A 55,355-nucleotide genomic window follows, 5' to 3' on the forward strand; every position below is an offset into this window, starting at 1 on the left:
CGACCGGGCTGCTGCTCGGCGGGGTGCTGACCGAGTATCTCGACTGGCGCTGGTGCATGTACGTCAACGTCGTCTTCGCCGTGCTCGCCAGCATCGGCGCCCTGTCGCTGCTGCACAACCAGCGCGGCGGCGCCGGGCACCGGCTCGACGTGCCGGGCACGCTGACGGTCTCGAGCGGGCTGTTCGCGCTCGTCTACGGCTTCGCCAACGCCGAGACCCACGCCTGGGGCAGCCCGGCCGTGTGGGGCTGGCTCGTCGCCGCCGTGGTGCTGCTGACCGCGTTCGTCGTCATCGAGACCCGGGTCGCCCACCCGCTGATCCCGCTGCGCGTCCTGCTCGACCGCACCCGCGGCGGTGCGCTGCTCACGGTCCTCACCCTCGGTGTCGGCATGTTCGCCGTCTTCCTGTTCCTGACCTACTACCTGCAGCAGAACCTCGGCTTCAGCCCGATCCGCAGCGGCGCCGCGTTCCTGCCGATGATCGGGGCCCTGGCCGTCACCGCGACCACCGCCACCAGCGTCGTCGTCCCGCGGGTCGGCCCGCGCCCGCTCGTCCCGGCCGGCTTCCTCATCGCCGCCGCGGGCATGCTGTGGCTGACCGGCCTCGACGTGCACTCGGGCTACGCCGGGAGCATCCTGGGCCCGCTGATGGTCACCGGCGTCGGGTTCGGCCTGGCCATGGCCCCCGCGATGACCGCCGGCACGTCCGGTGTGGCCCCGGCCGACGCCGGTGTCGCCTCGGCCCTGGTGAACACCGCGCAGCAGGTCGGCGGCTCGGTCGGCACGGCCGTGCTGAGCACGATCGCGTCCAGCGCGCTCACCGGCGCCCTGGCCGGCAAGACGCCCACCGCGCAGACCATGGCGGCCGCGGCGATCGACAGCTACACGACGACGTTCACCTGGGTGGCCGGCTTCTTCCTGGTCGGCGCGGTCGTCAGCGGGCTGCTGCTGCGCACCGGCCCGCTGCCGACGGGCGCGGAGCCGGCCGCGCACATGTGACACCGGGTCACGCCGCGGCGAGGCCCGCGGGCAGGGTGTTGACGATCGTGAAGATCTGATCCAAAGCGGTCAGCCGCAGCGTGCGCAGGAGCCGCTCGTGCGGGCTGACCAGGGTCAACCCCTGCCCGCGGCCAACCAGCCGGTGATAGATACTGACCAGCACGCCGAGCGCGCTGGAGTCGATGAACTGCACGGCCGCGACGTCGACGTAGAGGGCCGCCTGGTGCTCGTCGAGCACCGCGTGCAGGTATCGCCGCAGCTCCGGCGACGTGGCGATGTCCAGATCACCGGCGGCGGTCACGACGGTGGCGTCCAGGCCCCGCTGCATCGACAACTCCACAGGGCCTCCACATCCGGGTCACCGGCCCACCCGGACCGTGGCGACGATCGTAGCGCGACCAGCTCCGCGCGCCAGGTATTGACCGTTGCGCGCCGCGACGGTCCGGTCACCGATCACCCCGGCAACAGCGATCGCAAGGCCAGCCGGAGCACGCCAGCCTCGGCAGACGCGGTTCCGAGACCATGTAAATAGCTGCGGCACGCCTCCCCGACCACGCCATGGCCGCCCTTCGAGCCGTCACGAGGCTGGGTTACGAAACAAGGATCTTCAGCCACCTGGGCCAGCAGTATGCAACATCACACCGATGCAGGCTATGATTTACCCGAAGCAGCGAAATGCTACCTCGCAAGATCACAAACCAGCAGCAGGAGGGCTACCGAAATGACGGTGAGCATTCCAAGGACCCGTCAGGCTACCTCCTCTCAGATTGCTACCGGGAGACCGACGTATGACCACTCGCAGGCCAGGGCCGGCCGTCGCGAAACGGCAGCTCAGGCTCAAGCTGCGGCAGGGGCGTCTCGACGCCAACATGACGCAGAATGACATCGCGGAGGCCACCGGATGGTCGCCGTCCAAGGTGCTACGACTCGAAAACGGCCAGACGCCGATCTATCCGGCCGACATGCTCGCGCTCCTGACACTGCTGCCGAGTCTCGGCAACGAGCGCGACGAACTCCTGCAGCTCGTCAAAGACGCCCGTCGCCCCACTCTCTCGAACAGGTACAGCGATGTGCTGCCACCACCGTTTGCGGAGTGGCTCGAGCATGAGGCGTACGCCGTGCACGTCTATCAGTTCGAAAACCAGTTCGTCCCTGGCGTACTGCAGACGGACGCATACGCCACCGGGATCGTGAACGGCATCCTCGGCCGGGGCACAGATCCCACCCGCACGCAGAAGGTCATCGATGCCCGCATCGAGCGGGCCGAACCCCTTCTCGGCCCTGAAGGACCGCGGATGGACTTCATCATCGATGAAGCGAGCCTGCGTCGGGCGGTCGGCAATGAAGACGGTTCCAAAGGGCTCAAGCCGATGATCGACCAGCTGCAGCACCTCAAACGCCACAACACCATGGGCCGGGCCGCCCTCGGTGAGACGATCGAACCTGAGATCAACCCGGCCATCTCGGTCCAGATCTGGCCGATGATCAAGGGTGCCTACAGCGGCCTCGGCGGGCCGTTCGAACTGATCGAATTCCCGGGTGGCGACATCAACCCGATGGTCTACTTCGAGAACCGCGACGGCGATGCGATCGTCCGCGATGACGTCGAGGTCATCGCCCAGTATCTCGACCTCTTCGCCGAACTGAAGCAGGAGGTTCCGTCGGCCGCCGACACCAACCGTCATCTCGACACCATAATCGAATTGATGGAAAACGGTCAGAACGGCATCGAACTGTCCCCTCGCCCTGCCCGTAAGCCGCGGAAAACAACGCCAGCCGCGGGCTGAGCAGGACTGGCACATTCTCGCTCAACCTTTTCGGATGGGGTCTGCGAATGGAACACAGCGACCGCCGCGATGTGCGATCCAGGTGCACCGCGCAGGCCCCATCCGGCCGCGACCAGACGTCGCGCGAGGAGCTACCGTGACCATCGAACCGTCCGGCACGTCCGACCGCCCCTGGCGACCCTCGCCCGATCCTGAGCACGATCGGCCGAGCACCTGGATCGGGCTGTGGTCGGACTTGATCCAGATGCTTGAGCGGGTGCTCGGCCGTCAAGCCGAGGTTGAGCATCTCGAACGGTTGTTGATCAAGCCCATTATGAGGATCGTGTACTGCTTCGCCGGCCTGACGGCGGTGGCAGTGACTGCGTACGCGATGCGTGGAGTGACACTTGACCTCGGCGCGGTGGGTCGGATCGGATTTCCCTGGGTTGCCGGCGGATCAGGCTTCCTCATCTTCGGCTCTGCGCTTGCCATCGGGCGAGTCCGCCGGAAGCGGCGCCGTCGCGCACTCACGAATGCGCCAACCAGCGCGGTGATCGATGTGATCGCGACACCGGTTGAGCCCTTGGCCGCGCTGCCACATCCACCGAAGCGCAATAAGGGGCACACACAGAACCGGCGCAAGCGCCGCCGTCACCGCCGCTAGGACAATGGAGCCCGATCGGTGGACCGTCGGCGACCGAGCGGAATGAGCGCAAGGTCGGCGAGCGCACCAGCAGCGATCGCCAGAGCAATCAAAAAGATGAGACGGGCGGCCGAACCGAGCCACGACCAACCCGTGGAGAGGGTGATCAGAAGGCCGACGACTTGAGCGAAGCCGGTCACGACAACGCCGGCAGCGGCGGAGTAACCCATCAGTTTCACCCAGTGACGCACTCTGGGTCGAGTCTCGGGCGTTACGGTGTGGGTCGCCATCACACCTCCCACGTCGAGCCGTCAACGACCACCCGCCGGCAGTCGCGCGGGGCGGTTGGAGCCGTACCGGAAGCCTAGCGTGCCGCGGCCCGGCTGGGACCACCTTCCGGCCGGTAACCTCCGGCCGTTCAGCCCGGTCCGACGGGCGACCAGGCGAAACGTTCCGGACAATTTTCTGGCATTATTGATGACCTTCAAACCAATGTATTCTTGGCACATACGTGCTTGGTCGCAGCCGGAGTGCACGCCAGGTCAGTTTCCGACGGCGACGACGACGCTGGAGGACGCCCCGTGCGCAGCGAAAGCCCGCAATACCAATGGCGGAAAAGTTCGAGGAGTGGCGGCACCAACTGTGTCGAAGCGGCCATGGCGTCGGACCGAGTGATCGTCCGGGACTCCAAGTGTTCGGCCGGGCCGACGATTTCGTTCCTGGCCGCTGACTGGACCGCCTTCGTCCAGGCGCTCCAGCGGGACCAGCTCGCGTAAGCGCGACCGACACCGAACCAGCATGAGCCGAGCCGGCGCCTTGCCGGGCACCTGAACCCACAGCCCGCTGCCAGGCTGCTCACAGGTACTGCGGCCAGCCTGGACGCATGGACGACACCAGGTATGAGGGCCGCCCGCTCCCCCGGCCGGACGAGGAACTCACGGACCAGGGGCTCGGCTTCGACATCGGGACGATCCTGCGGCGGCGGCAGGTGCTGCGGGCGTTCGGGCTCGGCGCGGCCGTGGTCGGCCTGACCGCGGCGTGCAGCGACGACCTCGACGCGAGCAGCCCGTCGGCGGCGAGCTCCACCGGCACCGGCACCGGCACGAGCACGGCGGCCGCCGGTGAGATCCCGGACGAGACCGCCGGGCCGTATCCGGGCGACGGGTCCAACGGGCCCAACGTGCTGAGCGAGAGCGGCGTGGTGCGCGGCGACATCCGGTCCTCGTTCGGCTCCGCCTCGGGCACCGCGGCGGGCGTGCCGATGACCCTGGAGCTGTCCATTGTGGACACGGCCAGTGGGAGCACGCCGTTCGCCGGGGTCGCGGTGTACGTCTGGCACTGCGACCGCGAGGGGCGCTACTCGCTGTACACGCAGGGCGCCGAGGACCAGAACTACCTGCGGGGCGTGCAGATCGCCGACGCGCAGGGCCGGGTCCGGTTCACGAGCATCTTCCCGGCCTGCTACTCGGGGCGGTGGCCGCACATCCACTTCGAGGTGTACCCCGACCAGGCCAGCATCACCGCGTCGTCGAAAGCCATCGCCACGTCCCAGGTCGCGCTGCCGAAGGCCACCTGCGACGCCGTCTACGCCACGTCCGGCTACTCCGCCTCGGTGCCGAACCTGTCCCGGGTCACACTGCAGAGCGACAACGTCTTCGGCGACGACGCCGGCGCCCTGCAGCTCGGCGCCGTCACCGGCAACGTGACCAGCGGGTTCAACGTCTCGCTGGTCGCCCGCGTCGACACCCGCACCGCACCCGCGGCCGGTGGGACGGGGCCCGGAGGCGGCGGCGCGCCGCCCGGGCCGCGATGACGCTGTCGCGTTGCCAACCCGGCCGCCCGGGGTGGAATCATGACGGCATGACGGCATGGCAGGACGTCGAGCGGGCGGAGCCGGAGTTCGCGGGGCGGGTCCGGGCGCTGTTCGACGCGCACCGGCACAAGACGATCGCGACCGTGCGGGCCGACGGCGGGCCGCGCATCTCCGGGATCGAGGCGACGTTCGAGTCCGGGGAGCTGTGGTTCGGCTCGATGGCGCGCGCCCGCAAGGGTGCCGACCTGCGCCGCGACCCGCGGTTCGCCCTGCACGGCGGCACCGTCGACCCGATCGAGGGCGCGGAGGCGCAGTGGCCCGGTGAAGTCAAGATCAGCGGCCGGGCCCGGCCGGCCGACGCGCACCCGGAGCACGGCGACGGCGACCGCTTCCGGGCCGACATCGCCGCGGTTGTGCACACCCACCTCAACCCGGAGGCCACCCTGCTCGTCGTCGAGTGGTGGACCCCGGAGCAGGGCCTGCGCCGCGCCGAGCGGGAGTGAGGCACGTCAGGGGCGCTCGGCGGTGACCACGCGGGAGGGCAGGAACGGACCGCCCCACCAGCAGCGCGGGCCCAGGTTGCGGCGGGCGGTGGTGGTGAGGCCGAGCGAGCGCAGCCGGGCCACGTAGGCGCCGGTGTGCAGCAGGTCCACGATCGCCAGCCGCCCGCCCGGGCGCAGGACCCGCACCGCCTCGTCGAGCGCGGCCCGCCGCCCGGCCGCCGACTGGATGTTGTGGATGACGAAACTGCTGACGACGACGTCGAACGTGGCGTCTGGGAACGGCAGCTTCGTGATGTCGCCGGTGTGCACCTCGACCCGGTCCGAAACCCCTTCCAGCTCGGCGTTGCGCAGCGTCACCGGCGGCGCGTTGCCGGTCTGGTCGGCCTGCCACAGGTCGACCCCCGTGGCCCGCCCGCCCGGCAGCCGCCGCGCCGCCGCCAGCAGCACCGCGCCGCGCCCGCACCCGAGGTCGAGCAGCTCCTCGTCACCGCGCAGCCGCAGCCCGTCGAGAATGCCGTCCCACGCGCGGAACTTGCCGGCTCGCGTGGTGTACACGTAAAAGCCGACGAACAATGCCAGCCCCAGCGAAGCCAGAGCGAAATAGGCGCTCACGACGACGGCCAGGACGCCGAACCCGCCGATCAGCACGGCCAGAATCGCCACCTGCCCGGCCGCCGGCACCACACTGAAGTCCCCGTCGAATCCATAGTTTCCACGACGCTCACGCATAAGCGCCAATTCTTCGCGGGGGTACTGCCGGGAGGCTTGTAGAAATGTTCCCGCCGCCGCGGCCAGAACCTACCTCGCCGGATCCGTGCCACGATGGCGGGGTGCTGGATCTCGCGGGATCGCGGCCGGGAGCCCCCGGCGTGCGCATGGCCGGCTTCACCGACGACGGCCGCCATCGAGCCCGGGACGGCTTCCGGATCGTGCCCCGCCCGGCCGTGACCGTCGTGCTGGACTTCGGCGCGGACCGCCCCGTCCTGACCGACCCCGCCGGCCGTGAGCATCGGGGCAGCCTGGCCGCCGGGGTCGGCTACGGCCAGGGCGGCGCCGCCCACGTCCGCGGCCGCCGCGTCGCCTGCCTGCAACTGCGCCTGTCCCCGCCGGCCGCCGGGCGTCTGCTCGGCTGCTCCCCCGCCGACCTCGCCGGCACCGTGACCGACCTGGACGCCGTCTGGGGCCGCGGCGCCTCCCACCTGCGCGAGCGACTCGCCGCGGCGACATCCTGGCCGGAGCGCTTCGCCCTCACCACCGCCACCCTCATGGCCCGCGACCCGAGCGCCGCGCTGACCGTGGACCCGGAAGTGGCGTGGGCGTGGCGCCGCATCGTCACCGGCCACGGCCTGATCCGGGTCGACGGCCTGGCCGGCGAGGTCGGCTGGAGCCGCAAACGCCTGTGGTCGCGCTTCCAGGCCCAGCTCGGCCTGCCCCCGAAGCGCGCCGCCCGGCTGATCCGCTTCGACCGCGCCGTCCACCGCCTGGTCACCGGGGCCCGCCCGGCCCGGGTCGCCGCGGACACCGGCTACACGGACCAGTCCCACCTGCACCGCGACGTGGTGGCATACACGGGCGTCACCCCGGCCGCGGTCCCCGACGAACTCTGGCTGACCAGCGCCGACATCCACCGGCCTTAGGTCCTGAATCGTGAAGCGCGGCGAGCGGGGCGGCTCACAGCGTGGAAACGGGGCCGCCCTTCCGGAGAAGGACGGCCCCGCGGCGGGCGGCGATCAGGGGACGAGCTGCCAGGGGCCCCAGGGCTGAGCGCCCGGGATCTGGTTGCGGGTCCACCACTTGGCGACGTACTTCTTGTCCTGGTACACGACGACGTCACCCTCTTCGAAGATGCGCGACGCCGTCCAGAGGGCGGTGCCGTCCGGGGTCGTGGCGATCTGCTGCCACGCGCCGTACGGGTTGCCCGGGACCTGGTTGCGGTTGTACCACGACGAGTACCACAGCGATCCGTTGTACGTCACGAGGTCGCCCTCGTGATAGACGGTGGACGAGTTCCACGCCGGGGCGGCCGGGGTGACGGGGGCGTTGATGCCCACGACGACCGGGTCGTGATCCGAGGCGGCGAACGGGTCCGCGCCGTTGAACAGCTGGGTCGCGTTGTAGTTGTAGCGGCTGTACGAGTAGGCGATCGCCTCTTGCGCGTTGATCTGCCAGACGTCGGCCCCGGTCACGAGGGCGCGCGCGCCCGCGTTGGCCAGGACGTGGTCGAGCGAGCCCTGCAGGCCGTCGAAGGAGTACGTCTGCTCCGACGGGTCCAGGTTGGAGCCCAGGTCGGTGTAGCCGGCCTGGTAGAGCACCTGCAGCGGGTCTTCCTGGGTGTACGAGTTGAGGTCGCCGACCAGGAAGATGCGGTTGGTGCCGATGACCGACGCCGCCGTGTTGGCGAACGCCACGGTGTCCTGCGCCTCGCGGACCCGGGTCGCGTTGAACGAGCCCTGGTTGTTCGCGGGCGAGGACGTGTCCTCGGCGTCGCCGTCGTACAGCGGGTCGCCGGCGCCCTTGGACTTCCAGTGGTTGGTGACGACCAGGAACGCGTCCGCGTTCTGGGCGCCCACCTTCTTGAAGCCCTGCGCGAGCGGCTCGCGGGCGATCGAGAACGGCTGGCCCGGAGCCGACGACGTCAACAGGATCGTCGACGCCCCGACCAGGGCCACGTCCGCCGGCTTGTAGATGAACGCCGAGCGGATGACGTCCTCGTCGGCCAGGGCCGGGAGCTTGTCGGCGCTCGGCGAGGGCACATACGCCCACACGTTCGCGCCGGCCGCCGCGTTGAGGGCGTCGACGAGCTGGGCCAGGGCCGTGTCACGGGCCTCGCCGAACTTCGCCGAGTTCTCGACCTCTTCGAGGGACACGATGCTCGCACCGAGCCGGTTGATGCCGGTCACGATCTTCGCCTGCTGCCGCTGGAAGCTGGCGTCGTTCGCGGCACCGCGCGGACCCGCGGCGTTGTTGGGACCGGTGCAGGAGCGCACCGCGATGTGGTTGCCGGCCCGGTCGTCGTACCAGGTGCAGGTGCCGAGCCCGGCCGCGACGTACCGCTCGCCCGTCATCGGGAAGTAGTTCTCGACGTTGAACGTGGCCAGGCGCAGGTTGCCGCCGACGTTGGCGGGCTGCGCGTTGGCCGTGCGGGTGTCGCTGAACGTGGCGACGGCCGCCCCGTCGTCGGTGACCTGCTTCGTCGGCTGGAAGTTCCAGAGCGAGAAGCGGTACTCCAGGATCACCGGCTGATGGAACGTGACCTTCGACCCGATGCTGACCGCGTTCGTCGGCGTGAACCACGGCAGTGGCGTGCCGGCGTTGGCGGCCGAGCTGTAGTTGACGCTCGCACCGTCGTCGAGGGTCACCGAGCGGGCCGCGTTGTCGGCCACCACGGCCTGCGCCTCGGCGCTGCCCGGGCGGCCCGCGTCCGTCGGCTGGCGCAGGGGCGCGTCACCGGCGGCGAGGGTGAAGGAGCCGTACCAGTTCGCGTCGTAGTTGTCCGCGACGGTGAACGTGCCCTGCGGCGCGATCAGCTCACCCTCGTGGGCTTCCTTCTCCGCGTTCGTGTCGAGGCTCGTCCACGGGATCGTGCCCGCCTTGACCGCCGGCAGCGGCGTGGCGAGCTTGGTCACCGACGGCGAGCTGATCTCGGTCTCGCCCTGGAACTCCTGGACGGTACCGCTGACCCGCACGCTGTCGCCGATGCTCACCTGCCCGGCCGAGTTGGACCCGAACACGAAGACCGCGTCGGAGGCGCCCGGGGTCAGGTCCTCCGCCTCGGTCCCGCCGGCCCCGCCGGTCTCCAGGAAGAAGCCGTTGAAGCCGCCGGTCGTGTAGACCGCGGTGACGACGCCCTCGGTGGTCACGGCCTTCCCGCTGTAGGGCGAGGTGTCCGTGTTCGACCCTTGGATCGCGGCGATCGTGAGGACCTCGGTCGCGGCGTTCACCGTGACGGTGAACGTCGCCGACGCGCCGGCCCCGCCGTTGTCGGTCACCGTGACCGTCACCGACGAGGTGCCCGCCGCACCCGGCGTGCCCGTGATCACTCCGGAGGAGCTGATCGAGAGCCCGTTCGGAAGACCAGAGGCGTTCCAGGTGTACGGTGTGCTGCCGCCCGAAGCCGACAGCGTCAACGGCGCGATGGCCGTGCCCACGGTCGCGCTCTGCGGCCCCGGGTTGGTGACGGCCAGGCTGCTCGTGCCCCCGTCCGACGCCGCGTTCTGCGGTGCCGGCGTCGCCGTCTGGAAGTCGGCGGCGTTGTTGTCGGTGTCCGCGCCGGCCGCGCCCCGCTGGTAGCTGAGCACCAGCGAGTTGCCGGTCGTGACGGACCCCTCGGGGGAGTTGCTGGTGCCCCAGCCGATCTTGTCGATGACCGACGGGTCGGTCGGCAGCACCCCGGTGGCGCTGGCGGCGAGGAACAGCGTCCCGCCGCCGGCCCCCGGGTTGATGCTGGTGCCGGTGTTCAGGTCCGGCGTCGGCAGCGGCGCACCCGGGTTGGTGGTCGCCCCGTTGCCCGGCAGCATGATCAGGAAGTGGCCGTGTGCGGCCACCGTCCCGGTCAGCGTGAACACCTGCGCTCCGCTCGGCACGACCGTGCTGGTGGGCGCCCGGTACTGCAGCGTGTCCCCACTCAGCGGGATCGGGCTCGCGGTCGGGTTGTACAACTCGATGAACTTGTTGATGTAGCTCGCACCCGCCGAGCCACCGTTGACATAGGCCTCACTGATCACCAGCCCCGTCCCCGCCGGGTTGGCGGCGGCCGGGCCGGCGATGAACGGGAGGGACTGGCCTGCCAGGCATGCCATTGCCAGGGATAATGCGACGGTGACCCGCCGGACGAGCGCACGGGACATAGACCCGGACCTCCAGGTGGTCGGTTACAGTTGCCGCCGGCCCGCAGGCCGACCTCGGGACGCTAGGCGCCCGACTGCGACTGCCGGCAGACGACGGCTGAACGGCGTGTAAACCCTATGGCAGATCCGCGCGATATCGCGTGACGATAGGGCCGAATATAGGGCCGGTTCAACCGGTCAGAAATGCGACCCGGCCCATTCCGCCGCCGCATTCATCCATTGATATCGAATCATCCGGACGGCCGGGTGAGCTTCACCTCGCCTCCATCGACCGCCGTTACGGTCGGGCTCGCACGGCACCCAGCGAGCGTCCGCCGCCGGGCCCCGGTCGGCTGTCCTACCTTGTGAAAAAGCCCGAGGTCAGCCGCCGTACAGTGCGGCCATCGCCTTGGTGGTGGTGCTCATGCGCGTGACCAGCTCGGGCGGGGAGACGGCCCGGACCTCGGCGCCGAGGCGCAGCAGCGCGGCGGTGGCGTGCTCGATGCTCTCCAGCGGCACCGTCGCCGTGTGCCAGCCGTCCGGCCCCGGGTCGGTGATCGTCGCCATGGCCCGGCGGGTGGCGCGCGGGCCCAGGACGGCCGGGAGCGCGGCCACGCCCGCCGGGGAGAGGTGGACGACCGCGTTCGCCGCGGACTCGGCGCGTTCGTAGCGGTCGACCTCGGTGTGCCAGTGCCCGGCCAGGTCGAAGCCGGGCGGGCGGGTGAACGTGGCCTCCAGGGTGCGCACGGTGCGGATGGCGGCGACCCGGTAGGTGTGCGGGGCGCCGCGGCCGGTCGCGATCAGATACCAGACGCCGGCCTTCAGGACCAGGCCGAGGGGGCTCAGGCGGCGGGTCACCTCGCCCGGGGCCGGGCTCCAGCGGCGGTAGCGGATCTCGATGCGGCGGTCCTGCCAGCACGCCTCGGCCACCGTCAGCAGGTGCGGGACGGGGTCGGGGGCGCTGTACCAGCCGGGGGCGTCGAGGTGGAAGCGTTCCCGGATGCGCAGGGAGGCGTCGCGGTAGGCCGTCGGCAGGGCGGCCATCAGCTTCAGCTCGGCCGCGGCCACCTGCGCGCCGAAGCCGAGCTCGGCCGCCGGGCCGCGCATGCCGGTCAGGAACAGCGACTCGGCCTCGTCGGCGGTGAGGCCGGTCAGGCGGGTCCGGTACCCGTCCATCAGCGCGTATCCGCCGGCCGGGCCCTGCTCGGCGTAGATCGGCACGCCGGCCGCGGCGAGGGCGTCGACGTCGCGGTACACCGTGCGCGTCGTGACCCCCAGCTCGGCCGCGAGCCGCGACGCGCTCATCCGGCCGTGGTTCTGCAGCAGCAGGAGGAGGGAGACGAGCCGGCTCGCGCGCACGTCCTGAGTCTGACAGAAGATGTCAGGGGTACCCCCGCAAGCTTTGCCGCATGAACGACTTCGACTTCTTCATCGGCTCCTGGAATGTCGTCAACCGCCGGCTGCGCACGCTGTTCGCCGGCTCCGACGACTGGTACACGTTCCCGGGCACGGCGGTGTGCCGGCCCCTCTTCGGCGGCGCCGGCAACATCGACGAGATCGAGTTCCCAACCGTCGGCTGGGCCGGGCTGACGCTGCGCCTGTTCGACGTGGAGCGCCAAACCTGGTCGCTGTACTGGGCCAGCAGCCGCACCGGCACCCTTGAGCCGCCCGTCACCGGCGCGTTCACCGGCGGCCGCGGCGACTTCTACGGCGACGAGACCCTCGAGGGCCGGCCGATCCGGGTGCACTACCTGTGGTCGGACATCACCGCCGACTCGGCCCGCTGGGAGCAGGAGTTCTCGGCCGACGGCGGCGCCACCTGGGAGTCGAACTGGGTCATGGAGTTCACCCGCCGCTGACCGGCACCTGGAGGGCGGCTCGGTCCTCCGGGTCGAGCTCCAGGCGCCCGGCGGCCATGTTCTGCTCCAGGTGGGTCAGGGCGGCGGTGCCGGGGATGGCGACAATCACCGGGGACGCGGCCAGCAGCCAGGCGAGGGCGGCCTGCGTCGGAGTCACGCCGTGGCGGGCGGCGACGGTGGCCAGGGCGGGCCGGTCGAGCGGGCGGCCGCCGCCGAGCGGGAAGTACGGCACGTAGGCGATCCCGTCCCGTTCGCAGTCCGCGAGCACCGGATCGTCGTGGCCGAGGTGGAACCGGTTCTGCACCGCGGCGACGGGGCCGGCCGCACGCGCCTCGGCGAGCTGGGCCCCGTCGACGTGGCTCAGGCCGGCGTCGCGGACGAGGCCCTCGGCGCGCAGCTCCAACAGCTGCGCGTACTGCTCGGCGACCGGCTCCCCGCCGGCCGGGCCCATCCCGCGCGTGCGCAGGTAGACCAGGTCGAGGCGGTCCTGGCCGAGCCGGCGCAGATCGCCGAGGACCTGCTCCCGCAGCGACCCGGGCGCCTCCCGGGTCACCTTCGTGGCGATGACGAGATCGTCCGGGTACGGCGCCAGCGCCTCCCGGATCAGCTCGTGCGCGTTGCCGTAGAGGGCGTGCGAGTCGATGTGCACGACGCCGAGCTCGACGGCCCGGCGCAGCAGTCGCAGGGCGACGTCCTTGGGCGGCACGGCGCGGCCGAGGGCGAGGCGCATCGCCCCGAGTCCGACGCGGTTCACGAGTCCTCCTCCAGCACGATGTGTCGGAGCGCCGCACGCAGTACCCCCGCGAAATCTGCTGGTGTTCGCACGGTGAGCCAGTGCCGGCCGGCCACCCGGACGGCGGCGGCTATGGCGGCCGCCTGCACGTCGGTGGTGAGCGGGTCGCGGGCGCCGGTGCGTTCGGCTATGGCGGCGGCCAGGGGCGCCTCGGCCATGGTGAATGCCTTCAGCGCCTCGCCCCGCAGCTCCGGGGTCGACATGATCATCGCCAGGCCGGCGCGGTCGGGCTCCGGGTCGGTGAACACGGTGACGGCGGCCTCGGTGACCGCCGCGCGGAGCGGCTCGGCGGCCGGGCGGGCCCGCAGGGCGCGGCCGAGGCGCTGGGCCCGGTCGGCCTGGAACGCGCAGATCGCCTCCTCGCGGCTGGCGAAGTAGTTGTTGTAGGTGCGCGGGGCGACCCCGGCGGCCGCGGCGATGTCGGCCACCCGGACCAGTTTCAGGCCGCCCGGCCCCTGTTCGATGGCGATGCGCAGTGCCGCGGCCGCGATCGCGTCGCGGGCCGCCCGCTTGTTGCGGTCGCGCAGGCCGGGCGGCTCCTCGTCGGCTTCCACGCGGCGACGGTACCAAAACATGCGCGGCACGCACCAGATGCGTGAGACGCAAAGACGGCAATTGCGTAATGGCCTTGGAACCGGGGTAGTCGCCGTGGACATGCAGACTGATCAAGTTGTGCGCCGGCCGGGGTCGGCGCCCCCGTCGATGCCGCCGCCACCCAAGCAGCCCGCCGCCGAGGAGCATCCGACCGAGCCGGCCGCCGAGCGGCATAGGTCCACCGCCGCCGGGTAAGCCGTATGCATGGCCGCAACCAGGAAGCGCTCCGGCACCCTCGACGCCGCCGAGCGCAACGCGATGTCCGACAGCACGTTCGCCTTCCCGCGGCTGCGCAAGGAGCCACTCAACGACGCCTCGCACGTGCGCAACGCGATCGCCCGCTTCGACCAGGTCCGCGACGCCAGCGACGCCGAGCGCGACGAGGCGTTCAAGCGCATCAAGCGGGCCGCGAAGCGCCACGGGGTGGAGGTGACCGAGTCCAGCTGGCGCGAGCTGGGCAAGCCGACCCGCACGATGAAATCCTCGGACCGGCCGCGCACCGCGACGAAGTCGGTGCGCAGCCAGCCCCGGTCCGAGCGGTCCCGCGACGAGCTCTACGCGGAGGCCAAGCGCCGCAACATCAAGGGCCGCTCCGCCATGAGCAAGGCCGAACTCGTGCAGGCCCTCGGGAGCCGCTGACGTGACGCGCCCCCGGATCGTCATCGTCGGCGCCGGGTTCGCCGGCTACCAGGCCGCCCGGACGCTGCTGCGCCGGTCCCGGGGCGCGGCCGAGGTGGTGCTGGTGAACCCGGCCGACTACTTCCTCTACCTGCCGCTGCTGCCCGAGGTGGCGGCCGGGGCGCTCGACGCCAGAGACGTCTGCGTGCCAATTCAAGACACGCTTCCGAGGGTACGGCTCGTGCTCGGGCAGGTCTGCGGAGTCGACCCCCACAGGCGGACCGTCACCTACACCGGCCCCGAGGGCGACGACGGCACGCTCAGCTACCACCGCCTGGTCCTGGCCGCCGGCAGTGTCACCAAGCTGCTGCCCATCCCCGGTGTCGCCGACCACGCGCACGGGTTCCGCTCGGTCCCCGAGGCGCTGTACCTCCGCGACCACCTCATCCGCCAGATCGAGCTCGCCGACGCCGCCGAGGACGAGGCCGAACGCCGGGCGCGGATGACGTTCGTGGTGGTCGGCGCCGGGTACACCGGCACCGAGGTGGCCGCCCAGGGCCAGCTCCTCACCGCCGACATCGCCGCCCGCCACCCCCGCCTGGCCGGCTGCCCGCCGCGCTGGCTCCTGCTCGACACCGCCGACCAGGTGCTGCCCGGCATGGACGCCCGCATGGCCGCCGGCGCCCTGGATGTGCTGCGCGGCCGCGGCGTCGACGTGCGCCTCGGCACCTCCATCCGGGAGGCCACCGCCGCGGGTGTCACCCTGACCGACGGCGGCAGCGTCGCGTCGCGGACTTTGGTCTGGTGCGTCGGGGTGCGGCCCGACCCGGTCGTCGAGCGGGCCGGCCTGCCCACCGACGAGGGCCGGATCCGGGTCGACGCGACCCTGCGCGTCCCCGGGTTCCCGGACGTGTACGCGTGCGGCGACGGTGCCGCCGTCCCCGACCTGTACAACCCCGGCCACTGCACGCCGATGACCGCCCAGCACGCGGTGCGCCAGGGCAAGGTGGTCGCCCACAACATCGGGGTGTCCTACGGGATCGGGACGCTGCGCCGGTACCGGCACCGGGACCTGGGCTTCGTCGTCGACCTCGGCGGCTGGCAGGCCACCGCGAACCCGCTGCACGTGCCGCTGAGGGGCCCGCTGGCCCGGGCCGTCACCCGCGGCTACCACCTGACCGCGCTGCCCGCCAACCGCCTGCGCACCGTGGCGAGCTGGCTGTTCACGGCGGCCGGCGCCCGCCCCGGCGTCGGCCTCGGCCTGGTCCGCGGCCCGGCGGTGCCCCTGGAAACCCTCGCCCACCATCCCGGGTGACCCGCCCGCCGGCCGGCCGGCGAAGGGCGCGCGTCCGGGTGTCGGTTGTCCGGGCGTCGGTCGCGGGGCGGAACGGGCGGCTCCCGGTGCGCGTCGGGGGCACTTCCCCACCATCCTGGCTGACGCGCCTGGCGCGCGTCCGGGTGTCGGTCGCGGGCCGGTGCGGGCGGCTCCCGGTGCGCGTCGGGGGCGCTCGCCCATCATCCCGGGTGAGGTGGCGGCTGACCCGGCCGGATTAGCTTCGGTGGTATGTCGACCACCGCCATGACCCTCGCCGTCATCGTGCTCGTCCTGATCGTCGCCGCCGCGGTCGCGACGGCGGTCGGCCGGCGCCGCCGCACGCGGGAACTGCGCCAGCGGTTCGGCCCCGAATACGACCGCGCCGTCACCGAGCAACCCACCCGCCGCCGGGCCGAACAGGACCTGCGGCACCGGGAACGCCGCCACGAGGAACTGACCCTGCACGAACTCGAACCGGGCCGGCGCGAGCAGTACGCCGAGGCGTGGCAGCGCACCCAGGCCCACTTCGCCGAGGCCCCTCAGGCCGCGACCAGGGAGGCCGACGAACTCGTCACCCGCGTCATGGCCGACCGCGGCTACCCGGTCGACGACTTCGACACCCGCGTCGGCGACCTCAGCGTCGAACACGCACAGACCATCGGCCACTACCGCGAGGCCCACGAGATCAGCGAGTACAACGAACGCGGCCTCGCCTCGACCGAACAGCTCCGCCAGGCCCTCATGCACTACCGCGCCCTCTTCGCCGACCTGCTGGGCGACTCCCGCGGCGGCGGCCGCCCCGCCACCGGCCTCGGCTGAGCGGCGGGTGCCCGACCCCGCTCCGGCCGACCCCGTTGCCGCTCACGCCCGTTTGTTGTCGGCCCGCCGCCCACCGTTGTCGCTCGACTGCTCACGGTGCCGACCGAAGTGGCCCTGTGGCCGCTCGGCGGCTGGTCGGCCGGTCAGCCACGTCGCTGTTTGCGCCGTGTTGCGCTTGAGCCGCTCTCCGCTCACCGTTGTCGCTCGACTGCGCACGGTGCCGACCGGAGTGGCCCTGTGGCCGCTCGGCGGGTGGTCGGCCCGTCAGCCGCTGACGGCGACCGACGGGGTGCCGCCGCTGCACGTGACGGTCATCGTCACGCGGCGGTTGCCGTGCTTGAAGGTCACGCTCGCGGCGGCGGCCGGGCCGGGCTGCTCGTCGTCGACCTTGTACGGCTTCGTCGGCGCCGCGCCGGTCACGTGCGCCTGGCCGCTGCCGGTGCACTCGGCCGTGACCGAGCCGCCCTCCGAGCTGAACGTCTGCGCGGCCGGGCCGTTCGTCGGGCCGGCGGTCGTCGGGCCGGGCGCCGGCCCCGTCGTCGTGACCGGGCCGCCGGGCGCCGTGGCCGTGGTCGTGGTGACGCCGGGCACGACCGGGGCCAGCCCGGCCGGTGGCGAGCCGGTCCCGCCGCCCGGCGCCGGTGAACCCGTCGCCGCCGGGCCCGCCGATGCCGAGGCCGGGCCGGCGGCCGGGGTCGCGGCGGGCAGGCCCGGTCCGGAGGGCCGCACCTGCGCGTCGGCCGGTGTCGTGTGGTCCGGGGCCGTGGCCAGCGCCCAGGCCAGCACCGCGGCGGCGGTACCGCCACCGACGGCGGCCGCGCTCAGGACCAGCGCCCGCCGCCAGCGCGACGAGGTCCGGGCCGGTGGGGTCCCGCCCAGGGCCGTGGCGACCTCCGCCGCCGTGGGCCGTGACCGCGGGTGCTTGGCGAGGCTGCGCCGGACCACGTCGGCGACCTCCGGTGGCACGCCGGGGATCGCGGGCAGCGGGGCGGCGACGCGGTGCAGGTGCGCGTCGAAGACACCGTCCTTGCCGTCGACGGGCCACGGCAGCGTGCCGGTGAGCAGCTTGTAGAGCAGGACGCCGAGGGAGTAGACGTCGGAGGCGGTGGTGACCGCCTCCTCCGCGGTCAGCCGCTCCGGTGCGAGGTAGTGCGGGGTGCCGAACAGGGGCCGCCCCGACGCGTCGGTGTCGTTGAGCGCGACCGGCCCGGCCGCGGCGGCGATGCCGAAGTCGACGAGCTTCGCCCCGGACGGCGCGAGGATGACGTTGGCCGGCTTCACGTCGAGGTGCACCAGGTCGATCGCGTGCGCGGCGGCCAGCCCGGCGGCGATCTCGGCGCAGATCGTCAGCGCTTCGGCCGGCAGCACGGGCCCGGCCCCCATCCGCTGGGCCAGAGTGAGCCCGGGGACGAGCTCCATGACGACGTACGGCACGGGGCTGCCGTGCTCGTCCGCCTCGCCGTAGTCGTAGACCTGGGCCACGTTGGGGTGCGACAGTGCGGCCGCGGCCTGCGCTTCTTTGCGGATGCGGCGCCGGGACCGCTCGTCGGCGGCGTAGCGCCCGGAGAGCAGCTTGACCGCGACGGCCCGGCCGAGCACGGCGTCATGCGCCTGCCAGACCACCGACATGCCCCCGACGCCGAGGATGTCGTCGAGCCGGTACCGCCCGCCGAGCACCCGCGCGACGTCGCCGGTTTCGCTCACGTCCACCGACAGCACGGTACACATCGATATCGGATCTTTCACAGCCGGACATCGCCCGCTCCCGCCGCCCGCTCCGTCCGCCGCACCCGCCGCCGCCTCCTCCGTCGCCTCCGCGGTGCTCGATGTCCTCGGCGGCGCCGGCGGCTCGATTCACCTGAGCGTGTTTCGGATTGGCGAGCGATGATGACGCAGCGTGCGGTGGCGAACACGAACGGCCGCCGGAGCCGGTTAACGAATGGTGGCAATCCGGCAATCGGTAATGCAGCAATTCGGTAATTCGGCGCTGAGATGCTGGCCACGCAGGCTTGGTGGGGACGGGGGCGGGGTCGTTTGGGATGATCGGTCGCGTGTCCGCGCCCCCGCCCTCGCTCGTGTCTGACACCGCGCCCCGGCGGCGGCGGCGACGGTGGGTGCGGCTCGCGGTGGTTGCCGTCATCGTCGTCGCACTCGCTGTGATCGGGCTGCATGGCCGGCTCCCCGCGCCGCAGGACATTCTCGGGGCGCTCGCCGGGGCCAACTACTGGTGGATCCTGGTCGCGGCCCTGCTGCAGGCCGCGTCCATCGAAGCGTTCGCCCTCCAGCAGCGGCGACTGCTCAACAGCCTCGGCGCCCACCTCACCCGCGGGCACGTCATGGCCATCACCCTGGCCGGCACAGCGCTGTCGATCTCCATGCCGGCCGGGCCGGCCGTGTCGACCGCGTTCACGATCCGGGAGTATCAGCGTGGGGGTGCCACCCGGGAGGCGTCCGCGGCGTCGGCGATCGTGTCCGGGCTGGCCTCGATCGGGGGCCTGGCGCTGCTGTTCGCCGGCGGTGCGGTGGCCCTGCTGAGCCGCAGCCCGGACGACTTTCTCACCTGGCGGCCCCTCGCCGTCGTCGGCGCGATGACCGGCCTGACCGTGGTGGCGATCCTGGCCGGGCGCCGGTTCGCTCGCCGGCCGGCCCAGGATCCCGCGAAGGACGGCGGCGGCCGGGTCGCCCGGGCGTTGCAGTCGGTCCTACGGTCGGCCGGGGACGCCTGGCGGGCCGGGGCCGCGCTGCGGGCCGGTGACTGGGTGTTCGCGCTGGTGTTCGCCACCGTGAAGTGGCTGGCCGACCTGCTGTGCCTGGTGGCGGTGGCCGAGGCGCTGCACCTGCGGGTCGGGGTGGCCGCCATGGCCGGTATCTATCTGAGCGTGCAGATCGTGCGCCAGGTGCCGCTCACTCCCGGTGGTGTCGGTGTCGTGGAGACCGCCCTCGTCGCGGGGCTGACCACCGCCGGTGCGGCCGCGGTGGGGGCGACCGCGGCCGTCCTGGTGTATCGCGTGCTCTCCACCTGGATCCTCATCCCGATCGGTGGGGTCGCCGCGGTCGCCCTGCGCCGGGCCCGGGAACGGACACCCACCGCGACGCGATGAGCGGCCCCGAGCCCGCCGGCGAGGCTAGGAGGTGACGGCCGCCGGCTCCGGTGTCGCCGCGGTCGCGGCCGTCGCGGCCGTGCGGCGCAGGATCAGCGTCGCCACCAGGACCGCGGTCAGTAGCAGCGCGGCGCCCAGGGTCAGGCCGAGGGCATAGCCGTCGTTCACCGCCGCCGTCGTCGTCGCGGTGCCGGTGCGGTGACCGGCGGCGGTGCCCAGCGCGGCCAGGCCCAGGGAGGCGCCGATCTGGCGGGAGCTGTTGAGCAGGCCCGACGCGGTGCCGGTCTCGTGGGCGGCCACGCCGTGGGTGGCGATCGAGACCACCGGGCCCAGGCACAGGCCGAAGCCGACGCTCGCGACGATCGACGGGCCGAGGATGTCGGTCGTGAACGAGCCGCCGGCGCTGATCCGGCCGAACCAGGCGAAGCCGGCCGCGGTGACCAGGCCGCCCAGGATCAGCAGGGTGCGCGGGGGGAAGCGGTAGCCGAGGCGGATGGCCAGGACCGCGCCCACGATCACGCCCAGGGCGAACGGCAGGAACTGCACGCCGGTCAGGGCCGGGCCGGTGCCGAGGACCCGCTGCAGGTACAGCGAGGCGAAGTAGAACGCCGACGCCATCGCCGCGCCGACCAGCAGGTTGAAGATGTTGGCGCCCGCCACCGCACGGTTCGTGAGCAGGCCGAGGCGCAGCAGCGGCTCGCGGCGGGTGGTGCGCTCGACCACGACGAACGCGGCCAGCAGGATCAGCGCGATCACCAGGGTGGTCAGCGTGGCCGCGGACGTCCACGGGTGGCGGTCGGTGCGCACGATGCCGAAGACCAGCGTGGTCATCCCGGCGGTGGCCAGGAGCGCGCCCAGGACGTCCGGGCGGCCTGACCGGATTACCGGCAATTCGGCAATCCCGTAATAGGCCATCGCCAGGGCGGCGGCGGCCATCGGCACGTTGGCGAACATGACCCAGCGCCAGCTCGCGTACTCGGTCAGCAGCCCGCCGGCCAGGACGCCGAGCGCGCCGCCGGCCGCGTTCATCGCGGCCCAGACCCCGAACGCCCGGACCCGGGCCGGGCCGGCCGGGAACGTCGAGGTCAGCAGGGCCAGGGCGGCCGGGGCCAGCATCGCGGCGCCGACACCCTGGGCGGCGCGGGCGGCGACCAGGTGGCCGGGCGACTGCGCGAAGCCGCCGAGCAGCGAGGCCACGCCGAACAGGGCCAGGCCGAGGAGCAGGAGGCGCCGGCGGCCGTACCGGTCCGCGGCCTTCCCGCCGAGCAGGAGCAGGCCGCCGAACGTGAGCGCGTACGCGTGGATCACCCACGTCACACCGAGCGCGCTGAAGCCCAGGCCGGCCGCCATCTGCGGCAGCCCGACGTTGACCACGGACAGGTCGAGCGAGACCAGGAACTGTACGACGGCGACCGTGGCGAGCGTCAGCCCGGGTCGCGGCGAGGAGTTTTCGTACATGTACCAAAAGGTAGCCTGGGGAGGTGTCAGACAGCAACCCGCCGGCCGTGCGCACCGGGCGGCCACCGCGGACGTCGAAAGCCGAGATCCTCGCCGCGGCCCGCCGCCTCATCGACCGGGACGGGTGGGAGAAGCTGACGATCCGCCGGCTCGCCGCGGAGGCCGGAGTCGGGACGATGACGCTCTACCATCACGTGCGCGACCGCGAGGATCTGCTGGTACAACTGCTGAATCAGCACGTCGAGGACCTGCCGCGACCACAGCTGCCCGCGGTTCCGCGGGACCGGATCGTCGCCGCCGCCCTCGCCATGCGCGACGCCCTGGCCGCGTGGCCGTGGGCCGCGGACGTCGTCACCACCGACGGGTTCGTGGCCCGGCTCAGCGACGGCGCGCTCTGGATGGTCGAGGCGATCGTCGCCGGCGCGGCCGACGCCGGCTGCGCCCCGGAGCGGTCCGTCGACGTGTTCCGGCACCTGTGGTACTACACCGTCGGCGAGGTCCTGGTCCGCGCCCGCTCCACCCGCACGCCGTTCACCGGCCCGTTCACCGCGGCCGGCACCCCGCACCTGGCCGCGATCGGCGACGCCTGGCCCCGCCTCGCGGCCCGCGACATCTACCCGGAGGGCCTGCGGGCGTTCGTCGACAGCCTGCTGGCCTGACGATGGGGGTACGGGAACGCCTCGGCCGCCACCGAGACGTCCCCGCACCGCGGGCCGCTCCCGGTCAGGCCGGCACGATCTCGTAGGAGTACAGGACCTGCAGGTCGATGACGTAGGCGGGGTCCGACGCGGAGATCGAGACCGGCGGCGACGGCGGTGCGGCACCCGGCCCCGGTGACCCGCTGAGCGGCGGTAGCGGCACGTCGGCCGCGGGCGGCGCCAGGTAGATGTCTCCCACCACGTGCGCTGTCGCCGGGTCGAACAGCGTGAGCACCGGGAAGGCGGAGTCCGCGCTGCGCAGCCCGAGCATCCGCCGCCCCCCGACCGTCACCTCCTGCGCCACGACCTCCGCGCCGGTGCGGGCCAGCAGCCGCAGCAGCGCGACCCGCACACCCGGTGGCAGCAGCGGGTCGGTCCAGGCCAGCAGGTGCGTCAACCGGCCCCACCGGGCGGTGACGGGGTCGAGCTTGGAGTCCTCGTTCAGCCGGAGCTCCAACGCCAGCTCGTCCGGGTCGCTCGGCAGGCCGGCCAGCCACTCCGGCGACGGCTGGTAGACGGAGGGTCCGTGCGCGGCGAACTCGGCGCGCTCCACCGCGATCCGGCCCGGACCGCCGCTCGAGGAGCTGGACACGCCGGTGGAGCCCGGCCAGACCTCGATCATGCCCTGCACCTCGTACCAGGAGTCGCTGGGGACATACACGGACGGCGGCACCGGCGAGACCGGCCGGGTCGACTCCCGGTGGATGTGCAGCAGGTCGGTCGGGCCGGCCGTGGCCGCCCCGGTCCTGGCGGCGGCCCGTTCGAGCTCGGCGAACGCGTCGGCCACGCGCACCGGCCGGCCCAGCGTCGCGGTGCCCGACGCGACGACGGCGGGCCGGTTCCCGGCCGGGCCCGGGTTCAGGGCCACCGCCACCCCGGCCACGACGGCCAGTGCGACGGCGGCCGCCGCGACCGGGGCCGCCCATCGCCGCCGGGTCCAGCTCGGCCGGGTGTCGGGGGTGGGTTCGGTGCCGGTGACGACCCGGTGCCGGAGCCGGGCCAGGTCGTCGGCGGTGGTCTCGGTGCGGGGCCCGGCCAGGGCCCGCAGCCGGCGCAGGTCGGCGTCGTCGATGGTCACAGTTCCCCCTCAGCGCTCGCAATGATGCGGGCCGGTGCCGTGCGCGGCGGATGACCGGCGAGGGCGGTGCGCAGCTTGGCGCGGGCCCGGAACAGCGCGGACTGCACGGACCCGAGCGGGATGCCGAGCGTGCGCGCGATGGTGTCGTAGTCGAGGTCGGCGAGGGCGTAGAGGAGCAGCACGTCACGCTGCCGGGCCGGGAGGCGGGCGAGGATCGCGGCCAGTTCGCGGCTCACCGCGGAGGCGTCGGCGCGGTCCACGGCCCGGTCGGCGATGTCCGGTACCAGCGGATCCTGTCCGGTCCGGGCCAGGGTCCGCAGCGCCCGGGTCTCGGTGCGGCGATGGCGGCGCAGCAGGTTGGACGCGATCCCGTAGAGCCACGCCCGGACCGGCCCGTCGAGCAGCCGGTCGCGGCGCTGGTAGGCGATGAGGAACGTCTCGGCGACGATGTCCTCGGCGAGACCGGCCCCGACCCTGCTCGCACAGTAGTGCCGCAGCTCGGGCCCGTAGCGGTCGAACAGCGCACCCACGTCGGGCGGGCGGCCTGGCGGCTCGGCCATATAGTGCAACATACCGATGACTGCCCGCACCCGACGCCGATGTTCCCGCGACTGCTGACGACCACCGTCAAGGTCGCGGCGATCCTGCTCGCCGCGATCCTCGTGGTGGGTCTGCTGCTCATCTTCCGGCCCCGGTCGCCGAGCCCGGAGCCGGTTCCGCAGGCCGGTCAGTGCTGGGCGGGCGAGGCTCCGGTTCGCGTCGACTGCGAGGAGTCGCACCGCCTGGAGACCGTCGCCGTCGGCGAGATCGGCGCCACCTTGGCCGGGGGCGGCACACCGCCGAAGCGCTCGGAGCTGAGCGGCGAGTTCGCCGAGTGCGGCCGGACCGCCGTGCGCTACCTCGGCGCCGACTGGCGGACTTTGCACGTCACCCTGCTGCTGACCGCACCGTCGCACGAGCAATGGCAGAAGGGCTCGCGATGGTACCGCTGCGACGCGCTCGCCCTCGGCGACGAGCTCGACCCCGTCACGGACCGCCGCGGCTCGATGCGCGGCAACGAGGACGGCACGGCCCCGGCCCCGGACCTGCAGCTCGGCTGCGCCGGCCACGTCGTGGTGCTCAACGCCTTCATCGGCACCCGCCGCCGGCCGTGCACCGACCCGCACGACATGGAGTTCGTCGGCATCGCCGAGACCGCCTCACCCGACTTCCCGCCCGAGTTCCCGGCCACGGCCGACGCCCTCGAGGTGGCGTTCGGCGCCGAGTGCCGAGCCCGGGCCCGGACATACACGTCGATGCCGGCCGACCTCCTCGACCGCCGCCACGTGACCGTCGCGTCCCGACCCACCGGCGAGGCGGCGACCTGGACCGGCGGCGACCGCAGCGCGCGGTGCTGGGTCTACCTCGACCACCCGGTGACCACCTCCCTCTACGGCCGCGGTGACCTGCCCTGACGGGGTGTCTCACGTGGTCCGACGCGACGGTCGTCACCGCGACCGGCACCACCCGCGACAACACCGCCATCGCGATGCGCTCTACCGGGGCTGGGCGAACTTCGCTTTCGCGGCCGGGGTGACCGGGGTGAAGACGTTGACCAGGTTGCCGTCGGGGTCGCGCAGGAGGAGGGAGCGATTGCCCCACGGCATGGTCGTCGGCTCCTGCACGACCGTTGGCCCGGCGTCCGGCGCCGTGGCGGTCAGGCGGGCGTGGACCTCGTCGACCTCGGCGGACAGGAACTCGACGATGACCGAGCTGTTCGTGCCCGGGGTCAGGGCGGGCAGCGTCTTGGCGTGGGCGATGGCGATCGTGGCGCGGGGTGTGCGTACCTCGGCGAAGTCCGGAGTCGACCAGACGGCCTCGATGTTCGTCAGCTGCCCGTAGAAGCGCGCCATGCGGTCGACGTCGGCGGTGATCACGCGGATCGAGATGAAGTCCATGTCGTCGACGCTAACCGTGATACTGGACAGTTTCCGCCCGGTATAAAGGAGCAATGTCTCGACCGGCGGCGCGGGTGCTCATGCTGCTCGAACTGCTCCAGTCCGGCGGGCTGCGGACGCTGACCGAGCTGGCCGGGCGGCTCGAGGTCGACGAGCGGACCGTGCGGCGCTACGTCGAGCACCTCATCGACCTCGACATCCCGGTCGAGTCGGTGCGGGGGCGATACGGCGGGTATCGGCTCGGGGCCGGGTATCGGATGCCGCCTCTTATGCTCACTGACGACGAGGCCCTGGCGGTCGTGCTCGGCCTGATCGCGGCTCGGCGGGCGAATCCGCTGACGGCCGGCAGTACCCCCGCCGAAACTGCTTTGGCCAAGATCCGGCGGGTGCTGCCCGCGCATCTGACCAGCCGGCTCGACACGGTGCTCGGATCGCTCACCTTTACGGGACCGGCCGGACCGGCGGCGGGAACGGCCACAGGACGCGAACCCGCCGGTGCCGTCCTGCTGACCATCGCCGACGCCGTGCACAACCACCGGCCGGTCGCGATCCGGTACGCGGGGCGCGACGGGCGGGTCAGCCACCGCACCGTGCACCCGTACGGCCTGGTCGTGCACGCCGGCCGCTGGTACGTGACCGCCGTCGAACCCGCGATCGGCGAGGAGCGCACGTTCCGGCTCGACCGCATCGCCGACGCCCGCACCCGGCCCGGCACCTTCGAACCGCCGCCCGGAGCCGACCCGGCCGGCAAGGTCCTGCGCGGGCTCGCCGAGGCACCGCACCGATACGAGGTGACGGTGTGGATCGAGGCCACCGCTGAGCACATCCGCACGCGGCTGCCGGCCGGGCTGGCCACCATCGCCGAGCCCGGCGACGACGGCGACTGGCGGCGGGTCGACCTGCGCGTCGAGCGGCTCGACTGGCTGCCGGGGCTGCTGGCCGCGCTGGACCGGCCGTTCGCCGTCGAACGCCCGGACGAGCTGCGCGAGCACATCACCGCCCTCGCCGACCGGCTGCGGGCCTCGGCCGCGCTAGAGGGGGTCCCGCGTACCTAGGGTAAAGGTGACCTGCACAAACCCCGGCGCATCAGCGACGCTGGAGCCATGGACGACAACGCGCTCGGCGAGTTTCTGCGCTCGCGGCGGGAACGGCTGCGACCCGAGGACGTGGGGCTGCCCGGCGGCGGGCGGCGGCGCACGCCCGGGCTGCGGCGCGAGGAGCTGGCCGTCCTGGCCGCGCTGTCGCCGGACTACTACTCGCGGCTGGAGCAGGGCCGGGTCCGCAGCCCGTCCCCGGCCGCGCTGACCAGCCTGGTGCGGGCCCTCGGCCTCAGCGGGGACGAGCGGGACTACCTGTTCCGGCTGGCCGGGCAGCAGCCGCCGCCGACGCGGGCGGCGCAGGTCGACCCGGCGATGCTGTACCTCCTCGAAGCGCTCGGCACGACACCGGCGCAGGTGGCCGACGACCTGCTCACCGTCCTGGCGCAGAACCGGGCCGCCGAGAGCCTCCTCGGCCGGTGGACGGGCCTTCCCGGCTACGAGTCCAACGCGACGTGGCAGTGGTTCGCCAACCCGGCGTCACGGGAGCGCAACGAGCCGGACGAGTACCCCCGGATCGGCCGGGCCTATGCGGCCGACCTGCGCGCCGGTCTGGCCCACCACCCGGCCGGTGACCGCTTCGCCCACGGTCTCGTCGCCGACCTGCTCGGGCGCAGCGCCGAGTTTCGCGACCTGTGGGGGCAGCAGCACGTCGCCGCGCTCACCTCCGCGCCGAAGCGTCTGCGGCACCCGCACATCGGCCGGTTGGACCTGCAGTGCGATGTCGTCCTGAGCCCGGCCACCGGGCAGCGGCTGATCGTCTTCCGGCCCCGCCCCGGGTCGGACGCCCGCGAACAACTCGAATTCCTCGCCGTCCTCGGCAGCCAACAGTTCTAGCGAAGGAACCCCAGTGAACATCACCGGCAACACCGTCTTCATCCCCGGCGCCACCTCCGGCATCGGCCTCGGGCTGGCCCTGCGCCTGCGCGCCCGCGGCAACACCGTCATCGTCGGCGGCCGCCGCACCGCGCTGCTCGAACAGCTCCGCACCGAGCACGCCGGCCTCGGCACGATCGCCGTCGACACGACCGACCCGGCGTCGATCGCCGCCGCCCGGGACGAGCTCGCGCAGCGATACCCGGACCTCGACACCCTCATCACGATGGCCGGCATCATGGAGCCCGAGGATCTGCGCGACCCGGCGTCGCTGGACGTCGCCGAGCGGACCGTGACCGTCAACCTGCTCGGCCCGATCCGGCTGATCAACGCGTTCCTGCCGGGCCTGGCCGCCCGGCCGGCCGCGACCATCATGACTGTCACGTCCGGCCTGGCCTACGTGCCGCTGCCGCTGACCCCGACGTACAACGCGACCAAGGCCGCCGTCCACTCCTACACGGAGAGCCTGCGGGTCCAGCTGGCCGGCACCGCGGTTCAGGTCATCGAGCTGGTACCGCCGGCCACCCGCACGACCCTGATGCGCCAGGAGCAGGACGAGCACGCGATGCCGCTGGACGAGTACCTCGACGAGGTCATGGCCCTGCTCGAGGCCGACCCGCGGGCGGAGCAGATCCTCGTCGAGCGCGTCAAGTTCCTGCGCAACGCCGTCCCCGAGGGCCGCTACCGGGACGTCCTGGCCGCCCTGAGCGGATACCGGAGTTAAAACACCACGACGAGGCGGCGCCCGTGCAGGTCGGTGCGCCGCCAGGCCGTCTCGATGTCGCTGAGCCGGGCCCGTTCCACCGCGAAGACCAGGTCGCCGGAGCGGGCCCAGTCCACCACCTGGGCGTAGACCTCGCCGAGGGACTCCCGCAGGCCGCGGGCCGCGCCGAACAGCTCGACGCCGGACGTGCGCAGGGTCGCGGCCGGCAGGGTGAGCGCCGGACCGGCCGACTCGCCGGCCTGCACGACCCGGGTCGGCTTGTGGAAGCCGAACGAGTCCGGGGTCAGCGCGCGCAGCAGGATCTCGGTCGGGCGGCCCCACAGGTAGTCCATGACCACGTCGTAGCCGTCGCCCCGGGCGGCCAGGTACGCCTCCGCGAGCTCGTCGTCGGGGACGGCGGTGTTGATGACGGCGTCGGCGCCCAGTGCGGCCAGCCGCGCGTCGTCGCGGCCGGTGGCGACGATCCGGCCCGCGCCGAGCAGGCGGGCGACCTGGACGGCCAGGCGGCCGGCCACCCCCGTCGCCCCCTGGATGAGCACCGTCTCACCCGGGGCCAGGCCGCCCGCGGTCCGCATCGCCATCCCGGTGATCGCGCTGCCGAGCACCGTGGCGAACTCGGGGTCGATGCCGTCCGGCACCGGCGCGAACCCGCCGTCCGGGACGACCGCCAGCTCGGCCAGGGCACCGTAGGGCGGGCGCAGGTTGCCGAACCCGACCAGCCGGCCGTCGGGCAGCTCCCCGATCCCGTCGAAGCACGGAATCATCGGCAACTCCCCCAGGTAGCGCGCGGCGGTGTAGTGCGTGCCGGCCACGATCGCCTTGTCGACGTTCTCGACCGCCACGGCCCTGACCTTGACCACGACCTCGCCCGCGGCGGGCACGGGGTCGGGAAAGTCCTCGTAGCGCGGCACCCCGCCGACCTCGTGCAGTACGGCAGCCTTCATCCCCAGCTCCTAGCGACGCATAGCACGTACGGTGTACGTCGAAGGCTAAACGTACGCCGTACGTCGAGTCAAGACGTGACAACGCGGGCCACTGGGGTAGTGGGCGGCACCATGGAGACCTCGGCCACCTTCATCGGTACCGCGACCGTGCTGCTGCGGCTCGGCGCGTTCACGATGCTCACCGACCCGAACTTCCTGCACCGCGGGCAGCGGGCATACCTCGGTCATGGGCTGTGGAGCAAGCGGCTCACCGAGCCCGCGCTCGGCCCGGACGAGCTGCCACCCCTCGACGGGATCGTGCTCTCGCACCTGCACGGCGACCATTTCGACCGGGAGGCGCGGCGGCATCTGCCCCGGGACGTGCCCGTGCTCACGACGGTCGCGGCGGCGCGGCGGCTGCGCAAGTGGCACTTCGACGCGGCCGTCGGATTACCGGCCTGGGACGATGTGGTACTGCGACACGCCAACGAAACCCTGCGGGTGACCTCGGTGCCGGCGCGGCACGGGCCGACGGGGCCGCATCTGGCACTGCCGGCCACGATGGGGTCGATCCTCGACTGGGAGGTCGACGGGGTCCGGCGGCTGCGGCTGTACATCAGCGGCGACACCCGGTTCAACCGGAGGGTCCTGGGCGACATCCCCCGCCGCTTCCCGGACGTCGACACGATGCTCGTGCACCTGGGCGGCACCCGCGTCCTCGGGCTCCTCGTCACCATGGACGCGCGGGACGGGGTGCGCCTGGCGAACCTGGTGCGGCCGGAGCGGATCATCCCGATCCACTACGACGACTACGGCGTGTTCCGCGACCCGCTGTCGAACTTCCTCCAGCCCGGTGTCACGGCCCGCATGGACGGGGTGGTGACGCCGATCCTGCGCGGCGAGACCGTCGACCTGGCACCGGGGGTGGTGAGGGCGGCGAACTCGGCCTCGACGTCGGCCGGCACCTGACGGCGGCGGCGCAGGGCGGCGGGCAGCCGGGCCGCCAGCTGGACGGCGGCCCGGCGGCTGACGGGGTCGGCGCGGGCCGCCCGCAGGACGACGCGCGTCTCGGCCACGGCGACGGCGAGGGGCCGGCGCATCCAGGCGGTCAGCGCCCGGTTGCGCGCGGCCAGGGCCCGCTTGACGGCCCGGCCGTTGCCGCCTGGGTCCGGATGGTGGTGGGCGACGACGTCGTCGCAGTAGGCCAGACCGCGGCCGGCGGTGCGCAGGTCGAGCGCGACCCGCGTCTCCTCGCCCATGAAGAACACGACGGGGTCGAAGCCGCCGCAGTCCAGGAACGCCGACCGGCGCACGATCGCCGCGCAGGCCAGGAACCCCAGCACCGCCGGGCCGGGCAGGTCGGCGGGGGTGCCGAGCGGGGCGGTGGCCATGTCCGCCGCCACCGCGTCCAGCCGCTCGTCCGGCCCGACCAGGGTCCGGCCGGCGATGAGGGCGAGGCGGGGCGCGGCGGCGAAGTGCGCGGCCGCCCGGTCGAACGCGTCGGGCGCCCACCAGGAGTCGTCGTCGGCGAACGCGACATACGGGGTCCGGGCCGCCGCCGCGCCGTAGTTGCGGGCCACGGCACCGCGGTTGCGGCCGAGGGCGAGGACCCGGGCGCGCGGGAAGCGGGCGGCCACCATGGCCGGGGTGCCGTCGGTGGAGCCGTTGTCGGCCACGACGACCGGGGCGCCGGGCGGCAGGGCCCGCAGCGTGCGCTCGAGGCCGGCGCGGCGGTTGCGGGTGGCGATCACGACGGTGGTCTCGGGCATACCAATGCCACTGTCCGCCCCGGCTCCCGGCAAACGTCCGCGTTACCGGCGGTCCTCGGCCAGGCGTTCCAGGGCCGGGAGGGCGGCGGCCAGCAGGGCCTCGTCCTCCGCGCTCACGTCCCGCAGGAGCGTGGCCAGGTGCTCGGCCCGCACCTCCCGGCGGCGCCGCAGCAGGTCGATACCCGATTGGGTGACCTCGACGAGCACGACCCGCCGGTCGCCCGGGTCGGCCGCCCGCCGGGCCAGGCCCTCGCGCTCCAGGCGCTGGACGAGCTGGGTCATCGCGGGCTGGGTGACGCCCTCGGCCGCGGCCAGGTCGGTGAGCTTGCGCGGGCCCTCCCGCTGCAGCCGCCAGATGGTCGACGCGGCCGTCAGGCTGATGTCGTTGGGCGGGTTGCCCTGCCGCAGCACGCTGAAGACGCGCTCGACCGCGACCGTCAGGCGCGCGGGGTCCAGACTCGATCGGGTCTCCGGCATACTCCGATTGGACCACGCCGGGGTCACGCCGAGTCCAACAGCTCCCGGACCTCGTGCTCGCTGCCCGCCGTCTCCCCCTCCTCGTAGGCCTCCACGATCCGCGGGTCCACGTATGACGCGCGGGCGACGGCCGGGGTGTTGCCGAGCTTCTCCGCGACCTTCTTCATGGCCCCGGCGACCGCCTTCTTCTGCCGGGTCTTGTTCGGCTGGGGCCCGGCCTCGTCGAGGGCCAGGGCCGCGGTGACGGTGCCGTGCCAGGTCCGGAAGTCCTTGGCCGACATCTGCTCGCCGGAGACCTCCCGGAGGTACTCGTTGATCTCCCCCGCCGTCACCTCGTGCCAGCGCTTGGCCGCCCCGTCCCAGTAGGCGAACAGCCGGTCCATACCCCGCCGGCGCTTGCGCAGCTCGCGCAGCACGGCGCAGATCTCGCCGTCGTCGACCCCGGAGGCGTGCTCGACTCCGGACTTGCCGGTGAACTCCAGCAGCACGCAGCCGCCGGTGCAGCGCACGTGGTCCGGGCGCAGCGTGGACAGCCCGTAGGACGGGTCCTCCTCGCGGTTGGCCGACGCCGCCCCGCCGACGCGGAACATGCCCAGGTCGAGCAGGCCGGCGATGGCGGCCAGGACCCGGTCCCGGCTCAGGCCGCGGCCGTGGGTGAGGTCGTGGCGCAGGCGGTCGCGCATCCCCGGCAGCCGCTCGGCGATCTCGAGGACGTGGTCGAACTTGGCCTTGTCCTGCTGCTCGCGCCACTGCGGGTGGTAAAGGTACTGCCGGCGACCGGCCGCGTCGGTGCCGACGGCCTGGATGTGGCCGCGCTCGTCCGGGCTGATCCAGACGTCCTTCCAGGCCGGCGGGATGACGAGGGCCTTGATCCGCTCGACGGCCTCGGTGTCCCGCAGCGGCCGGCCGTCGGTGTCCAGGTAGGTGAAGCCGCGACCGGACCCGCGCCGGCCGAGACCGGGTTTGGCCAGGTGACTTCGCCGCAGTCGCATGGCGTCGCCGGTACCCGGGCGATCATCGGCAAAACGCGCAAGTTCTTGCGGGACCAGCGACGGTTCTTTCCGGGTACAGTGACGCGATGGCGACCAGGCTCTCCGAGGTGGCGAAGTACGCGGGCTATAGCGAGGCGACGGTCAGCCGCGTCCTGCGCGACGTGCCCGGCATCGGCGCCGACACCCGCAACGCGGTGCTGACCGCCCTCGACGTGCTGGGCTACCAGCGGCCCACCCGGCACCGCCGCGAGCTGGGCAGCCTGGTCGGCATGGTGCTGCCCGACCTGCACAACCCGATCTTCCCGGCCTACGCCGAGGCGATGGCCGGCGCCCTGGTCCGCCACCAGCTCATCCCGGTCCTGTGCACGCGGACCGCCGACGGGGTGTCGGAGGCGCACTACATCGAGATGCTCCTGGCCCGGAAGGTGGCCGGGATCGTCTTCGTCGGCGCCAGTTACGCCGACGCCGGGCCGGAGCAGGTCAAGGCGTTGCGGGCGCGCAAACTGCCGATCGTGTTGATAAACGAGGCGGATGAGAATTCGGGGGTACCGCGGGTGGCGGTGGACGACGCCGTGGCGGTGGACCTGGCCGTGGCGCATCTGCGCGAGCTCGGGCACCGCCGGATCGGCCTGATCGTCGGCCCCGGCGGGCACGTCCCGTCGGCCCGCAAGCTGGCCGAGTTCCGGCGCCTCGGCGGCCCCGCCGACCTGGTCGCACACACGATGTTCTCGATCGCCGGCGGCCAGTCCGCGATCGCGCCGCTGCTCGCGGCCGGGGCGACCGGCGTCGTCTGCGCCAGCGACACCCTGGCCCTCGGCGCCATCCGCGGGGCCCGCAAGCAGGGCCTGCGGGTGCCGGAGCAGCTGTCGGTGGTGGGCTTCGACGACTCCGTCTACATGCCGATGATGGACCCGCCGCTGACCACCGTCCGCCAGCCGACCGCGGCCATCGGCGTGGCCGCGGTCGGCTCGCTGATCGCGCAGATCGAGCGGCGGCCGGTCCCGCTCGACGAGGAGCTGTTCGAGCCGGAGCTCATCGTCCGCGGGTCCACGGCCGCCGTCGCCCTATGATGATCTTTACGACGGTTCTTGCAATTGCTCAGCTCCGTGCCATGAGCTCGAGCGTGTCGACGACCCGGTTGGCGAAGCCCCACTCGTTGTCATACCAGCCGACGACCTTGACGTGGCGGCCGTCCGCCCTCGTCAGCGCCGAGTCGAAGACGCACGACGCCGGGTCGCCGACGATGTCGCTGGAGACGATCGGGTCATCGCAGTACACCAGGATGCCCCGCAATGGCCCTTCGGCCGCCTCGCGGTAGGCGTTGAGGACCTCGTCCCGCGTCACGTCGCGGCCGACGAACGCGTTGAGCTCCACGAGCGAGCCGACCGGCACCGGGACCCGGATCGAGTCTCCGGACAGCTTCCCGTCCAGCTGCGGCAGGACCAGGCCGATCGCCTTCGCCGCCCCGGTCGTGGTGGGGACGATGTTGACGCCCGCGGCCCGGGCCCGGCGCAGGTCGCGGTGCGGGCCGTCCTGCAGGTTCTGCTCCTGGGTGTAGGCGTGCACGGTGGTCATGAACCCGTGCTCGATCCCGGCCAGGTCGTCGAGGACGGCGGCCAGCGGGGCCAGGGCGTTCGTGGTGCAGGAGGCGTTCGACACGATCGTGTGATTGCGCGGGTCGTACTGCTCGCTGTTGACCCCATAGGCGAGCGTGACGTCGGCCCCGGCCGAGGGCGCGCTCACCAGCACCCGCCGGGCGCCGGCGTCGAGGTGCCCGCGGGCCGCGTCGGCCGCCGTGAACCGCCCGGTCGACTCCAGGACGATGTCGACGCCGAGCTCCTCCCACGGCAGCGCCTTGGGCTCCCGCTCGGCGAGAACCTGGATCGCACGCCGGTCGATCGTGATCGTGTCGCCGGCCGTCTCCACCGTCTTGTTGAGCCGGCCCATGGTGGTGTCGTACTTCAGCAGCTGCGCGAGGGCCGGCGCCGGCGCCAGATCGTTGACGGCGACGACCTCGAGGGGGCTGCCCCGTTCGATCAGGGATCGCAGGACGCCCCGACCGATGCGGCCGAAACCATTGATGGCGATTCGTGTGGTCATGCGTCAATCGTGGGGTTTTGCGGAGTTACGCGACAGCTGTGGTCTCGCCAGCATCCGCAAGCATCACGCCATCCGGCCGGGCGAACGTCTTGCGGTACTCGCTCGGCGACGTGCCGAGGATCCGCTGGAAGTGCAGCCGCAGGTTCGACCCGGTGCCGAGCCCGACCCGGGCCGCGATCTGCTCCACGCTCAGCGCGCTGCGTTCGAGCAGTTCCCGGGCCCGGTCGACGCGGGCCCGCAGGATCCACTGCGTCGGCGTGTACCCGGTCTCCTCGACGAACCGCCGCGACAGGGTCCGCTCGCTGACGTTGGCGTTGCGGGCCAGGTCGCCGAGCCCGAGCGGCTCCCCGAGCCGTTCCAGGGCCCACTGCCGGGTGGCCGCGAAGTGCTCACCGACCGCCTCGGGCACGCTGCGCGGGATGTACTGCACCTGTCCCCCGCTGCGGTAGGGCGCCGCGACGAGCCGCCGGGCGACCACGTTGGCCAGCGCGACGCCGTGGTCGCGGCGCACGAGGTGCAGGCAGAGGTCGATCCCGCTGGCCGCGCCGGCGCTTGTGAGCACCGCCCCCTCGTCGACGAACAGGACGTCCTCGTCGACGAGGATCTCGGGATGCTTGCGGGCCAGCTGGTGCGTGTAGTGCCAGTGCGTGGTGGCTCTTTTCCCATCCAGGAGCCCGGTCGCGGCGAGGGCGAACGCGCCGGTCGAGATGGCGGCCAGGCGCACACCGCGCCGGTGAGCCCGCCGCAGCGCCCGGACCACTTCGGCGGGCGGGTCGTCGCGGTCGGGGTTGCGGTACCCCGGGATGAAGATCGTGTCGGCGGCGTCGAATGCCTCGAGGCCCTCGGCCACGTGATAGGCCAGGCCGTCCCCGCCGGCGACGAGCCCGGGCGCCGCGCCGCAGACGTGCACCGCGTAGGGCATCCCCGGGCGGCCGGTGAACACCTGCGCCGGGATACCCACGTCGAGCGGCTTGGCCCCGTCGAGCACGAGCACCACGACCCGGTGAGTCCCTGTCACAGGTGCAGCCTCACATGGGTCCTTACCGCGGCGGAAGTGGCTGGAAAGCCACGGACCGCAAGTTTCTCGCCACCCACTCCGTTGCCGGTAGTGGAGACCCCTCCACTTCGTCAACGGTCAACCGGAGACCTCTCCACTCGGATGGACGCCCAGCCCGTCGAGGATCAAAGCCAGCATCGGCTGCGACCGCTCCGGCGCGGCCCGCCAGAGGGCCCCGGTGAGCTGCAGGAAGTCCCCCGGCTCGGCGTCGGCGCGAATGCTGCCGTCACCCTTGCCGGCGTCGAGCAGCTCGGTGATCGCCGCGATCACCGGCCCGTAGGTCTGCGCGGTGATCGACTTGTGCGCGTCCGGGCTGAGCGCCGCCCCGAACGCGTGCTTGGTCCGCATGGCGCCGACCAGGTCCGACGTCCACCGCCGCAGCGCCTCCCGCGGCGCGTGCGCCGCCAGCAGCTCCGGCACCGCCCCGATGAGCCGCCCGACCTCGTCCTGGTAGATGTCGAGGATGAGCGCTTCCCGCGACGGGTAGTTGCGGTAGAGCGTCCCCGGCCCCACCCCGGCCCGCTGTGCGACCTGATTCATCGACGCATCCCCGTCCTCGGCGAACGCCTCCCGCGCCGCCGCCAGGATGCGAGCCCGGTTCTCCCGCGCGTCCGCCCGAACCACAACACTCCCCACCACGTAACGGAGACCTCTCCAAAACGATAGAGGAGTGGTTGTCCAAGCACCAGCCGCGTGGCGCTACCGTACTGGGCGGCGAGATGACTAGGATGATCGTACGCACGTTCGAAGGGGGCTGGCTTGAGCGACTCGGCCTTGGAGCAGGCCGCCGTGCTTGCGCTCACGAAGGCATCCCCCGGCGAGTGGTTCCGGACGGCGGCCGTGATCTCCGAGGCGGGCAGCGCGGTTGCGCTGCTCGACGGGCACTCGACGGCACTGGCCGCCGCCAACCAGGAATACGCGAAAGCGTTGCTGCCCCGCATCGACCCGTCGGACCTGAGCTGGGCCCAGGAGATGATAGAGCAGGCATCAGCCAAAGGCGTCACCCTGCACACGGTCCTCGATCCCGGCTACCCGGCCAACCTTCACATGATCTACAACAAGCCCCCGTTCATCTGGGTCCGGGGCACGCTCGTCGAGCGCGACTTCCGCGCCATCGCCGTGGTCGGCACCCGCGCCGCGTCACCGGACGGCTTGAGGCGATCGGCGCGGATCGCCCGCGACCTCGCCGGCCAGGGCGTCACAGTGCTGTCGGGCCTCGCACGTGGCATCGACACCGCCGCCCACTCGGCCGCGATCGAGGCCGAGCAGGGCCGCACGGTCGCCGTGGTCGGCCACGGCATCCTGGCGCCTGTCTACCCTCGGGAAAATCGAGGCCTGGCCGAGCAGATCTCGGCCAACGGCGCCCTGGTGTCGCAGTTCTGGCCCGACGCGCCGCCCCGGCAGATGCACTTCCCCATGCGCAACATTGTGATGAGCGGCATGGCCATGGGCACCGTCGTCGTCGAGGCGTCCCCGACCAGCGGCGCGAAGATGCAGGCACGGCTCGCCCTGGAGCACGGCAAACGCCTGTTTCTGCTCGAGTCGCTCGTCGAGTCCCAGGAGTGGGCACAGCGCTACGCCAAGCGGCCCGGGGTCTCGACCGTGCGCCGGCTCGACGACGTGCTGGACGCGCTGGTGAAGCTCGCCTCGCCACCGGAGCAACTCTCACTGAACTTCTAGACCGCCCCCGGCAACACCGGACCTCACGGATGAGGCATGACCCCGGCCGAGTACTTCACCAATCCGTACCTCGCCGCCTTCCGCCGAGTCCCGCCACGAGGCGCGGGCATCTGCCTGGTATGCCTACGCGGGGCCAGGCCGACCGACGCCATGTGTTACAGCTGCAAAGTGACGACCCGCCAGGTGGCGTTCCCGGCGGCGCAGATCCTGCCCATCTCGTTCTATGAGGTGCCAGATCAGCTGTGGAACGTGCTACGCAACTACAAGGACGGTCGCCACCCACAGGTCAGGCTGCAATTGGGCACCGTTCTCGCGGCCACCATCGGGCGGTTCGTCAACAATCACTGGTCGTGCATCTCGGGCCTGGTCGGTGGTGAGCCGACCCTGGTGACCACGGTCCCGAGCACCAGCGGCCGACCGGGACTGCACCCGCTCGTCGAGGCCGTCCGCCGGGTCGGCATTCTCCGACCGCTGTACCGCGACCCGCTCATGCTCGGCGGCGTGCCGATCCAGCGGCTCCGAGCTACTGACCAGGGCTTCGTCAGCCGTGACGACTTGGCGGGCGAGGACGTGCTGCTCGTCGAGGACACCTTCACCAGCGGCGCACGGACGCAGAGCGCGGCATCGGCACTGCGGCGGGCCGGCGCACGTGCGGTCGGCGTCGTGGCCGTCGGCCGGGTCATCGAGCCCGCCCACTGCGACGACTGCACACGGGTCTGGCGCTACGCCACTGCTGAGCAGTTCCAGTTCGACGCCTGCAGTCGGTGCAGCCAGGACGTGTGCTCGCTCGCCTGATGCCAGGATGTTGGAGTAGGCGGCTCGCGGGTTTCTCGGGCGATACCTGGGCATGGCGAACTACACCACCAATATGCGCCGGGCCGGGTTCACCGCCGAGGACGTGGCCGGCGACGGGAGTGACGCGCTCGTCGACGGGATCATCGCCCACGGCGGGCCGGAGGTGCTCGCGGGGGCGGTGCGGGCCCACCTCGAGGCGGGGGCCGACCACGTCTGCGTGCAGGTCCAGCCCGCCGACGGCGACGTCATCGACGTGCTGCGGGCGGTGGCCGACCGGCTACAGGCGTAGCCAGGCGGTGACCGACCGGCTACAGGCGCAGCCAGGCGGCGGCCTCGGGTGGGAGCAGGCCACCGGTGAGCGGCTCGCTGGTGAGCAGGACGGCCTCGTGGTCCGGGAGGCGGGCCGGGGTGGCGGTGAAGTTCACGACGCAGGCGAAGGTGTCGCCGCGGCGGAAGGCGAGGACCCCGTCGTCGCCGGCGAGCCAGGTGGGGTCCTCCGGCAGGTTCGTGAGGTGCTCGCGGCGCAGTGTGAGGGCCTGGCGGTACAAGGGCAGCATGGAGCTGGGGTTTGTCTCCTGCGCCTCGACCGTCAGGGTCGTCCACGATCGGGGCTGCGGCAGCCACGGCGCCGTGGAGCCCGGCGGGGAGAAGCCGAACGGGGGCTCCGCGCCGGACCACGGGAGGGGGACGCGGCAGCCGTCGCGGCCGCGGTCGGTGTGTTCGGAACGCTCCCACGTCGGGTCCTGGATCCGCTCGAGCGGGATGTCCTCGACCTCGGCCAGGCCCAGCTCGTCGCCCTGATACACGTAGACGCCGCCCGGTAGCGCCAAGGTGAGCAGCGCGGCCGCCCGGGCCCGGCGGCGGCCCAGGACCGGGTCCGTGAACGCGCCGTGGCGGCGGTTGCCGAGGTCGAACGTCGTGTCCTCGCGGCCGTAGCGGGTGACGTGGCGGATCGTGTCGTGGTTGGACAGGACCCACGTCGGCGGGGCGCCGACCAGGTGGTGCGTGGCGACCGTGTCGTCGATCGTCTTGCGGATCGCGTTGGGCTCCCAGGCGCAGCACAGGAAGTCGAAGTTGAACGCCGAGTGCAGCTCGTCCGGGCGCAGGTAGCGCACGAACTGGGCCGTCGTCGGCAGCCACACCTCGCCCACGAAGACCCGCGGGTCCGGGTAGCCGTCGGCGATGCGGCGCCACGCGCGGTAGATCTCGTGGACGCCCGCGTGGTCCTGGTAGGGCAGGTCGGCCGGGTCCGGGTCGGCGCCGACGTCCGGCAGGCCCGGTGTCTTCATGAGGCCGTGGGCGACGTCGATGCGGAAGCCGTCGACGCCGCGGTCGAACCAGAACCGCAGCACGTCCTCGAACTCGGCCCGCACACCCGCGTGCTCCCAGTTCAGCTCCGGCTGCTGCGGTGCGAACATGTGCAGGTACCACTGGCCGTCGGCGACCCGGGTCCAGGCCGGGCCGCCGAAGTAGGAGCGCCAGTCGTTCGGGGGCGAATCACCGCCCGGGCCGCGGCCCTCGGCGAACCAGAAGCGGTCGCGGGCCGGGTCGCCGGGCGGCGCGGCGAGCGCCGCCCGGAACCACGGGTGCTGGTCGGAGCAGTGGTTCGGCACCAGGTCGACGAGCACCTTCAGGCCGAACCCGTGCGCCTCGGCGAGGAAGTCCTCGGCGTCGGCGAGGGTGCCGAACAGCGGGTCGATGTCGCGGTAGTCCGCCACGTCATACCCGCCGTCGGCCATCGGGGAGACGTTCCACGGCGTCAGCCAGAGCGCGTCGACGCCCAGGTCCCGCAGGTACGGCAGCCGCGACCGGAGGCCGGCGAGGTCACCGACCCCGTCTCCGTTGCCGTCGGCGAAGCTGCGCAGGTAGATCTGGTAGATGGCGGCGGTGCGCCACCAGGTCTGGCCGGGCATGGACGTGGTTCCCCTTTTCGTAGGTTGTGCTTACCAGCCGGTGTTGCCGGGGCCCCGGGTGATGACGAACGCGCCGGGGTTGTTGAGCCCGCCCGACGCGGCCCCGGTGACGGTGACGTAGTTCGCGGTCATGGCCCCGGTGACGTTGAGCAAGTCGATGCCCCAGGTGCCGGCGCCGCTGATGGCGACGTGGTCCAGCAACAGGTTGCCGATCCGGTGGCCGTCGCTGAGCAGCACCGCCTGATACGTGCTGTCCACGATGGACAGATTGGAGACGGTGACCGGGGTGGTGATGTCGGACTGGTTGGCGTAGATCCACAGCGCGCCGAGGTTCGAGTTCCAGTTCGGCTCGCGGCCGCCGGTGCGGGTCAGCGTATTGCGGGTGACGGTGGTCGGGCCGCTGAACGGGATGCCGAACCGGCTGCTGACCGCGACACCGGCCGCACCGGTGACGGTGTCGGCGATCAGGTTGTCGGCCACGACGTTCCCGCTGCCGCCGTAGATGCCGACCCCGTTGGCCAGCAGCGGCGACTGCACCGTGTTGAACGTGTACGCCGAGTTCGACACCGTGTGCGTCTGCGAGAACATCGCCAGGGCGTCGTCGCCGGTGTTGCGGATCGCCGACTGGTCGAGCCGGACGTTCTGGACCGTGCCGTTGTAGGCGTTGTAGTTGACGCCGTCGGCGATGGTGCCGGCGATGCGCAGTGCGGCGGCGTAGAGGCCGTCGGTGCCGGCGCCAACCCACAGACCGGTCTTCGTGTGCTCGACGCGCACGTCGAACAGCAGGGAGCCGGTGCCGAAGTTGCCCTCGATGCCCGTGTCGAAGTTCGTGTCGTCGCGGTAGGTGACGTCACCGGACATCGTCAGGTCGGCGATCGTGACCCCGGAGCCGGTCGCGAAGAAGCCGCCCTTGCCGTTGCGGCCCCGCACGGTGCTGTACCACTGCCCGGCGCCGCGAACCGCCACCCCGGCCAGGTTGACCCGGCTCGTGATGTCGAACGTCCCGGCCGGGATCCAAACCCCCTGCCCCGCTGAGCGGGCGGCTGAGACAGCATTGTTCAAAGCAATGGTGTCATCGGTACTGTCATTCGCCGTCGCGCCATACGACGTGATCGACACGAAGCCGGCCGGCACGGTGTACGCGGCCGCGATCTGCTCGGCGTCGACCACGTCGATCGTGTAGGAGCTCGCCGTGTCCGACGCGTCCTTCTGCAGCTTCAGGACGGTACCGGCCGGGAAGTCCCCGATCGTCGAGCGGACCTCGTCGAAGAAGTGATGCGCCGAGCCCTGCGACGGCACGTTCGTGTACGGGTAGGCGCCGTATACCCACGAGTACTTCGAGGTGAGCGTGATGTCCTTGACGTGCGTGCCGTTGGCGTACAGCGAGATCGGCGCGGCGGCCCCGGCCCCGTCGGCGCTGTCCGGGATCGAGTAGCGGATCGTGAGCGCGTTGGCCGGCTTGGTCAGCGTGAACTGCACGTACTGCCCGGTGCCGGTGAGCTGGACGGCCGAGCGCCCGGTCGCCTCGCTGCCCAGGGACAGGTAGGTCCGGCTGGTCGCGAGCCTGGTCCCGTTGGTGGTCGCATCGGCGGCGCGAAACTCGGTGTACGGCAGCGTCGCACCTCGAGCCGCCAGGGGTTGATTACCGTCAACGTTGACCGAATCAATGTTGATGCCGTCGACGTTGCCGGAAGTGTCGACCTGCCAGCCGATGAGGTTGACGCCGGCGCGCAGTGTCACGGTCTGCGTCGCGGTCGTCCACGTCGCCGCGGCCGGCAGGTTGACCAGGCCGGCCTTGATCCCGTTGATGTACTGCGTGAGCGGCCGCGCGGCTCCCGACGTGTTGCTGAACCGCACCGACACCGGCCGCGACCCGGCCGCCGGCGCGTTGACCGCGACGATGACCCGCGCGCCGACGGCCGTGAACCCGGTCAGGTAGCCCGACCCGGTGTAGCCGCTGACGGTCGTCGCGACCCGCGGGCCGCCGGAGAAGAAGCCGGTCTCGGCCTCGTACCCCGATCCGGTCCCGCCGGTCCCGCCCGACGGCGACGTCGACGGGGTCGGCGACGTCGACGCGCTGGGGCTGGCGGCCGGGCCGGCGGTCACATTGTCGAGGTTGACGTTGCCGGAGTCGGTGCCGTCGAACCTGTAGGCGACCGCGTTCGACGCGGCCGTCAGGTTCACCGCCTCCGTCGCCGTGCCCCACGTGTCCCAGTTCGCCGTCGCCGGAAGGGTGATCTGGCGCAGTTTCGTGCCGTTGACGTAGAGGGACAGGGTCATCGCCGCGCCGGTGCCGTTGGCGTAGCGCAGCGTCAGCGAACTCGTCGCCGGGACCGTGAACGTCGTCGCGGCGTTGCCCTTGTTGCCGTCGGTGTAGCCGCCGACGAAACCGGTGCCCGTGTAGCCGCCGTGGTCCGTGGCCACGATCGCGCCGCCGGACAGGGTCGCGTTCTCGGCCTCGAGGCCGCTGACCGCCGCCGCCGACACGGTCAGGCTGTCGACGTTGACGTTGCCGGAGTCGGTGCTGTCGAACCTGTAGGCGACCGCGTTCGTCGCGGCCGTCAGGTTCACCGCTTCGGTCGATGTGCTCCACGTGTCCCAGTTCGCGGTCGCGGGGAGGGTGATCTGGCGCAGTTTCGCGCCGTTGACGTAGAGGGACAGGGTCTTCGCCGAACCGGTGCCGTTGGCGTAGCGCAGGGCCAGCTGGTTGCCGGCCGGCACGCTGAACGTGGTCGCGGCGTTGCCTTTGTTGCCGTCGGTGTATCCGGCGACGAACCCGCTGCCGGTGTAGCCGCCGTGGTCGGTGGCGACGGCCGCGCCGCCGGACAGGGTGGCGGACTCGGCCTGGTAGGTGGCGGTGGCGGCGTCGGCCGGTCCGGCGGTGACGAGGGCGATGGCGGCGCCCGCGATGACCGCGGCGGTGGCGGCCGCCGAGGCGATCAACCGCCGGCGGGGACCGGCGAACAATGTTCGTTGCATGGGGTGTCCTCCTTACACAGGACGAACGTGCGGGGGATGCGGCGGTTAATGCGCGTAGACCTCGAGCTCGGACAGCTGCGCGGCGGGCCAGCCGTCGTTGGCGGTGAACGTGAGCGTGAGGGTCCGCAGTGTGGTCGACGGGAACGTGATCTGGACCGCGTTGCCGGTGTCGGGATTGAGCGTGTAGTCGGCCGCGGGCACGAGCGGGGTGCTCCCGGCGTTGGGCAGCGGGGTGGTGCCCGATGCGACGGCGATCCGCTCCGTGCGGGTGCCCCAGTTCGAGGGGAGCTTGACGACGATGCGATCCACGGTCCGGATGTCGCCCAGGTCCAGGGTCACCGTCTGCGGGAAGGCGTTGTTGGCCGACTCGAAGTACGTGCCGGGGTCGCCGTCCACCAGGTTGGCCGGGCCCAGCCAGGACAGGGCCTGCGAGCTCGACGTGATCTGCTGGCCCAGCGCCAGATTGCCGTCCGGGTCGAAGCCGACCCCGCGGAGTGCGACGACGTACGGGCCGGCCGGGGACGTGGTGTCCAGCATCAGGCGGTCGGCGTACACGCCCGCGTGATCCGGCGTGAATGTAACCGTCACGGTGCAGGTCCCGCCGACGGGGATGGTCGTGCACGGGGTTGTCGCCGTGTAGCCGGCCGGCGCCCGCAGCGCGCGGATGTTGATCGGTGACGGACCGGGGTTGATTATCGTCAACGTGGTTGATTTTGCGTTGTGCAGTGCTTGATTGCCGAAATCAACGCTGTCGGTGCTCAGCCGCAGCGCGCCGGCCGGTGGGAACCCGCATCGTGACGTTGACCAGCCGAGGTTGCCGGGGCCGCGGTCGAGCACGAAGCCGCTGCCGCAGTCGTACCGGCCGGCAGCGCCCAGACCGGCGGCCACCACCCAGGACAGGGACGCCTTGCCCGGGGACTGCAGCTGCAGCGCGAACGTCCCGGCCCGGATGATCGCGACCCGGTCCAGGCGCACGTTGTCGATGCGCTGCCCGAAGAACTGCACCGCCGCGAACGGGCTGTCCACGATCGACACGTCGTGCACGTCGATCGCGCCGGTCATGGGCGCGTCCGCGGCGTAGAACCACAGCGCCGCGATCTCCTCCGGCGGGTTCGGCACCAGGTTCCCGGCCCGCAGCAGCACGTTGCGGGCGATCGTCGTCGTGCCGGCGAGCGGCACGGCCCCGAACCGGTTCCCGACGTGGATGCCGCCGCCCTGCGTGACGGTGTCGGCGGCGACGCTGTCGGTGACCGCGTTGTCGTGCCCGCCGTAGATGGCGAACCCGTTCGCGAGCAGCGGCGCGATCACCGTGTCGTGGACGAACTGGTTGTCGTGGTCGGCGTTGGCGTCCGACCACATGGCCAGGCCGTCGTCGCCGGTGTTGCGCACGTACGTGTCCCGGATGACGGTGTGCGCGACGCCGTTGTGCAGGTTGACCCCGTCGGCCATCGTGTCCTGGATCCGGGCGTGGCTGACGGTCAACCCATCACTGGGCCCGTCGAACCACATGCCGACCTTCGTGTGCTCGATCCACACGTTGTCCACCGTGGACCCGCCACCCATGACCCCGCCGAGCCCGCTGTCCGAGGTGGAGTCGTCGCGCACGACGGTGTCCCCGGCGATGGCGAAGCCCGCGAGGTGCACCGCTTCCGTACCGGCCCCGTACACCCCGACCCCGGCCCCGCGCAGCACGGTGTGCCAGGTCCCGGCCCCGCGCACGGTGACGCCCGAGACGGTCAGGTGCCGCGGCACCAGATAGTTCCCAGCCGGCAGCCACACCCCCTTCCCCTGCGCCTTCCCGGCGTCGATGGCGGCCTGGAGCGCCGCACCGGAGTCGGCCGCCCCGGACGGATCGGCCCCGAAGTCGGCGGCGCTGAGGAATCCGGCGGGGCGGGCGACCGGCGGACCGGCGAGCTCGAAGTCGGCCAGGTCGATGGTGATCGCAGCCGTGGCCGTCAGCCGGACCCGGGAGCCGGCCGACACCGCGCGGCCGAGCAGGGCGTGCGCGTCGTCGAAGTAGTGGTGCTCGCCCCCGTCGGCCGGGTTGTTCGTGTAGGGGAAGTTGCCGTACACGTGGGAGTAGCGGGCGGTCAGCGACAGGTCCACGCCCGTCGACACGCGCAGCTTCGCGTCCGGGCTGCCGTCGGGGACCGAGTAGCGGACGTTGATCGCGTCGGCGCGGACGGTCAGGCCGAACTCGACCCACTGGCCGGCGCGGAGCGTGACCGCGCGGCGGCCCGACGCCTCCGCGGCGAGCGTGGTGAAGGCGTAGCTCGGGCCCACGCGGGTGCCGTTCGTGAGGGCGTTCTCGGCCTCGTACGTGGTGAACGGGGTGTCGGCGCCGGGCGGGGCGACGGCGGCCCCGGCGGGCGAAGCGGGGTAGGCGACGGCGGCAGCGACCAGCGCTGCCGCGAACGCGAAACGCGGCAGGAGACGTGTCATGGGGCGAATCAGCCTTTCAGGCTGCCGGTGGTGAGGCCGGACATGATGTTCTTCTGAAAGATCAGGAAGAACACGACGGTCGGGACGGCGGCGATGACCGCGCCGGCGATGACGACGTTCTGGGTGAGGCCCTGCGAGAAGGCGTAGATGCCGACGTTGACGGTCCGGTTGTCCGGCGACGGCTCCACCAGCAGCGGCCACAGGAAGTCCTTCCAGATGGCCGTCAGCGAGAAGATGGCGACGACCCCCAGGATGGGCCGGGAGATCGGCAGCACGATCGACCACAGCGAGCGCAGCGGACCGGCGCCGTCAATCGCGGCCGCGGCCATCAGGTCGGCCGGTATCGAGTCGAAGAAGCGCTTCAGCAGGAAGATGTTGAAGGCGTTGGTGACCGCGGGCAGCCAGATCGCCCACGGCGAGTCGAGCATGTTCCAGTGCACGAGGGGCAGGTCGATGACGGTGACGTACTGCGGGATCACCAGCACCGTCGACGGGATCATCAGCGTCGCCAGCATCATGGCGAGCAGCACGTTGCCGAGGACCGGGCGCAGCTTCGAGAACGCGTAGGCGGCCGCGACGTCGAGGACCAGCTGGAACGCGAGGGCGCCGAATGCGTACCAGAGCGTGTTGAGCAGGAGCCGGCCGAGGCTGAGCGCGGTCCACGCCTCCGCGTAGTTCGCCGGCTGCGGGTCCCGCGGCACCAGCGTCGGCGGGACCTGGGCGACCTCGGCGCCGGACTTCAGGGCACCGGTCACCATCCAGTAGAGCGGGCCGATGAACACGACGGTGAACATGGCCACGACCAGCGCGACGACGACCCAGTAGGTGCGGCGGGCACCGGGGCGCCGCAGACGGGCCGGCGAGATCAGTGTGCGCATTCGCAGTACCCCCTAATCCTGCTTCGGGCTCAAACGCGCGTAGGCGATCGAGAAGCCGGCCAGGACGACCATGAGCATGACGCCGAGGGCGGCCGCGCCGTTGAGGTCGTTCTGCTTGAACGCGTGCTGGTACATCAGGTAGACCACCGACGTCGCCGAGTCCTCGACCCCGGCCCCGCCGGCCAGGATCAGCGGCTCGATGAAGACCTGCATGGTGGCCACCACCTGCAGCAGGAACATCAGCGACAGGATGAGCCGGGTCTGCGGGACGGTCACGTGCCACAGGCGGCGCAGCAGCCCGGCCCCGTCGAGTTCGGCCGCCTCGTAGAGCTCCCCGGGGATGTTCTGCAGGGCGGCGAGGTACACCAGGATCGAGCTGCCGACGTTCATCCAGGTCGAGGCGATGACCAGGGACGGCTGCGTCATGGTGGTCGACTGCACCCACTGCGACGTGGGCAGGTGCGCCGCGTGCAGCAGGTAGTTGAAGATGCCGCCCTCGCCGGGGTCGTAGGCGAAGCGGAACAGCAGCAGGGCCGAGGCCGGCGGCAGCATCACCGGCAGGTACACCAGGGCCCGCAGGTAGCCCTGGGCGTGGCGCAGCTCGTTGAGCAGCACGGCGATCAGGAACGGCAGCGCGTAGCCGATGAGCAGCGCGAGGACCGTGAACGTGACCGTGTTGCGCCAGGCCGCGGCGAAGCTCGGGTCGTGCCACAGGCGCTCGTAGTTCTGCCAGCCGACCCACGTGGTGACGCCGCGCCGGGTGCGCTGGAAGCTCATGATGAACTCCCGGACCATCGGATACCACGAGAAGACCGCGAAGCAGATGACCGCCCCGATGAGGAACGCGTGGCCGGTCACGTGGCTCTGGATCCGGCTGCGGGTCTTCGATGAGGGCCGGGTCGTCGCCGGGGCGCGGGCCGGCCGCACCGCATCGTCCAGCCGGACCGCGCCGTCCACTCAGGACTCCTGGGCGAGGATCGTGTTGACCTTCTGCTCGGCGGTGCTCAGCAGCGCGTCGACGTTCGCGTCGGGCTGGGTCAGCACGGCCGACATCGCGGCGTCGAGCACGGCGTAGATGGCCTGGGCCCGGGCCGGCTCGGCCTTGATGGTGACCGGGTTGTTCGCGTAGGGCGCGTAGTCGTCCAGGTTGAGGTTGCTGTTGGCCTTCTTCAGCTCGTCGTCCTGCCGCTGGACGTCGGTGCCGGGTTTCCAGATCAGCGGCTCGGGCAGGCCGACGGGCACGCCCATGCCCTTCTGCGCCACGTAGTTGAAGTCGCCCTGGCCGGGCGTCAGCTTCTCGAACGTGACCCACTGCAGGCCGGCCTTGATCTGGGCCGCGGAGAGCCCCTTCTTGAAGAAGTAGCCGCTGCCGCCGCCGAGCGTCGTCTTCGCCGGCCCGTTGTCGCCGGGCATCGGCCCGATCGCCCAGTCCTCGTACTTGCCCTTGAACTGGGTGACGATCGCCTTGATGGTGTCGGGGGCGCCGACATACATGCCGACCTTGCCGGCGCCGGCGTTGGTGAGCAGGTCGGCCCACTGCAGCAGCTGCTTCTCGCCGACGCTGTTGTCGGTGAACCGCATGGTCTTGAGGTTCTGCAGCACGGCCTTGCCCTCGGCGGTGTTGAACGCCGCCTTCTTGCCGTCGGCGCTGACGACGGAGCCGCCGCGGGAGTACAGCGCGGCCGAGAAGTGCCAGCCGCCGGTGTTGCCCGCGCTGTACTCCTGGTAGCCGGCGATGCCGTTGCCGAGGGCGCTGATCTTCTTGGCCGCCGCGGCGACCTCCTGCCACGTCGCCGGCGGCTTCGCCGGGTCGAGCCCGGCCTGCTTGAACAGCTGCTTGTTGATGACGATGCCGAGGCCGTAGCCGGCGTAGCCGAGGCCGTAGGTCTTGCCGTTGTCGATGAACGGGTCCTTGATGGCGGGCAGCAGCTTGTCCCAGCCGGGGACCGTGTCGGCGGTGATGTACTTGGTGATGTCCTCGGCCGCGTCGGCGTCGAGGACCTGGTCGAGGTCGGTCATGTACCCGTAGAACAGGTCGGCCTGGGTGCCGCCCTGCAGCCGGGCGGTGAAGTCGGGCGGGTTGTTGCACTGGCTGCCGACGGAGACGGTCTTGATGGTGACGCCGGGGTGTGCCTTTTCGAACGCGGCCACGTCGTCGTTCCACAGCTGCAGCGACTTGCCGCCGTTGTCGGTCTTCTGCGGCGGGCAGTCCACGACGATGGTCGTCGCCCCGCCGGCGTCGCCGCCGTCCTTGCTGTCGCTGCAGGCGGCGACGCAGGTGGCGCCGAGCGCTCCGGCGAGCGCGAGCCGTAACGCTCTCCTATAAATCGACATCTATCAATCCCTTCGGGCGGACGGGATGCGCTGAGCGGTTGATCGGGGTGTTGTGTTTCGTATCGGTGTCGCAGACAGTACGACCGCCACCGACAGAAGTCCAGAGTTCTTTGCAAAAACTCGACTGCAATGCCACGCCATTGGCGTACGTTTTTGTCGGACCCAACCACCACGACCTGCACAGACACGTGTTCGGCCACCATTTCCACCTGGCAATTGCCGGGGCCGGTCCGTGCAATTCTTGAGGCCATGATCGCAAGAACTTGCGGACACAAAAATGCCCCGGCGCGAGGCCGGGGCATTCGTGGGAGCTGCGCGTCTATCCGGGCCAGTAGCCGGTCGCGCGCCGCACCCCGATGGCGCCGCTGCGGTCGACGGCCGCCTTCACGACGGCGAAGATCGCCCCCTGCAGCGCCGCCGCGAGCAGGATCTCGCCCCACCCGCGGTCCTGGTCGGTGGCGTTAGGCGCGTCGTCGTCGTGCCCGGCGACCTTCCACACCTGTTTGAAGATGACACCGGCGGCCATGCCGGCCGCGGCGCCGAGCAGCAGCCCCACCGGCTTGTACGCCAGCTTCGAAACGGTCGATCCCTTCATGCCGACTCCGTTCCCGCCGCCCCGACCGGCCAAACACCGCCGTTTCCCACCCCGGGACACGGGTAGCCGCTCCTGTATGCCGAACCGGTTGACTGTGCTCGACACCGCCCGCTGCGCCGCCGTCGTCCTGGCCCCGATGCTCGCACAGGGCGTGATCCGCCGCCGCAACCGCGTGGTCCGCCTGGCGCAGCGGCTGGACCTGGATCGACGGGCGGCGGGGGTACTGCGAGACCTGCGCACCCGCCACGGCGACGACCCCCTGCGCCTGGCCGTCCCGGGCCGCTCGATCGCGCTGGTGCTGAGCGCGGCCGGCGCCGAGCGCGTCCTGACCGGCTCACCGGAGCCGTTCGCCCTGGCCACGACCGAGAAGGTGGCCGCGCTACGGCACTTCCAGCCCAACGGCGTCCTGGTGTCGCGCGGCCCGGACCGCGCGGCCCGCCGCGACTACAACGAGCGCGTCCTGGACACCGGCGCCGAGCTCCACCACCACATCGCCGGCTCCGCCGCCGCCGCGATCCGCGAGGAGGTGGCCACGCTCGACCCGCCGGTCCTGGACTGGACGACGTTCGAGGCCATGTTCAACCGCATCGCCCGCCGGATCGTGCTCGGCACCGCGGCCCGCGACGACGACCGCCTCACCGGCGAACTGAACCGCCTGCGCAACGCCGCGAACTGGGCCTACCTCCGCCCCCGGCAGGAGCACCTCCGGGCCCGCTTCCAGCGCCGGGTCGACACCTACGTGGCCAAGGCCGAGCCGGGCAGCCTGGCCGGCGCGATGGCCGCGACCCCCGCGACGGCCGGCGTCGACCCGGGCGGCCAGGTCCCGCACTGGCTGTTCGCGTTCGACGCGGCCGGCATCAGCGCGTTTCGCACCCTGGCCCTGCTGGGCTCCGACCCGGGCCGCCAGGCCATGGCCGCGCACGACGAGGCGCCCGTCTACCCGTACATCCGGGCCTGCGTCCAGGACACGGTCCGGCTGTGGCCGACCACCCTGGTCGTGCTCCGCGAGACCACCGCCGACACCGAGTGGCCCGGCGGCACCCTCCCGGCCGGCACCGAGCTCATCCTGCCCAGCTCGTACTTCCACCGCGACGGCGTCCACGCCGACGACTTCGCCCCCGAGGCCTGGCTGACCGCCGGGGCCCGGCGCGACTGCTCGACGTTCCCGTTCAGCGCCGGCCCGGGCGTCTGCCCCGGCCGCAACGTGGTCATGCTGACGACCAGCACCCTGATCGCGGAACTCCTGCACCGCTACAGCCCGGTCCACACCGAGGCCCCGCTGCACGCCCCGCTCCCCCGGACCCTGGACCACACCGCCCTGCGGATCGGCTCGCCCACCTGATCGACGGATGCCGTTCGCGCTGCAATACCGATGCGCCGGTCCGGACGTGCTGGTATTCCACTGGTATGGCGGTCGTGTTCGTCCATGGGATCACCGTCCGAACGGACCAGTACACGGAGTTGCTCTCGAAAGTCGTGGACGGGTTCGCGGCGGCGGGCGGGAAACCGGCCGTGTCCGGGTGCTACTGGGGGGATCTGGGCCGGGCGGCGAGCTACAGCGGCGTCAGTATTCCCGGGTTCACGGTGCCGGACCGGCGCTCTGCCGGCCCGCCGGCCGACGGCAACCCCGCGACGGCGCTGATGCTGCTCCTCCTCGAGGAGCCGCTCGCCGAACTGGCCGACCTGCGGGCCGTAGACGACGACTTCCAGCTGTATCCGCGCGGGTTCCGGCCGGTCCCGCCCGCGGTGCGGGAGCGCAATGCGCGCCTCGCGGCCGCGCTGCCGCAGGTCGCCGAACGGCTGGCGGGCGACGACCCGCAAACGGCCGCGAAGCAGGTCGCGGCGGTGTTCGCGGCGGCCGCCTCCACCCGGGCCGACCTCGACCTGCCGACCCTGCGGCCGAGCATCGGTCGTGCGCTGCTCGCCGCGTCGTACCGGGCCGAAGCCGAAGCCGATGATCTCGCGGCCGGCTTCGCCTGGAACGCGGCCGCCGTCGCGATCGAGGAAGCGCTCGACTCGAGCATCGGCGGGCAGCGGAGCATCTTCACCCGGGTCGGGGCCAGCGCCCTGACGCTGGCCTTACGGCACGGGCTGCGGTCTCGGGTGATGCCCGGCCTCAGCCTCTTCCTCGGTGACGTCTTCGCCTGGTTCCACCGGCGCGATGAGATTCTCGACAAAATCGATGCGGCCGTGCTCGCGGCCGATGCGGGCGGGCCGCTGGTCCTGGTCGGGCACAGCCTCGGCGGCGTGATCCTGTTCGACTACTGTGCCCGGGCCGGCCGTGATGTCGCGCTGCTGGCCACTGTCGGCAGCCAGGTCGGCCTGTTCGGCGAGATGGGCGTGACCGCGGCCGCCACCACGCCCGCACGGATCGGCCGCTGGATCAACTACTATGACCCGGACGATGCGCTCAGCTTCCTGGCCGGGCCCGTCTTCGACCGGGTGGTCGACGAGGCGATGCCGACAAACGCGCCGTTTCCTGTCGCGCACGGCGAGTACTGGAACCTTCCCCGCATGTACACCGCACTCGCCGGGGCGGTGAGCGCGCTGTGAACGCCGGCCAGGACGCCGCCCTCGTCATCGGCATCAACGACTATCCGTCCCTGGCCCCGCTCACCGGTGCGATCACGGATGCCCGGCTCTTCGCCGGCTGGCTGCGCACCCGGGCCGGGCTGCCCTCCGGCCACATCGAGCTGGTCACCAGCAGCGGCGCCACAGGGCCGGAGTGTCCGACGCTGGCGGAGGTCGACGCGGCGTTCGACCGCATCCTCACGATGGCTCGGGGCTGGTCGCGGCCGCGCCGGCTGTACGTGTACTTCGCCGGCCACGGCTGCTCCCGCGAGGTCCGGCACCTCGCCCTGCTGATGGCCAACGCGACGCTGGGCAATCTCAACCGGGCCGCGAACGCCACCGAATACCAGACGGGGCTGCGCAAACAAATCTTTCCCGAGCAGGTGTACTTCTTCGACTGCTGCCGGGCCTACGACCAAACCGTCCTGGGCCGTGGGCCGGAATGGACCGATGACCCCGCGGCGCGGGAGGTGCCCGGCCTCACCCAGATCATCCTGTATGCCGCCGGGTTCACCGAATACGCCACGGAACAACTGCACTACGGGGTTCGGCGGGGACTGTTCACCACCGCGCTCATGGAAGGGCTCGAAGGCGCCGCGGCCGTCGACGACGGGGTCACGGGCGGCGTCGTGACCACCGGGCGGCTCAAGCAGTACGTCCACAGCCGGGTCAAGGACCTGGCTCGGCGCGAGAACGTAGTCCAGCAGATGACGGTGGACGCGCACGGCGATCCCCGGGAACTCGTGCTCGCCGACGGCATCTCGCCCCGGCGGCAGCCGGTCAAGCTGATCGCACCGGACGGCACCACGCACATCAGGGTGCGTGACAACGAGTACCGGATCATCCGGACGATCGAGGCCACCGTCACGCCGGTCGAGGTGCGGCTCGAGATGGGCCCGCTGACGTTCGAGGCGCTGCCGGGCGGCGCGACGGCGACCGCGGACATCCTGCCTGACAGCACCGACGAGATCCGGCTCCACTGAGGAGGTGCGCGGCCGTGCCGAACCTTTCCGTCTCCGGTCCCCACGAGTTCTCCTACCTCCGGGTGCTCGACCCGCACCTGCGAGAGGTCGCCGGCGGGACGCACCGGCTCGACGTGGCGGTGCCGCCGGGCCTCTACCGGATCGAGGCGCGCGGGCCGGGAACCACGGAAGAGCGCCTGGTCGTGGTCGGCGAGACCGACGACGTCTCCGTCACGGGCTTCACGCCCGCGCTGGACTCCCCGGCGCCGCTGCCGACGGTTCGGACCCACCATGAGACGCAGACGATGCCGGCCGACCGGACCAGCCGGCGGGAGCACGTCGTCATCCACGAGCCGGGGTCAACCGGCCGCCTGTTCCTCTTCATCCGCAACGGGGTCATCGACCCGCTGGCCGAACTGGCCACCCCGACGGTCGTCGTGCAGGACGAAACCGGCCGGCCGCTGGCCCGGCTCGACGGCGACGGTGAAGTCAACCGTCCCGAGCAGTACGCCGCGCTCTCCGTGCGGCTGCCGGCGGGCACCTACGTGCTGGCCCACGTCGACCCGGTCCTGGGCCGCCGGGGTCAGGCGGTACTGGTCGAGGAGGGCTGGCAGACCCAGGTCTTCGCTTCCTGGAACCGAGACGGGATCGGCCTCGACCAGGCCTTGGTCCGCATGGTCCGGGGCCTGGGTTTCAACACCGCCGAGGAGTACGCATATCAGCACGTGGAGGCCGCCCTCAACGGGCTGGCGGCCAACCGGGTCGCGCTGACCGCGCGCGACGAGCAGGATCTGCTCGACGCCAAGTTCACCGACCCGATGCTCGGCCTGACCGGGGCCTACGCTTATCTGCTGCGCGGCGACGTCGACACCGGACGGCTCGCCCAAATCGCCCGGAACCTCACGATGCTGCTGCCGCACAGCCCCGACGCGCACCTGCTCGCCCGGCTGACCGGCGGCCCGGACCCGACGTTCGAGCAGCCGCCGATGTTCGCGACCGGTGTCGAGCGCCTGATCGACCTCGCCGCGCGCGATGCGAGCCTGGTCGGCGCGGCCGGTTGGCTGGCGAACGTGGCGCTGACCCGGACCACGGGCAGCGTCTGGACGCGCTGGAACCTGGACGTCGACCCGGGCCAGCGGTTCGCCGTCCTCGCCGGCGAGTTGGCGGACGGCCCAGGTGCCACCGGCCACCCGGACCCGGCCGACGTGGCCCGGGCCGCCGGCCTGCCACTGTCCGTCGTCCTGCGCGCCCTGACGGCCGGAGTATTCGCCTGAGCGGTAGGGCCTACAGGATCGGCTTGCCGCCGGTCACCGGGACGAGCGCGCCGGAGATGTAGCTCGCCTCGTCCGAGGCCAGCAGGACGTAGGCGGGCGCTACCTCGGCCGGCTGGCCGGGGCGGCCGAGGCGGGTGTTCTTCCCGAACTCCTCGACCTGCTCCGGCGGCATGGTGGACGGGATCAGCGGCGTCCAGATCGGGCCCGGTGCGACGGCGTTCACCCGGATGCCGCGGTCGCCGAGCAGCTGGGCCAGGCCGGCCGTGAAGTTGGCGAACGGCGCCCTTCGTGGTGGCGTAGGGCAGCAGCGTCGGGCGGGGCATGTCGTAGTTCACCGAGCTCGTGTTGATGATCACGGAGCCCTTCGGCAGGTTCGGCAGGGCGGCCTTCACCAGGCGGAACATCGAGTGGATGTTGATGTCGAACGTGCGGGTCCACTCCTCGTCGGTGATCTCCTCGACGGTCTCGTGGGTCATCTGGAACGCGGCGTTGTTCACCAGGATGTCGATCCGGCCGAAGTCCTCGACCGCGGTCCGGACCACCGCCTGGCAGGCGGCCAGGTCGGCCAGGTCGCCGGGGACGAGGACGGCCTTGCGGCCTTCGGCCTCGACATACTTGGCGGTGTCGCGGGCGTCCTCGTGCTCGTTCAGGTAGGAGATGAGCACGTCGGCGCCCTCGCGGGCGAAGGCGATCGCCACCGCGCGGCCGATGCCGCTGTCGCCGCCCGTGATGACGGCGACCTTGCCGCTGAGGCGGCCGCTGCCGCGGTAGGAGGTCTCGCCGTGATCGGGCTTCGCGGCCATGCGGGAAAGCGTGCCGGGTGGCTGCTGCTGCGGTTCGGACATGGCGGCGCCGTTACCCCGCCGCCCCAGCGTGAAACGAACCGGCCGCGACCGCCGACAGCGGCGGTCAGGACCGTGATCGTTGTTTGAACATTTGTCGCAAGGAAACTACCGAGGCCATGGATCTGTCGGTCGCGCTGTCCTTACGGGCTCAGGCAACACTCATCGAGCTGGACGGCGTGCTCGACTACGCGTCCGTCCCATACCTGCGGCAGGTCGTCTACGAGCGCTTCGACACCGGGTGCCACGACATCGCCATCGATGCGGCCGGCGTCCGGCTGATCGACGCGGCCTCCATCAAGGTGCTGCTCTACCTGGGGCAACGCGCCGAGCAGGCGGGCGGGCAGCTGCGGGTGGTCAACGCCAAGGGCGTCGCCCTCACGGCGCTGGAGATCGCCGGCGCGGCCAAGGAGCTCGATGCCTACGCCGAGCTGTTCTGGCCCGCGGCCGAGCGCACCCGGACCCCGGTCGACCTGGGCACGCTGCACATCGGGCACGGGCATTGGCCCGTCGGTGTGTCAGAACTGCTCAGCCGGGTGTACTCCCTCGACCCCGCCGACCCCCGCCGGTCCCGCCTGCGCGAGGACATCGTCACCATGTGCCTGCCCGCGGCGAAACAGCTGGCCCGCCGCTACGCCGGCTCCGGCGAGCCGCTCGGCGACCTCATGGGCGTGGCCGCGCTCGGCCTGGTCAAGGCCGTCGACGGCTTCGACCCGGACCGCGGCCTCGAATTCGGCGCCTACGCCACGCCGACGGTGACCGGGGAGCTCAAGCGGTACTTCCGCGACCGGACCAGCGCCGTGCGCCTCCCCCGCCGCCTGCAGGAGCTGCGGCTGCAGCTCAACCACGCCCGCGAGGAGCTCGGCCCCACGGCCTCCATCCCGGACCTCGCCGCGCACCTCGGCGTCGACGAGGAGGAGATCATCGAGGTCCTCGCGGCCGGGCACCTCCAGCATCCGATGTCGATCGACGCGCCGACCGGCGCCGACGAGGACGACGCCACGGTCGCCGATGTCGTGGGCGCCGACGACCCCGCCTTCGGCCTGGTCGACCTGCGGGTCTCCCTGCCCGCGGCGATGGCCGGCCTGCCGGAGCGGGAGCGGAAGATCGTGGCGCTGCGCTTCTACGGCAACCTGAGCCAGTCCGAGATCGCCGCGCGCCTCGGACTGTCCCAGATGCACATCTCCCGGCTCCTCGCCCACGCCCTGGACTACCTGCGCCGGCGTCTCACCGATTAGTACAAGAACCGATCAAGA

The 55,355-nt window shown here is 72.0% G+C and carries 52 protein-coding genes and 2 pseudogenes (1 of these 54 only partly in view); 27 read left to right on the top strand and 27 right to left on the bottom strand.

The features are described from left to right. Positions 1–998 carry the 3' portion of an MFS transporter gene (locus ACIA8L_RS10595; protein WP_395902749.1) on the top strand. The gene continues 502 nt to the left of window position 1, outside the view, so 998 of the gene's 1,500 nt are visible here — the last part of the coding sequence; its start codon lies beyond the left edge, outside the window; the stop codon is at positions 996–998. 7 nt (positions 999–1,005) lie between these two features. Here ACIA8L_RS10595 and ACIA8L_RS10600 read toward each other — a convergent pair whose 3' ends face one another. Beyond that, positions 1,006–1,338, bottom strand: a complete 333-nt coding sequence (locus ACIA8L_RS10600) for an STAS domain-containing protein (RefSeq protein WP_395902750.1) — start codon at positions 1,336–1,338, stop codon at positions 1,006–1,008. A gap of 448 nt (positions 1,339–1,786) precedes the next feature. On the opposite strand from ACIA8L_RS10600, the gene ACIA8L_RS10605 reads away from it, so the two are divergent. Together ACIA8L_RS10605 and ACIA8L_RS10610 are read left to right on the top strand one after the other, a co-directional pair. Next, a complete protein-coding gene (locus tag ACIA8L_RS10605; RefSeq protein WP_395902752.1) occupies positions 1,787–2,785 on the top strand; it encodes a helix-turn-helix transcriptional regulator in 999 nt (332 codons plus the stop codon). Between the two features lie 136 nt (positions 2,786–2,921). Further along, positions 2,922–3,428, top strand: coding sequence for a hypothetical protein (locus ACIA8L_RS10610; protein ID WP_395902753.1), 507 nt, complete (start codon positions 2,922–2,924; stop codon positions 3,426–3,428). Here the strand turns inward: ACIA8L_RS10610 and ACIA8L_RS10615 are convergent. After that, positions 3,425–3,637: a hypothetical protein gene (locus tag ACIA8L_RS10615; RefSeq protein WP_395902755.1), complete on the bottom strand. Its 213-nt coding sequence runs from the start codon at positions 3,635–3,637 to the stop codon at positions 3,425–3,427. The two genes, ACIA8L_RS10610 and ACIA8L_RS10615, sit on opposite strands and share 4 nt — an antisense overlap. A 351-nt stretch (positions 3,638–3,988) precedes the next feature. On the opposite strand from ACIA8L_RS10615, the gene ACIA8L_RS10620 reads away from it, so the two are divergent. The 3 genes from ACIA8L_RS10620 (at position 3,989) to ACIA8L_RS10630 (ending at position 5,723) form a co-directional block, all read left to right on the top strand. Then, a complete protein-coding gene (locus tag ACIA8L_RS10620) occupies positions 3,989–4,183 on the top strand; it encodes a DUF397 domain-containing protein (RefSeq protein ID WP_395902756.1) in 195 nt (64 codons plus the stop codon). A 107-nt stretch (positions 4,184–4,290) separates the two neighbouring features. Then, positions 4,291–5,220, top strand: a complete 930-nt coding sequence (locus tag ACIA8L_RS10625; protein WP_395902758.1) for an intradiol ring-cleavage dioxygenase — start codon at positions 4,291–4,293, stop codon at positions 5,218–5,220. A gap of 47 nt (positions 5,221–5,267) precedes the next feature. Further along, a complete protein-coding gene (locus ACIA8L_RS10630) occupies positions 5,268–5,723 on the top strand; it encodes a pyridoxamine 5'-phosphate oxidase family protein (protein ID WP_395902760.1) in 456 nt (151 codons plus the stop codon). Between the two features lie 6 nt (positions 5,724–5,729). On the opposite strand, the gene ACIA8L_RS10635 is transcribed toward ACIA8L_RS10630, so the two are convergent. After that, on the bottom strand, positions 5,730–6,452 hold the full coding sequence (locus ACIA8L_RS10635; protein WP_395902762.1) for a class I SAM-dependent methyltransferase: 723 nt from the start codon (positions 6,450–6,452) through the stop codon (positions 5,730–5,732). A 101-nt stretch (positions 6,453–6,553) separates the two neighbouring features. On the opposite strand from ACIA8L_RS10635, the gene ACIA8L_RS10640 reads away from it, so the two are divergent. Beyond that, the gene (locus ACIA8L_RS10640; protein ID WP_395902764.1) at positions 6,554–7,360 is read left to right on the top strand and encodes a helix-turn-helix domain-containing protein; all 807 of its coding nucleotides are present in this window, start codon (positions 6,554–6,556) and stop codon (positions 7,358–7,360) included. Between the two features lie 93 nt (positions 7,361–7,453). Here the strand turns inward: ACIA8L_RS10640 and ACIA8L_RS10645 are convergent, their stop codons facing one another. Further along, positions 7,454–10,522 (bottom strand): ExeM/NucH family extracellular endonuclease, encoded by a 3,069-nt coding sequence (locus ACIA8L_RS10645; protein WP_395902766.1) that lies wholly within the window; start codon positions 10,520–10,522, stop codon positions 7,454–7,456. A 408-nt stretch (positions 10,523–10,930) separates the two neighbouring features. Continuing rightward, positions 10,931–11,908, bottom strand: a complete 978-nt coding sequence (locus ACIA8L_RS10650; RefSeq protein WP_395902768.1) for a helix-turn-helix transcriptional regulator — start codon at positions 11,906–11,908, stop codon at positions 10,931–10,933. A gap of 50 nt (positions 11,909–11,958) precedes the next feature. Here ACIA8L_RS10650 and ACIA8L_RS10655 point away from each other — a divergent pair, with 50 nt between their 5' ends. Next, positions 11,959–12,408 carry a hypothetical protein gene (locus ACIA8L_RS10655; RefSeq protein WP_395902770.1) on the top strand — a complete coding sequence of 150 codons (450 nt, stop codon included), beginning with the start codon at positions 11,959–11,961 and terminating at the stop codon, positions 12,406–12,408. On the opposite strand, the gene ACIA8L_RS10660 is transcribed toward ACIA8L_RS10655, so the two are convergent. Both ACIA8L_RS10660 and ACIA8L_RS10665 read right to left on the bottom strand, forming a co-directional pair. After that, on the bottom strand, positions 12,395–13,162 hold the full coding sequence (locus ACIA8L_RS10660) for an aldo/keto reductase (RefSeq protein ID WP_395902772.1): 768 nt from the start codon (positions 13,160–13,162) through the stop codon (positions 12,395–12,397). The two genes, ACIA8L_RS10655 and ACIA8L_RS10660, sit on opposite strands and share 14 nt — an antisense overlap. Beyond that, positions 13,159–13,755 carry a TetR family transcriptional regulator gene (locus ACIA8L_RS10665; RefSeq protein ID WP_395902774.1) on the bottom strand — a complete coding sequence of 199 codons (597 nt, stop codon included), beginning with the start codon at positions 13,753–13,755 and terminating at the stop codon, positions 13,159–13,161. The genes ACIA8L_RS10660 and ACIA8L_RS10665 overlap by 4 nt, the downstream gene beginning before the upstream one ends. A 244-nt stretch (positions 13,756–13,999) precedes the next feature. On the opposite strand from ACIA8L_RS10665, the gene ACIA8L_RS10670 reads away from it, so the two are divergent. The 3 genes from ACIA8L_RS10670 (at position 14,000) to ACIA8L_RS10680 (ending at position 16,547) form a co-directional block, all read left to right on the top strand. Next, complete coding sequence (locus tag ACIA8L_RS10670; RefSeq protein ID WP_395902776.1) at positions 14,000–14,434, top strand: DUF6582 domain-containing protein; 435 nt, start codon at positions 14,000–14,002, stop codon at positions 14,432–14,434. Position 14,435: 1 nt separating this feature from the next. Next, positions 14,436–15,728: an NAD(P)/FAD-dependent oxidoreductase gene (locus ACIA8L_RS10675; RefSeq protein WP_395902778.1), complete on the top strand. Its 1,293-nt coding sequence runs from the start codon at positions 14,436–14,438 to the stop codon at positions 15,726–15,728. Between the two features lie 249 nt (positions 15,729–15,977). Next, a complete protein-coding gene (locus ACIA8L_RS10680) occupies positions 15,978–16,547 on the top strand; it encodes a hypothetical protein (protein ID WP_395902780.1) in 570 nt (189 codons plus the stop codon). Between the two features lie 264 nt (positions 16,548–16,811). On the opposite strand, the gene ACIA8L_RS10685 is transcribed toward ACIA8L_RS10680, so the two are convergent. Continuing rightward, a complete protein-coding gene (locus ACIA8L_RS10685; RefSeq protein ID WP_395902782.1) occupies positions 16,812–18,257 on the bottom strand; it encodes a serine/threonine-protein kinase in 1,446 nt (481 codons plus the stop codon). 341 nt (positions 18,258–18,598) lie between these two features. Between ACIA8L_RS10685 and ACIA8L_RS10690 the strand changes: the two genes are divergently transcribed. Then, on the top strand, positions 18,599–19,648 hold the full coding sequence (locus ACIA8L_RS10690; RefSeq protein WP_395902784.1) for a YbhN family protein: 1,050 nt from the start codon (positions 18,599–18,601) through the stop codon (positions 19,646–19,648). Positions 19,649–19,672: 24 nt separating this feature from the next. Here the strand turns inward: ACIA8L_RS10690 and ACIA8L_RS10695 are convergent, their stop codons facing one another. Next, on the bottom strand, positions 19,673–21,106 hold the full coding sequence (locus ACIA8L_RS10695) for an MFS transporter (RefSeq protein ID WP_395902786.1): 1,434 nt from the start codon (positions 21,104–21,106) through the stop codon (positions 19,673–19,675). A gap of 23 nt (positions 21,107–21,129) precedes the next feature. Here ACIA8L_RS10695 and ACIA8L_RS10700 point away from each other — a divergent pair, with 23 nt between their 5' ends. Beyond that, positions 21,130–21,765 (top strand): TetR/AcrR family transcriptional regulator, encoded by a 636-nt coding sequence (locus ACIA8L_RS10700; RefSeq protein ID WP_395902788.1) that lies wholly within the window; start codon positions 21,130–21,132, stop codon positions 21,763–21,765. 64 nt (positions 21,766–21,829) lie between these two features. Here the strand turns inward: ACIA8L_RS10700 and ACIA8L_RS10705 are convergent, their stop codons facing one another. Both ACIA8L_RS10705 and ACIA8L_RS10710 read right to left on the bottom strand, forming a co-directional pair. Continuing rightward, positions 21,830–22,882 (bottom strand): hypothetical protein, encoded by a 1,053-nt coding sequence (locus tag ACIA8L_RS10705; RefSeq protein WP_395902790.1) that lies wholly within the window; start codon positions 22,880–22,882, stop codon positions 21,830–21,832. Next, entirely contained in the window at positions 22,879–23,442 is a 564-nt protein-coding gene (locus tag ACIA8L_RS10710; protein ID WP_395902791.1) for an RNA polymerase sigma factor, read from the bottom strand. The genes ACIA8L_RS10705 and ACIA8L_RS10710 overlap by 4 nt, the downstream gene beginning before the upstream one ends. 39 nt (positions 23,443–23,481) lie before the next feature. On the opposite strand from ACIA8L_RS10710, the gene ACIA8L_RS10715 reads away from it, so the two are divergent. After that, positions 23,482–24,336 (top strand): septum formation family protein, encoded by an 855-nt coding sequence (locus ACIA8L_RS10715; protein WP_395902792.1) that lies wholly within the window; start codon positions 23,482–23,484, stop codon positions 24,334–24,336. 81 nt (positions 24,337–24,417) lie between these two features. Here ACIA8L_RS10715 and ACIA8L_RS10720 read toward each other — a convergent pair whose 3' ends face one another. After that, a complete protein-coding gene (locus ACIA8L_RS10720; protein ID WP_395902794.1) occupies positions 24,418–24,819 on the bottom strand; it encodes a VOC family protein in 402 nt (133 codons plus the stop codon). A gap of 53 nt (positions 24,820–24,872) precedes the next feature. On the opposite strand from ACIA8L_RS10720, the gene ACIA8L_RS10725 reads away from it, so the two are divergent. The 3 genes from ACIA8L_RS10725 to ACIA8L_RS10735 are packed head-to-tail and all read left to right on the top strand — an operon-like array spanning position 24,873 to position 27,516. After that, on the top strand, positions 24,873–25,874 hold the full coding sequence (locus ACIA8L_RS10725; protein ID WP_395902796.1) for a helix-turn-helix transcriptional regulator: 1,002 nt from the start codon (positions 24,873–24,875) through the stop codon (positions 25,872–25,874). A 48-nt stretch (positions 25,875–25,922) separates the two neighbouring features. After that, positions 25,923–26,753, top strand: a complete 831-nt coding sequence (locus tag ACIA8L_RS10730) for a helix-turn-helix transcriptional regulator (protein ID WP_395902798.1) — start codon at positions 25,923–25,925, stop codon at positions 26,751–26,753. Between the two features lie 13 nt (positions 26,754–26,766). Then, the gene (locus ACIA8L_RS10735; RefSeq protein ID WP_395902800.1) at positions 26,767–27,516 is read left to right on the top strand and encodes an SDR family oxidoreductase; all 750 of its coding nucleotides are present in this window, start codon (positions 26,767–26,769) and stop codon (positions 27,514–27,516) included. On the opposite strand, the gene ACIA8L_RS10740 is transcribed toward ACIA8L_RS10735, so the two are convergent. Then, on the bottom strand, positions 27,513–28,460 hold the full coding sequence (locus ACIA8L_RS10740) for a zinc-binding dehydrogenase (protein ID WP_395902802.1): 948 nt from the start codon (positions 28,458–28,460) through the stop codon (positions 27,513–27,515). The two genes, ACIA8L_RS10735 and ACIA8L_RS10740, sit on opposite strands and share 4 nt — an antisense overlap. Positions 28,461–28,535: 75 nt before the next feature. On the opposite strand from ACIA8L_RS10740, the gene ACIA8L_RS10745 reads away from it, so the two are divergent. Then, positions 28,536–29,408, top strand: coding sequence for an MBL fold metallo-hydrolase (locus ACIA8L_RS10745; RefSeq protein ID WP_395902804.1), 873 nt, complete (start codon positions 28,536–28,538; stop codon positions 29,406–29,408). 143 nt (positions 29,409–29,551) lie between these two features. Here ACIA8L_RS10745 and ACIA8L_RS10750 read toward each other — a convergent pair. The 3 genes and pseudogenes from ACIA8L_RS10750 to ACIA8L_RS10760 all read right to left on the bottom strand — a co-directional run. After that, a pseudogene (locus tag ACIA8L_RS10750) lies at positions 29,552–30,208 on the bottom strand (glycosyltransferase family 2 protein); the annotation flags it as partial. A gap of 42 nt (positions 30,209–30,250) precedes the next feature. Then, entirely contained in the window at positions 30,251–30,685 is a 435-nt protein-coding gene (locus ACIA8L_RS10755; protein WP_395902806.1) for a MarR family winged helix-turn-helix transcriptional regulator, read from the bottom strand. 23 nt (positions 30,686–30,708) lie between these two features. Beyond that, positions 30,709–31,677, bottom strand: coding sequence for a DNA topoisomerase IB (locus ACIA8L_RS10760; RefSeq protein WP_395902807.1), 969 nt, complete (start codon positions 31,675–31,677; stop codon positions 30,709–30,711). Positions 31,678–31,763: 86 nt separating this feature from the next. Here ACIA8L_RS10760 and ACIA8L_RS10765 point away from each other — a divergent pair, with 86 nt between their 5' ends. Next, positions 31,764–32,747 carry a LacI family DNA-binding transcriptional regulator gene (locus tag ACIA8L_RS10765; protein WP_395902809.1) on the top strand — a complete coding sequence of 328 codons (984 nt, stop codon included), beginning with the start codon at positions 31,764–31,766 and terminating at the stop codon, positions 32,745–32,747. Positions 32,748–32,775: 28 nt separating this feature from the next. Here ACIA8L_RS10765 and gap read toward each other — a convergent pair whose 3' ends face one another. From gap to ACIA8L_RS10780, 3 genes are all read right to left on the bottom strand, one after another. Further along, positions 32,776–33,777 carry a type I glyceraldehyde-3-phosphate dehydrogenase gene (gap, locus tag ACIA8L_RS10770; protein ID WP_395902812.1) on the bottom strand — a complete coding sequence of 334 codons (1,002 nt, stop codon included), beginning with the start codon at positions 33,775–33,777 and terminating at the stop codon, positions 32,776–32,778. A 25-nt stretch (positions 33,778–33,802) separates the two neighbouring features. Next, entirely contained in the window at positions 33,803–34,795 is a 993-nt protein-coding gene (locus ACIA8L_RS10775) for a GlxA family transcriptional regulator (RefSeq protein WP_395902814.1), read from the bottom strand. Between the two features lie 117 nt (positions 34,796–34,912). Then, positions 34,913–35,458 (bottom strand): TetR/AcrR family transcriptional regulator, encoded by a 546-nt coding sequence (locus tag ACIA8L_RS10780; protein ID WP_395902816.1) that lies wholly within the window; start codon positions 35,456–35,458, stop codon positions 34,913–34,915. A 150-nt stretch (positions 35,459–35,608) separates the two neighbouring features. Between ACIA8L_RS10780 and ACIA8L_RS10785 the strand changes: the two genes are divergently transcribed. From ACIA8L_RS10785 to ACIA8L_RS10795, 3 genes are read left to right on the top strand one after another with little or no spacing between them, the layout of a single operon-like run. After that, a complete protein-coding gene (locus ACIA8L_RS10785; protein ID WP_395902818.1) occupies positions 35,609–36,514 on the top strand; it encodes a DNA-processing protein DprA in 906 nt (301 codons plus the stop codon). A 36-nt stretch (positions 36,515–36,550) separates the two neighbouring features. Beyond that, positions 36,551–37,309: a hypothetical protein gene (locus ACIA8L_RS10790; RefSeq protein WP_395902820.1), complete on the top strand. Its 759-nt coding sequence runs from the start codon at positions 36,551–36,553 to the stop codon at positions 37,307–37,309. Between the two features lie 52 nt (positions 37,310–37,361). Continuing rightward, the gene (locus ACIA8L_RS10795) at positions 37,362–37,598 is read left to right on the top strand and encodes a hypothetical protein (protein ID WP_395902822.1); all 237 of its coding nucleotides are present in this window, start codon (positions 37,362–37,364) and stop codon (positions 37,596–37,598) included. Positions 37,599–37,617: 19 nt separating this feature from the next. On the opposite strand, the gene ACIA8L_RS10800 is transcribed toward ACIA8L_RS10795, so the two are convergent. The 7 genes from ACIA8L_RS10800 to ACIA8L_RS10830 form a co-directional block, all read right to left on the bottom strand. Beyond that, a complete protein-coding gene (locus ACIA8L_RS10800) occupies positions 37,618–39,222 on the bottom strand; it encodes a glycoside hydrolase family 13 protein (RefSeq protein ID WP_395902823.1) in 1,605 nt (534 codons plus the stop codon). A gap of 30 nt (positions 39,223–39,252) precedes the next feature. Beyond that, positions 39,253–42,201 carry a CBM35 domain-containing protein gene (locus ACIA8L_RS10805; protein ID WP_395902825.1) on the bottom strand — a complete coding sequence of 983 codons (2,949 nt, stop codon included), beginning with the start codon at positions 42,199–42,201 and terminating at the stop codon, positions 39,253–39,255. A 45-nt stretch (positions 42,202–42,246) separates the two neighbouring features. Further along, the gene (locus ACIA8L_RS10810; protein ID WP_395902827.1) at positions 42,247–44,643 is read right to left on the bottom strand and encodes a glycosyl hydrolase family 28-related protein; all 2,397 of its coding nucleotides are present in this window, start codon (positions 44,641–44,643) and stop codon (positions 42,247–42,249) included. Between the two features lie 8 nt (positions 44,644–44,651). Beyond that, positions 44,652–45,521: a carbohydrate ABC transporter permease gene (locus ACIA8L_RS10815; protein WP_395902829.1), complete on the bottom strand. Its 870-nt coding sequence runs from the start codon at positions 45,519–45,521 to the stop codon at positions 44,652–44,654. A 12-nt stretch (positions 45,522–45,533) separates the two neighbouring features. Continuing rightward, the gene (locus ACIA8L_RS10820; protein WP_395902831.1) at positions 45,534–46,478 is read right to left on the bottom strand and encodes a carbohydrate ABC transporter permease; all 945 of its coding nucleotides are present in this window, start codon (positions 46,476–46,478) and stop codon (positions 45,534–45,536) included. Then, entirely contained in the window at positions 46,479–47,855 is a 1,377-nt protein-coding gene (locus tag ACIA8L_RS10825; protein WP_395902833.1) for an ABC transporter substrate-binding protein, read from the bottom strand. A 319-nt stretch (positions 47,856–48,174) separates the two neighbouring features. Further along, positions 48,175–48,450, bottom strand: a complete 276-nt coding sequence (locus ACIA8L_RS10830; protein ID WP_395902836.1) for a DUF4235 domain-containing protein — start codon at positions 48,448–48,450, stop codon at positions 48,175–48,177. Positions 48,451–48,544: 94 nt separating this feature from the next. Here ACIA8L_RS10830 and ACIA8L_RS10835 point away from each other — a divergent pair, with 94 nt between their 5' ends. The 4 genes from ACIA8L_RS10835 to ACIA8L_RS10850 all read left to right on the top strand — a co-directional run bounded on the left by ACIA8L_RS10835 (position 48,545) and on the right by ACIA8L_RS10850 (position 53,257). Continuing rightward, positions 48,545–49,792 carry a cytochrome P450 gene (locus ACIA8L_RS10835; protein ID WP_395904184.1) on the top strand — a complete coding sequence of 416 codons (1,248 nt, stop codon included), beginning with the start codon at positions 48,545–48,547 and terminating at the stop codon, positions 49,790–49,792. A 65-nt stretch (positions 49,793–49,857) separates the two neighbouring features. Further along, a complete protein-coding gene (locus ACIA8L_RS10840) occupies positions 49,858–51,003 on the top strand; it encodes a hypothetical protein (RefSeq protein WP_395902837.1) in 1,146 nt (381 codons plus the stop codon). Further along, positions 51,000–52,004, top strand: a complete 1,005-nt coding sequence (locus ACIA8L_RS10845; protein WP_395902840.1) for a caspase domain-containing protein — start codon at positions 51,000–51,002, stop codon at positions 52,002–52,004. The genes ACIA8L_RS10840 and ACIA8L_RS10845 overlap by 4 nt, the downstream gene beginning before the upstream one ends. A gap of 14 nt (positions 52,005–52,018) precedes the next feature. After that, a complete protein-coding gene (locus ACIA8L_RS10850) occupies positions 52,019–53,257 on the top strand; it encodes a hypothetical protein (RefSeq protein ID WP_395902842.1) in 1,239 nt (412 codons plus the stop codon). Positions 53,258–53,267: 10 nt separating this feature from the next. Here ACIA8L_RS10850 and ACIA8L_RS10855 read toward each other — a convergent pair. Next, positions 53,268–54,102, bottom strand: a pseudogene (locus tag ACIA8L_RS10855) (glucose 1-dehydrogenase). Positions 54,103–54,218: 116 nt separating this feature from the next. Here ACIA8L_RS10855 and ACIA8L_RS10860 point away from each other — a divergent pair. Next, positions 54,219–55,337 carry a sigma-70 family RNA polymerase sigma factor gene (locus tag ACIA8L_RS10860; RefSeq protein WP_395902843.1) on the top strand — a complete coding sequence of 373 codons (1,119 nt, stop codon included), beginning with the start codon at positions 54,219–54,221 and terminating at the stop codon, positions 55,335–55,337. Positions 55,338–55,355 lie beyond the last annotated feature (18 nt).

The organism is Dactylosporangium sp. NPDC051541 (genome assembly GCF_044454505.1).
Taxonomy (GTDB): domain Bacteria; phylum Actinomycetota; class Actinomycetes; order Mycobacteriales; family Micromonosporaceae; genus Dactylosporangium.

What these genes read in the sequence shown, in the direction of transcription:
- ACIA8L_RS10605 (WP_395902752.1), top strand. Translation starts at nt 1,787, where the DNA reads ATGACCACTCGCAGGCCAGGGCCGGCCGTCGCGAAACGGCAGCTCAGG.
- ACIA8L_RS10615 (WP_395902755.1), bottom strand. Translation starts at nt 3,637, where the DNA reads ATGGGTTACTCCGCCGCTGCCGGCGTTGTCGTGACCGGCTTCGCTCAA.
- ACIA8L_RS10625 (WP_395902758.1), top strand. Translation starts at nt 4,291, where the DNA reads ATGGACGACACCAGGTATGAGGGCCGCCCGCTCCCCCGGCCGGACGAG.
- ACIA8L_RS10630 (WP_395902760.1), top strand. Translation starts at nt 5,268, where the DNA reads ATGACGGCATGGCAGGACGTCGAGCGGGCGGAGCCGGAGTTCGCGGGG.
- ACIA8L_RS10635 (WP_395902762.1), bottom strand. Translation starts at nt 6,452, where the DNA reads ATGCGTGAGCGTCGTGGAAACTATGGATTCGACGGGGACTTCAGTGTG.
- ACIA8L_RS10645 (WP_395902766.1), bottom strand. Translation starts at nt 10,522, where the DNA reads ATGGCATGCCTGGCAGGCCAGTCCCTCCCGTTCATCGCCGGCCCGGCC.
- ACIA8L_RS10655 (WP_395902770.1), top strand. Translation starts at nt 11,959, where the DNA reads ATGAACGACTTCGACTTCTTCATCGGCTCCTGGAATGTCGTCAACCGC.
- ACIA8L_RS10670 (WP_395902776.1), top strand. Translation starts at nt 14,000, where the DNA reads ATGGCCGCAACCAGGAAGCGCTCCGGCACCCTCGACGCCGCCGAGCGC.
- ACIA8L_RS10680 (WP_395902780.1), top strand. Translation starts at nt 15,978, where the DNA reads ATGTCGACCACCGCCATGACCCTCGCCGTCATCGTGCTCGTCCTGATC.
- ACIA8L_RS10695 (WP_395902786.1), bottom strand. Translation starts at nt 21,106, where the DNA reads ATGTACGAAAACTCCTCGCCGCGACCCGGGCTGACGCTCGCCACGGTC.
- ACIA8L_RS10710 (WP_395902791.1), bottom strand. Translation starts at nt 23,442, where the DNA reads ATGGCCGAGCCGCCAGGCCGCCCGCCCGACGTGGGTGCGCTGTTCGAC.
- ACIA8L_RS10715 (WP_395902792.1), top strand. Translation starts at nt 23,482, where the DNA reads ATGTTCCCGCGACTGCTGACGACCACCGTCAAGGTCGCGGCGATCCTG.
- ACIA8L_RS10720 (WP_395902794.1), bottom strand. Translation starts at nt 24,819, where the DNA reads ATGGACTTCATCTCGATCCGCGTGATCACCGCCGACGTCGACCGCATG.
- ACIA8L_RS10725 (WP_395902796.1), top strand. Translation starts at nt 24,873, where the DNA reads ATGTCTCGACCGGCGGCGCGGGTGCTCATGCTGCTCGAACTGCTCCAG.
- ACIA8L_RS10730 (WP_395902798.1), top strand. Translation starts at nt 25,923, where the DNA reads ATGGACGACAACGCGCTCGGCGAGTTTCTGCGCTCGCGGCGGGAACGG.
- ACIA8L_RS10740 (WP_395902802.1), bottom strand. Translation starts at nt 28,460, where the DNA reads ATGAAGGCTGCCGTACTGCACGAGGTCGGCGGGGTGCCGCGCTACGAG.
- ACIA8L_RS10755 (WP_395902806.1), bottom strand. Translation starts at nt 30,685, where the DNA reads ATGCCGGAGACCCGATCGAGTCTGGACCCCGCGCGCCTGACGGTCGCG.
- ACIA8L_RS10760 (WP_395902807.1), bottom strand. Translation starts at nt 31,677, where the DNA reads ATGCGACTGCGGCGAAGTCACCTGGCCAAACCCGGTCTCGGCCGGCGC.
- ACIA8L_RS10765 (WP_395902809.1), top strand. Translation starts at nt 31,764, where the DNA reads ATGGCGACCAGGCTCTCCGAGGTGGCGAAGTACGCGGGCTATAGCGAG.
- gap (WP_395902812.1), bottom strand. Translation starts at nt 33,777, where the DNA reads ATGACCACACGAATCGCCATCAATGGTTTCGGCCGCATCGGTCGGGGC.
- ACIA8L_RS10790 (WP_395902820.1), top strand. Translation starts at nt 36,551, where the DNA reads ATGACCCCGGCCGAGTACTTCACCAATCCGTACCTCGCCGCCTTCCGC.
- ACIA8L_RS10795 (WP_395902822.1), top strand. Translation starts at nt 37,362, where the DNA reads ATGGCGAACTACACCACCAATATGCGCCGGGCCGGGTTCACCGCCGAG.
- ACIA8L_RS10800 (WP_395902823.1), bottom strand. Translation starts at nt 39,222, where the DNA reads ATGCCCGGCCAGACCTGGTGGCGCACCGCCGCCATCTACCAGATCTAC.
- ACIA8L_RS10805 (WP_395902825.1), bottom strand. Translation starts at nt 42,201, where the DNA reads ATGCAACGAACATTGTTCGCCGGTCCCCGCCGGCGGTTGATCGCCTCG.
- ACIA8L_RS10810 (WP_395902827.1), bottom strand. Translation starts at nt 44,643, where the DNA reads ATGACACGTCTCCTGCCGCGTTTCGCGTTCGCGGCAGCGCTGGTCGCT.
- ACIA8L_RS10815 (WP_395902829.1), bottom strand. Translation starts at nt 45,521, where the DNA reads ATGCGCACACTGATCTCGCCGGCCCGTCTGCGGCGCCCCGGTGCCCGC.
- ACIA8L_RS10825 (WP_395902833.1), bottom strand. Translation starts at nt 47,855, where the DNA reads ATGTCGATTTATAGGAGAGCGTTACGGCTCGCGCTCGCCGGAGCGCTC.
- ACIA8L_RS10830 (WP_395902836.1), bottom strand. Translation starts at nt 48,450, where the DNA reads ATGAAGGGATCGACCGTTTCGAAGCTGGCGTACAAGCCGGTGGGGCTG.
- ACIA8L_RS10840 (WP_395902837.1), top strand. Translation starts at nt 49,858, where the DNA reads ATGGCGGTCGTGTTCGTCCATGGGATCACCGTCCGAACGGACCAGTAC.
- ACIA8L_RS10860 (WP_395902843.1), top strand. Translation starts at nt 54,219, where the DNA reads ATGGATCTGTCGGTCGCGCTGTCCTTACGGGCTCAGGCAACACTCATC.